This window comes from Pseudomonas sp. ICMP 8385 (assembly GCF_002699915.1).
Classification (GTDB): Bacteria; Pseudomonadota; Gammaproteobacteria; order Pseudomonadales; family Pseudomonadaceae; genus Aquipseudomonas; species Aquipseudomonas gessardii.
This window is the reverse complement of the sequence record NZ_LKBY01000102.1, coordinates 57441-115111: the sequence shown is the minus strand read 5'-3', so window position 1 is coordinate 115111 and position 57671 is coordinate 57441. Positions and strand designations below refer to the sequence as shown.

50 protein-coding genes and 3 pseudogenes (2 of these 53 cut by a window edge) are annotated in these 57671 nt (G+C 61.9%); 31 read left to right on the top strand and 22 right to left on the bottom strand.

Annotation, left to right across the window (positions count from 1 at the left end; genetic code table 11):
* On the top strand, window positions 1-988 hold the 3' portion of the coding sequence (typA, locus tag AO268_RS16150) for a translational GTPase TypA (RefSeq protein ID WP_076961675.1). Its footprint begins 833 nt before the window's first position; 988 of the gene's 1821 nt are visible here — the last part of the coding sequence; its start codon lies off the left edge, out of view; its stop codon occupies window positions 986-988.
* A 174-nt stretch (window positions 989-1162) separates the two neighbouring features.
* On the opposite strand, the gene AO268_RS16145 is transcribed toward typA, so the two are convergent.
* Entirely contained in the window at window positions 1163-1597 is a 435-nt protein-coding gene (locus AO268_RS16145) for a YkgJ family cysteine cluster protein (RefSeq protein ID WP_032862271.1), read from the bottom strand.
* 239 nt (window positions 1598-1836) lie between these two features.
* Between AO268_RS16145 and AO268_RS16140 the strand changes: the two genes are divergently transcribed.
* From AO268_RS16140 to AO268_RS16120, 4 genes are all read left to right on the top strand, one after another.
* Complete coding sequence (locus AO268_RS16140) at window positions 1837-4287, top strand: glycogen/starch/alpha-glucan phosphorylase (RefSeq protein WP_076961676.1); 2451 nt, start codon at window positions 1837-1839, stop codon at window positions 4285-4287.
* Between the two features lie 169 nt (window positions 4288-4456).
* The gene (locus AO268_RS16130) at window positions 4457-7513 is read left to right on the top strand and encodes a DUF2339 domain-containing protein (RefSeq protein ID WP_099169238.1); all 3057 of its coding nucleotides are present in this window, start codon (window positions 4457-4459) and stop codon (window positions 7511-7513) included.
* Complete coding sequence (locus tag AO268_RS16125) at window positions 7510-8850, top strand: DUF3999 domain-containing protein (protein ID WP_099169237.1); 1341 nt, start codon at window positions 7510-7512, stop codon at window positions 8848-8850. Before AO268_RS16130 ends, AO268_RS16125 begins: the two co-directional genes overlap by 4 nt.
* A gap of 113 nt (window positions 8851-8963) precedes the next feature.
* Window positions 8964-9974, top strand: a complete 1011-nt coding sequence (locus AO268_RS16120; RefSeq protein WP_057437154.1) for a class 1 fructose-bisphosphatase — start codon at window positions 8964-8966, stop codon at window positions 9972-9974.
* A gap of 34 nt (window positions 9975-10008) precedes the next feature.
* On the opposite strand, the gene AO268_RS16115 is transcribed toward AO268_RS16120, so the two are convergent.
* Complete coding sequence (locus AO268_RS16115; protein ID WP_076961678.1) at window positions 10009-10191, bottom strand: hypothetical protein; 183 nt, start codon at window positions 10189-10191, stop codon at window positions 10009-10011.
* Between the two features lie 320 nt (window positions 10192-10511).
* Between AO268_RS16115 and AO268_RS16105 the strand changes: the two genes are divergently transcribed.
* Complete coding sequence (locus tag AO268_RS16105; RefSeq protein WP_038445326.1) at window positions 10512-10766, top strand: lipoprotein; 255 nt, start codon at window positions 10512-10514, stop codon at window positions 10764-10766.
* 30 nt (window positions 10767-10796) lie between these two features.
* Entirely contained in the window at window positions 10797-11366 is a 570-nt protein-coding gene (locus AO268_RS16100) for a lipocalin family protein (protein ID WP_076961679.1), read from the top strand.
* A 202-nt stretch (window positions 11367-11568) separates the two neighbouring features.
* Here AO268_RS16100 and AO268_RS16095 read toward each other — a convergent pair whose 3' ends face one another.
* On the bottom strand, window positions 11569-12933 hold the full coding sequence (locus AO268_RS16095; protein ID WP_076961680.1) for a formimidoylglutamate deiminase: 1365 nt from the start codon (window positions 12931-12933) through the stop codon (window positions 11569-11571).
* 147 nt (window positions 12934-13080) lie between these two features.
* On the opposite strand from AO268_RS16095, the gene hutC reads away from it, so the two are divergent.
* The 21 genes and pseudogenes from hutC (at window position 13081) to AO268_RS15990 (ending at window position 37708) form a co-directional block, all read left to right on the top strand.
* Window positions 13081-13791 carry a histidine utilization repressor gene (gene hutC, locus AO268_RS16090; protein ID WP_236309029.1) on the top strand — a complete coding sequence of 237 codons (711 nt, stop codon included), beginning with the start codon at window positions 13081-13083 and terminating at the stop codon, window positions 13789-13791.
* Window positions 13788-14348 carry a HutD/Ves family protein gene (locus AO268_RS16085; RefSeq protein WP_076961682.1) on the top strand — a complete coding sequence of 187 codons (561 nt, stop codon included), beginning with the start codon at window positions 13788-13790 and terminating at the stop codon, window positions 14346-14348. The genes hutC and AO268_RS16085 overlap by 4 nt, the downstream gene beginning before the upstream one ends.
* Window positions 14349-14739: 391 nt before the next feature.
* Window positions 14740-16425, top strand: coding sequence for a urocanate hydratase (hutU, locus tag AO268_RS16080; protein ID WP_099169235.1), 1686 nt, complete (start codon window positions 14740-14742; stop codon window positions 16423-16425).
* A gap of 175 nt (window positions 16426-16600) precedes the next feature.
* Window positions 16601-18064, top strand: a complete 1464-nt coding sequence (locus AO268_RS16070; RefSeq protein WP_099169233.1) for a purine-cytosine permease family protein — start codon at window positions 16601-16603, stop codon at window positions 18062-18064.
* 68 nt (window positions 18065-18132) lie between these two features.
* Entirely contained in the window at window positions 18133-19101 is a 969-nt protein-coding gene (locus AO268_RS16065; RefSeq protein ID WP_099169232.1) for an ABC transporter substrate-binding protein, read from the top strand.
* A 72-nt stretch (window positions 19102-19173) separates the two neighbouring features.
* Complete coding sequence (locus AO268_RS16060; RefSeq protein WP_099169231.1) at window positions 19174-20025, top strand: ABC transporter permease; 852 nt, start codon at window positions 19174-19176, stop codon at window positions 20023-20025.
* Window positions 20022-20846 (top strand): quaternary amine ABC transporter ATP-binding protein, encoded by an 825-nt coding sequence (locus tag AO268_RS16055; protein ID WP_099169230.1) that lies wholly within the window; start codon window positions 20022-20024, stop codon window positions 20844-20846. The genes AO268_RS16060 and AO268_RS16055 overlap by 4 nt, the downstream gene beginning before the upstream one ends.
* Before the next feature lie 34 nt (window positions 20847-20880).
* Window positions 20881-20952, top strand: a pseudogene (locus AO268_RS33790) (hypothetical protein); the annotation flags it as partial.
* A 34-nt stretch (window positions 20953-20986) separates the two neighbouring features.
* Window positions 20987-22510 (top strand): HAL/PAL/TAL family ammonia-lyase, encoded by a 1524-nt coding sequence (locus tag AO268_RS16050; protein WP_076961785.1) that lies wholly within the window; start codon window positions 20987-20989, stop codon window positions 22508-22510.
* 19 nt (window positions 22511-22529) lie between these two features.
* Entirely contained in the window at window positions 22530-24068 is a 1539-nt protein-coding gene (gene hutH, locus AO268_RS16045; protein WP_090412821.1) for a histidine ammonia-lyase, read from the top strand.
* Between the two features lie 110 nt (window positions 24069-24178).
* On the top strand, window positions 24179-25588 hold the full coding sequence (locus AO268_RS16040; RefSeq protein WP_076961688.1) for an amino acid permease: 1410 nt from the start codon (window positions 24179-24181) through the stop codon (window positions 25586-25588).
* A gap of 15 nt (window positions 25589-25603) precedes the next feature.
* Entirely contained in the window at window positions 25604-26809 is a 1206-nt protein-coding gene (hutI, locus tag AO268_RS16035; RefSeq protein ID WP_099169229.1) for an imidazolonepropionase, read from the top strand.
* 11 nt (window positions 26810-26820) lie between these two features.
* Window positions 26821-27621 carry an N-formylglutamate deformylase gene (gene hutG / locus AO268_RS16030; RefSeq protein ID WP_099169228.1) on the top strand — a complete coding sequence of 267 codons (801 nt, stop codon included), beginning with the start codon at window positions 26821-26823 and terminating at the stop codon, window positions 27619-27621.
* Between the two features lie 255 nt (window positions 27622-27876).
* Window positions 27877-28848 carry a prolyl aminopeptidase gene (pip, locus tag AO268_RS16025; protein WP_076961691.1) on the top strand — a complete coding sequence of 324 codons (972 nt, stop codon included), beginning with the start codon at window positions 27877-27879 and terminating at the stop codon, window positions 28846-28848.
* A complete protein-coding gene (dtd, locus tag AO268_RS16020; RefSeq protein WP_076961692.1) occupies window positions 28845-29282 on the top strand; it encodes a D-aminoacyl-tRNA deacylase in 438 nt (145 codons plus the stop codon). Before pip ends, dtd begins: the two co-directional genes overlap by 4 nt.
* 324 nt (window positions 29283-29606) lie before the next feature.
* The gene (locus AO268_RS16015) at window positions 29607-31286 is read left to right on the top strand and encodes a glucan biosynthesis protein G (protein ID WP_169864002.1); all 1680 of its coding nucleotides are present in this window, start codon (window positions 29607-29609) and stop codon (window positions 31284-31286) included.
* Window positions 31279-33851: pseudogene (gene mdoH, locus AO268_RS16010) on the top strand (glucans biosynthesis glucosyltransferase MdoH); the annotation flags it as partial. The gene AO268_RS16015 and the pseudogene mdoH, both read left to right, overlap by 8 nt.
* A 226-nt stretch (window positions 33852-34077) precedes the next feature.
* On the top strand, window positions 34078-34878 hold the full coding sequence (locus AO268_RS16005) for a transporter substrate-binding domain-containing protein (RefSeq protein WP_099169227.1): 801 nt from the start codon (window positions 34078-34080) through the stop codon (window positions 34876-34878).
* Between the two features lie 222 nt (window positions 34879-35100).
* Window positions 35101-35898 (top strand): transporter substrate-binding domain-containing protein, encoded by a 798-nt coding sequence (locus AO268_RS16000; protein ID WP_076961696.1) that lies wholly within the window; start codon window positions 35101-35103, stop codon window positions 35896-35898.
* Window positions 35899-36021: 123 nt separating this feature from the next.
* The gene (locus AO268_RS15995) at window positions 36022-36981 is read left to right on the top strand and encodes an amino acid ABC transporter permease (protein ID WP_076961697.1); all 960 of its coding nucleotides are present in this window, start codon (window positions 36022-36024) and stop codon (window positions 36979-36981) included.
* Window positions 36974-37708 carry an amino acid ABC transporter ATP-binding protein gene (locus tag AO268_RS15990; RefSeq protein ID WP_038445359.1) on the top strand — a complete coding sequence of 245 codons (735 nt, stop codon included), beginning with the start codon at window positions 36974-36976 and terminating at the stop codon, window positions 37706-37708. The genes AO268_RS15995 and AO268_RS15990 overlap by 8 nt, the downstream gene beginning before the upstream one ends.
* Before the next feature lie 15 nt (window positions 37709-37723).
* Here the strand turns inward: AO268_RS15990 and AO268_RS15985 are convergent, their stop codons facing one another.
* The 12 genes and pseudogenes from AO268_RS15985 to ubiE all read right to left on the bottom strand — a co-directional run bounded on the left by AO268_RS15985 (window position 37724) and on the right by ubiE (window position 47851).
* A complete protein-coding gene (locus AO268_RS15985) occupies window positions 37724-39631 on the bottom strand; it encodes a methyl-accepting chemotaxis protein (RefSeq protein ID WP_176561378.1) in 1908 nt (635 codons plus the stop codon).
* 187 nt (window positions 39632-39818) lie between these two features.
* On the bottom strand, window positions 39819-40523 hold the full coding sequence (locus AO268_RS33785; protein WP_373562142.1) for a methyl-accepting chemotaxis protein: 705 nt from the start codon (window positions 40521-40523) through the stop codon (window positions 39819-39821).
* A 198-nt stretch (window positions 40524-40721) separates the two neighbouring features.
* Window positions 40722-41735 (bottom strand): annotated as a pseudogene (locus tag AO268_RS33780) (methyl-accepting chemotaxis protein); the annotation flags it as partial.
* Window positions 41736-41847: 112 nt separating this feature from the next.
* Window positions 41848-42555, bottom strand: coding sequence for a 16S rRNA (uracil(1498)-N(3))-methyltransferase (locus AO268_RS15975; protein WP_076961700.1), 708 nt, complete (start codon window positions 42553-42555; stop codon window positions 41848-41850).
* Window positions 42552-43343: a twin-arginine translocase subunit TatC gene (gene tatC, locus AO268_RS15970; RefSeq protein WP_032862241.1), complete on the bottom strand. Its 792-nt coding sequence runs from the start codon at window positions 43341-43343 to the stop codon at window positions 42552-42554. The genes AO268_RS15975 and tatC overlap by 4 nt, the downstream gene beginning before the upstream one ends.
* On the bottom strand, window positions 43340-43747 hold the full coding sequence (gene tatB / locus AO268_RS15965) for a Sec-independent protein translocase protein TatB (RefSeq protein ID WP_076961701.1): 408 nt from the start codon (window positions 43745-43747) through the stop codon (window positions 43340-43342). Before tatB ends, tatC begins: the two co-directional genes overlap by 4 nt.
* A gap of 10 nt (window positions 43748-43757) precedes the next feature.
* Window positions 43758-44036, bottom strand: coding sequence for a twin-arginine translocase TatA/TatE family subunit (locus AO268_RS15960; protein ID WP_099169224.1), 279 nt, complete (start codon window positions 44034-44036; stop codon window positions 43758-43760).
* A 28-nt stretch (window positions 44037-44064) separates the two neighbouring features.
* Complete coding sequence (locus AO268_RS15955) at window positions 44065-44397, bottom strand: phosphoribosyl-ATP diphosphatase (RefSeq protein ID WP_003187881.1); 333 nt, start codon at window positions 44395-44397, stop codon at window positions 44065-44067.
* A 2-nt stretch (window positions 44398-44399) separates the two neighbouring features.
* On the bottom strand, window positions 44400-44792 hold the full coding sequence (gene hisI, locus AO268_RS15950; protein WP_099169223.1) for a phosphoribosyl-AMP cyclohydrolase: 393 nt from the start codon (window positions 44790-44792) through the stop codon (window positions 44400-44402).
* Between the two features lie 64 nt (window positions 44793-44856).
* Window positions 44857-46461: a ubiquinone biosynthesis regulatory protein kinase UbiB gene (gene ubiB / locus AO268_RS15945; protein ID WP_076961704.1), complete on the bottom strand. Its 1605-nt coding sequence runs from the start codon at window positions 46459-46461 to the stop codon at window positions 44857-44859.
* Window positions 46458-47081, bottom strand: a complete 624-nt coding sequence (locus AO268_RS15940; RefSeq protein WP_076961705.1) for a ubiquinone biosynthesis accessory factor UbiJ — start codon at window positions 47079-47081, stop codon at window positions 46458-46460. Before AO268_RS15940 ends, ubiB begins: the two co-directional genes overlap by 4 nt.
* Complete coding sequence (gene ubiE, locus AO268_RS15935) at window positions 47081-47851, bottom strand: bifunctional demethylmenaquinone methyltransferase/2-methoxy-6-polyprenyl-1,4-benzoquinol methylase UbiE (protein ID WP_076961787.1); 771 nt, start codon at window positions 47849-47851, stop codon at window positions 47081-47083. Before ubiE ends, AO268_RS15940 begins: the two co-directional genes overlap by 1 nt.
* 155 nt (window positions 47852-48006) lie before the next feature.
* Between ubiE and AO268_RS15930 the strand changes: the two genes are divergently transcribed.
* From AO268_RS15930 to AO268_RS15920, 3 genes are all read left to right on the top strand, one after another.
* Window positions 48007-48282 carry a polyhydroxyalkanoic acid system family protein gene (locus AO268_RS15930; protein ID WP_038445377.1) on the top strand — a complete coding sequence of 92 codons (276 nt, stop codon included), beginning with the start codon at window positions 48007-48009 and terminating at the stop codon, window positions 48280-48282.
* 138 nt (window positions 48283-48420) lie between these two features.
* Window positions 48421-48843, top strand: a complete 423-nt coding sequence (locus AO268_RS15925; protein ID WP_076961706.1) for a phasin family protein — start codon at window positions 48421-48423, stop codon at window positions 48841-48843.
* An 11-nt stretch (window positions 48844-48854) separates the two neighbouring features.
* Complete coding sequence (locus tag AO268_RS15920; RefSeq protein WP_099169222.1) at window positions 48855-49754, top strand: phasin family protein; 900 nt, start codon at window positions 48855-48857, stop codon at window positions 49752-49754.
* A 170-nt stretch (window positions 49755-49924) separates the two neighbouring features.
* Here AO268_RS15920 and AO268_RS15915 read toward each other — a convergent pair whose 3' ends face one another.
* The 7 genes from AO268_RS15915 to hslV form a co-directional block, all read right to left on the bottom strand.
* Window positions 49925-50545, bottom strand: coding sequence for a TetR/AcrR family transcriptional regulator (locus AO268_RS15915; protein WP_099169221.1), 621 nt, complete (start codon window positions 50543-50545; stop codon window positions 49925-49927).
* A 27-nt stretch (window positions 50546-50572) separates the two neighbouring features.
* Complete coding sequence (gene phaC, locus AO268_RS15910) at window positions 50573-52255, bottom strand: class II poly(R)-hydroxyalkanoic acid synthase (RefSeq protein ID WP_076961709.1); 1683 nt, start codon at window positions 52253-52255, stop codon at window positions 50573-50575.
* Between the two features lie 112 nt (window positions 52256-52367).
* Window positions 52368-53216 carry a poly(3-hydroxyalkanoate) depolymerase gene (gene phaZ, locus AO268_RS15905; RefSeq protein ID WP_076961710.1) on the bottom strand — a complete coding sequence of 283 codons (849 nt, stop codon included), beginning with the start codon at window positions 53214-53216 and terminating at the stop codon, window positions 52368-52370.
* A 192-nt stretch (window positions 53217-53408) separates the two neighbouring features.
* Window positions 53409-55088 (bottom strand): class II poly(R)-hydroxyalkanoic acid synthase, encoded by a 1680-nt coding sequence (gene phaC, locus AO268_RS15900; RefSeq protein ID WP_076961711.1) that lies wholly within the window; start codon window positions 55086-55088, stop codon window positions 53409-53411.
* Window positions 55089-55338: 250 nt separating this feature from the next.
* Entirely contained in the window at window positions 55339-55716 is a 378-nt protein-coding gene (locus AO268_RS15895; protein WP_076961712.1) for a gamma-butyrobetaine hydroxylase-like domain-containing protein, read from the bottom strand.
* 193 nt (window positions 55717-55909) lie between these two features.
* On the bottom strand, window positions 55910-57247 hold the full coding sequence (gene hslU / locus AO268_RS15890; RefSeq protein ID WP_076961713.1) for an ATP-dependent protease ATPase subunit HslU: 1338 nt from the start codon (window positions 57245-57247) through the stop codon (window positions 55910-55912).
* 38 nt (window positions 57248-57285) lie between these two features.
* A protein-coding gene (hslV, locus tag AO268_RS15885; protein WP_017738857.1) for an ATP-dependent protease subunit HslV crosses the window boundary here: on the bottom strand, window positions 57286-57671 show its 3' portion. 145 nt of this gene lie beyond the right edge of the window; only the last 386 of its 531 coding nucleotides appear in the window; the start codon falls outside the window, past its right edge; the stop codon is at window positions 57286-57288.

Genomic DNA, 57671 nt, shown 5'->3' with positions numbered 1-57671 from the left:
TATGGACTCGCTGTTCATCTCCGACACCCTGTGCCACCCGGACATGGTTGAAGCAATGGTGCCGTTGACCGTTGACGAGCCAACCGTTTCCATGACCTTCCAGGTAAACGACTCGCCTTTCTGCGGTAAAGAAGGCAAGTTCGTGACTTCCCGTAACATCAAGGAACGTCTGGACAAAGAGCTGCTGTACAACGTTGCACTGCGCGTTGAAGAAGGCGACTCGGCTGACAAGTTCAAGGTTTCCGGCCGTGGTGAGCTGCACCTCTCGGTACTGATCGAAACCATGCGTCGCGAAGGCTTCGAAATGGGCGTAGGTCGTCCTGAAGTGATCATCCGTACCGTTGACGGCGTGAAGCAGGAACCGTTTGAAAACGTCACCATCGACACCCCGGAAGAATCCCAGGGCAAGGTCATGGAAGAGATGGGCCTGCGTAAGGGCGACCTGACCAACATGGTGCCGGATGGCAAAGGCCGTGTGCGTCTGGAATACAACATCCCTGCTCGTGGTCTGATCGGTTTCCGTAACCAGTTCCTGACCCTGACCAACGGTGCTGGCATCCTGACCTCGATCTTCGATCGCTACGACACCATGAAGTCCGGCGACATGTCCGGCCGTCAGAACGGTGTTCTGGTATCGGTAGAAACCGGCAAGGCGCTGACCTACTCCCTGGAAACCCTCCAGGCGCGTGGCAAGCTGTTCGTTGAACACGGTCAAGAGATCTACAACGGCCAGATCGTTGGTCTGAACAGCCGTGACAACGACATGGGCGTCAACCCAACCAAAGGCAAGAAGCTCGATAACATGCGTGCTTCGGGTAAAGACGAAACCATCGCCCTGGTTCCACCTGTTCGCTTCACCCTGGAACAGGCTCTGGAATTCATCCAGGACGACGAGCTGTGCGAAGTGACGCCTAAGTCCATCCGTCTTCGTAAGAAGATCCTGGACGAAGGCGAGCGTACCCGCGCTGCCAAAAAGGCCAAGAACTGATCCTTAGTTCCAGCTGAATAAAAACGCCCCCGGTCGAAAGGCCGGGGGCGTTTTTTTATGCCTTGTGATCGTTCCCACGCTCCGCGTGGGAATGCCTCCTGGGGCGCTCTGCGCCCCGCTGCCAAGGGCAAGCGGCTGCATTCCCACGCGGAGCGTGGGAACGATCCATCCGGGTTAGAACTTGTCGAGCGTGCGCAGCTTGGTCTCGCGCACCACTTCCTTGGGCTTGTACGCGCAATACCCCGGCCGTGGCCCGATTTTCGGGTGATTGCGGCAGGTATCCGGGCGCTTGTCATAAATAGTGCAGAAGCGCGTCTTACGATCCAGGTACAGGCAGTCGTTGTTGCTCATGCGCTGCAGGGTAAAAATCTCGGACTTGGAGTTGAACCGTTCGACAATGCCTTCCTTCTGCAAGCGCTTGGCGATGTTCTTCGGCGGGTCGCCGCGCTCGAATTCATCGACGATGCCAATGCGGATCAAATCCTTGATCTTCACCTCAACCGGCAGGGTGCAGCAGTTGGACGTGCAGCCGCCGCACATGTGGCTGGAGTATTTCTGCCACGTTTCGAGACGGTCGAGTTCCGCGGCGGCGATCAGTTGAGGCTTCATCAGGTTTCCAAGAGGGGCTTTGTCCGGGCGCGCGATCATACCGGGATTGGTGATTTTTTGAACAGTATTTTACGGGTTTCGGCTCAAAGGCGGCTTTGGCACGTAAACAGGCACGGCCCCTGCATCTAATTGCTCTATGGATGAATGAGTGAAAAACTGCCGAACCGTCAGCCACGGGGTTTGTCAGACCGTCTAGGCTCTAAGACTTCCCTTCTTCTATCTCGCCCGAGGTCGCACCGATGTCTGAGGAACCGCTTGTACGAGAAGCAGAGGTAGCCGCGTTTCGCGAGGCTGTCTTGACCAAGCTCACTTATGCGGTGGGCAAGGATCCCGATCACGCCTTTGACCACGACTGGTTTGAAGCCATTGCCCTGGCGGCGCGCGACCATATGGTCGAGCACTGGATGGACCACACGCGGCGTATCTACCGGCGCGGGCAGAAGCGGGTGTATTACCTGTCCCTGGAGTTCCTGATAGGCCGCTTGCTGTTTGACAGCCTGAGCAACCTCGGCCTGCTGGAGGTGGCGCGCGAAGCCCTCGGCGAGTTGGGTGTGGACCTGGAGCGCATTCGCCTGCTGGAGCCCGATGCGGCCCTGGGCAACGGTGGCCTGGGGCGCCTGGCCGCGTGCTTTATGGAAAGCATGTCGACCTTGGGCATTGCCGGCCATGGCTATGGCATTCGCTACGAGCACGGGCTGTTTCGCCAGGCGATTGTCGATGGCTGGCAGCAGGAACAGACCGAGCGCTGGCTGGATTTTGGCAACCCCTGGGAGTTCGAGCGCGCCGAGGTGATCTACCCGATCGGCTTTGGCGGCAGCGTCGAGACCGTGCTGGATGAGTCCGGCAAGTCGGTTCAGGTCTGGTCGCCCAATGAAACCGTGCGCGCGGTGGCCTATGACACCCCGGTGGTCGGCTGGCGTGGGGCCAGTGTGAACACCTTGCGCCTGTGGCGTGCCCGCGCCGTGGAAGACCTGCACCTGGAGCGCTTCAACGCCGGCGACCATTTGGGCGCCGTTGCCGAAGTGGCCCGTGCCGAAAGCATCTCCAGGGTGCTTTACCCGGCCGACAGCACCGAAGCGGGGCAGGAATTGCGCCTGCGCCAGGAATACTTCTTCGTCTCGGCCTCCCTGCAAGACCTGCTGCGCCGCCACAAAAACATGCACGGCTCGGTATTGAGCCTGGGCGAACACGCAGCCATCCAGCTCAACGACACCCACCCGTCCATCGCCGTGGCCGAATTGATGCGCCAATTGGTCGACTTGCACGATATCGCCTGGGATGCGGCCTGGCAGGTCACGGTGGAGACGCTGTCCTACACCAACCACACCCTGCTCCCCGAAGCCCTGGAAACCTGGCCAGTGGGCCTGATGGAACGCATGCTGCCGCGGCACATGCAGATCATCTATCTGATTAACGCCCAGCACATCGACTCGCTGCGGGCCAAGGGCATCCACGATTTCGACGTGCTGCGTGCGGTCTCGCTGATCGAAGAAGACAACGGCCGGCGCGTGCGCATGGGTAACCTGGCGTTTCTTGGTTCCCACAGTGTCAACGGCGTCTCGGGGCTGCACACGCAGTTGATGCGCAGCACGGTGTTTTCCGAACTGCACAAGCTCTACCCCGACCGAATCAACAACAAGACCAACGGTATTACCTTCCGTCGCTGGCTGTTCCAGGCCAACCCCAAGCTTACGGCCATGCTGGTGGACGCCCTGGGCCCGGACATCCTCGACAATATGGAGGAGCGCCTGGTAGAGCTGGAGACCTTTGCCGAGAAGGAGGCGTTCCGCAAGGCTTTCGCCGAGCAGCGCCTGCACAGCAAGCGCGTGCTGGCCGATATCATTCATGAGCGCCTGGGGATTTCGGTCAACCCGGCGGCGATGTTCGATGTGCAGGTCAAGCGGATCCACGAGTACAAGCGCCAGTTGTTGAACCTGTTGCACACCGTTGCCCTGTATCAGGCGATTCGTGCCGAGCCCGAGGTGAATTGGGTGCCGCGGGTGAAAATCTTTGCCGGTAAGGCGGCGGCCAGCTATCACCAGGCCAAGCTGATCATCAAGCTGACCAACGACATCGCCCGTACCGTGAACAACGACCCGACCGTGCGCGGCCTGCTCAAGGTGGTGTTCCTGCCCAACTACAACGTCAGCCTGGCAGAAAACATCATCCCGGCGGCCGACCTGTCGGAACAGATCTCCACCGCCGGGTTCGAGGCGTCGGGCACCAGCAACATGAAATTCGGCCTCAACGGCGCACTGACCATCGGCACCATGGACGGCGCCAACGTCGAGATGCACGAGCGCATCAGCTGCGAGCACATGTTTATCTTCGGCCTGAGCGCCGAGCAGGTGGATGCACGCAAACAGGCCGGTGAATTCAATGCCGCTCCCGATATTGCGGCGTCCCACCGCTTGAACGACGTGCTGCAAGCGATCCGTGGCGGGGTGTTCTCGCCGGACGATCCGGGGCGCTATGTGGGGCTGATTGATTCGTTGATCGACTACGACCGCTTCCTGGTGTGTGCCGACTTCGATGCCTACTGGGCCGCCCAGGCGCGGGTCGAAGCCCATTGGCATGACTCCAAGGAATGGTGGCGTTCGGCGGTGCTCAACACGGCGCGCACGGGCTGGTTCTCGTCCGACCGAACCATCCGGGAATATGCGACCGAGATCTGGAAAGCCTTGGACTAGACGCCACGCAACCCCCTGTAGGAATGGGCTTGTGTAGGAGCTGGCTTGCCTGCGATAGCATCCCCTCGGTGTTACTGATACACCGAGGCGTCTGCATCGCAGGCAAGCCAGCTCCCACATGGGTTGCGCGTCTATATACTAGGCCTCGGTTTGCTTAGGGATTTGGACCATGCAATGGATGTTCATGCTGATTGGCCTGGTGCTCGGCTGGGCGCTGGATGAATCGTTCAGTGATGCAGGCTTCGGTGCACTGCTGGGTTTGGGGATTGGCCAGGCCATTCGCCTGTCGCACCTCGGCAGTGCCCTGAAGGCGCTGGAGCAACGCCTCGCGCTGCTGGAAAAGCCGCCTCAGGTCGAACCATCCATGGCCGAACCCGCGCCCGCCCCAGAGCTGGTCTGGGAGTTGCCCGCCGAACTGCAACCCATCTCTGCTCCCGAGCCGAGCCCGCCGCTGCCGGACGACCTGTGGAAACCGGCCGCCGTTGCCCGCGAAGCTGAACCCGAAACGCCCCGTAGCCCCAACCTGATCGAACGGGCCATCGGCGCCGCGCGCAACTGGCTGCTGGGCGGCAATACCGTGCTGCGGGTCGGTGTCGTCCTGCTGTTTTTGGGCCTGGCGTTTTTGCTGCGCTATGCCACCGAAGGTGTGGACGTGCCCATTGAGCTGCGTTACGCCGGGGTCGCCGCCTGCGCCCTGGGCTTGCTGGGCCTGGGTTGGTGGCTGCGCCTGCGCCGGGGCAGTTACGCGCTGATCCTGCAAGGCACCGGTATTGCGGTGTTGTACCTGACGGTGTTCGCCGCCATGCGCCTGCATCCCTTGCTCGACCCCGGCGCGGCGCTCGGCCTGTTGGTGGCGGTGACGCTGTTCTCGGCGATCCTGGCGATTACCCAGGACGCCATCGGCCTGGCCTGCGCCGCTGCCCTCGGCGGGTTTGCCGCGCCGATCCTGGCGTCCACCGGCGAAGGCAGCCATGTGGCGCTGTTCAGCTACTTCGCCCTACTCAACGCCGGCATTCTCGCCATCGCCTGGTTCAAGGCCTGGCGCTTGCTCAATGTGATTGGCTTTGCCGGCACCTTCGGCATTGGCTTCGCCTGGGGCATTCGTTCCTACACCCCGGAACTGCTGTGGAGTACCGAGCCATTCTTGATCCTGTTTTTCCTGATGTACCTGGCCATCGGCCTGTTGTTTGCGCGGCGTAAACTCCTGGAAACCCCCGACGCTCCGGCCGATGCCAGCCGTGGCGCGCTGCTGCGCTGGTCGGCAGCCAAGGGCGATTATGTCGATGGCGGCCTGTTGTTCGGCCCGCCGCTGGTGGCGTTTGGTTTGCAGTTCACCCTGGTGCAACACCTGGCCTTTGCTCCGGCTTTCAGTGCGCTGGCATTGGGCATCATCTATATGGCCCTGGCGCGGGTGCTCAGGGGCGGGCGCACGGTGTTGCTGGCAGAAACCTGCCTGGCCCTGGGCGTGATCTTCGCCAGCCTGGCGATCCCCCTGGGCCTGGATGCGCGCTGGACCGCCGCCGCCTGGGCGGTGGAGGGCGCGGGGATCCTCTGGCTTGGCCTGCGTCAGCAGCGCACGTTGGCGCGAGGGTTCGGCCTGTTGTTGCAACTGGGCTCGGCGCTGGCCTTTCTCAGTGAGTTTGACGTGGGCCAGCACACGCTGCTGGAAGGGGCGGCGCTGGGTGCGTTGTTGCTCGGCGTGGCGTTGCTGTTCAGCTTCCACCAACTGCGCAAGGCTGCGCATGGGCAGATCAGCCAGTGGGAGCGCAAGGGCTTGCCGGTCCTGGCCGGCCTAGGCCTGGGTTTTGTGTATCTGCTGGCACCGTTGCTGCTGGCCGAGCAGGGCACCGCGATCAGCTGGGCGCTGGCGGGGCTGGTCAGCGTGTTTGTCGGCCTGCATATCGCTTCGCGCACTGTCCTGTTCTGCGCGCTCGGCGTGCAAGTGTTGGCGGGGGCGTTGCTCACGCTGACGTCATGGGGCGCCGAGGAATTGCCGGTGTTTCGCCATATCGGTTTCTGGGCGCCCATGCTGGTCGGGCTGGCCGCCTTTGTCGGGGCCTGGCGTTTGCAGGGCGGCGGTCAACGGCTCAACTTGCCGCTGCTAGCCAACGGCCTGCTGGCCTGGGGCGCGGCGTGGTGGGTGTTGGCGCTGAACCACGAAGTGCTGCGCTTCACCCCGCCGGAGTTGCAAGCCACCTTCCTATTGGCGGCGGCAGCGGCCAGCGCGGCACTGTGGACGCTGCTGGCGTTGCGCCTGCGCTGGGCCTCCCTGGCCACCCTCTGCCTGTTGCTGATGCCGGCGGCGGCGCTGGTGCTGCTGGTGTCGTTGCATCGCTATTACCATCCGGCAGCCGAATGGGGCTGGCTGGCCTGGCTCGCGGTGTTCGCCGTGCATTTTATCGCGCTGCGTTATTTGGCCGACCTGGCAGCGGCCAAGTCCCTGAGCGTGGCCCATGTGCTGGGCTGCTGGATGCTGATCGGCATGCTGGCCCTGGAGTTACGCTACGGCCTGTTGGTGCTCTCGGTGCAATACAACGCCTGGCGCTGGCTGGGCTGGGCGATTTTCCCCAGCCTGTACCTGATAGCGGTTGCTGCGCCGCGCCAGTGGCCGTGGCCGATATCTGCTTATTCGCGTGAATACCGCTTGCTGGCCGCGCTGCCGCTGGCGGCGCTGATGCTGGTGTGGTTCTGGCTGGCCAATATCTTCAGCGACGGTACGGCCAAACCCTTGCCATACGTACCGTTGCTCAACCCCTTGGATCTTGGCCTGCTGTTCGCGCTGCTGGGTGTGTACCTGTGGGCGCGCAGCGCGGCGCTGCAACTGGGCGGCCGCACCCCGTGGGTGGCCCAGGGCGTTGCCGGGGTCTCGCTGTTTGCCTTCTTCACCGCCTTGGTGATGCGCGCGGCGCACCATTGGGGCGGCGTGCCGTTTGAGCTGGATGCGTTGCTCGATTCGATGCTGGTCCAGGCCGGGCTGTCGATTGTCTGGACCCTGATTGCCCTGGGCCTGATGATCGGCGGCCATCTGCGCAATCGTCGGGAGGTGTGGCTGGTCGGCGCGGTGCTGATTGGGGTGGTGGTCGCCAAACTGTTCCTCGTCGAGCTGAGCAACCGTGGCGGGCTGGAGCGGATTGTGTCGTTTATCGGCGTGGGCGGGTTGTTGCTGGTGGTGGGTTATTTCGCCCCGCTGCCGCCTAAACGTGAACTGCAAGGAGCATCCTCTTGATCGGCAAACTGAGCATCGCGCTATTGGGCCTGTGTGCCGCCTTATCGGCAGGGGCCCGGGAAGCCCCCGGCGACTTCACCCGCCAGGCGCCACTGCTGATCAGCGGCGAAGGCCCTTGGTACCGCCTGGAACTGCCGCTGGCCGTGCAATTGAGCGCCCGTCAGGCGGATCTGCGTGATGTGCGGGTCTTCAATGCGGCCGGTGAGCCCCTGGCATATGCGCTGGTGCGGCAGTCGGCCCAAGGCACAGAAAACCTGACCCGCCTCAAGGGCTTCCCGTTGTACGCCACCGCCGACAGTGGCGACACCGCACCGGGCGTGCGCGTGCAATCCAGCGCCACCGGCACCTTGGTCCAGGTGCAACCTGCCAGTGAAGCGCCGACCGGCACGCAGGTGCGGCGCGGCTGGTTGCTTGATGCCAGTGCGGTCAAGGCACCGTTGCACAAACTGATCCTCGACTGGAGTAGCGAGCGCGACGGTTTCCAGCGTTTCAGCATTGAAGCCAGCGACGACTTGCAGCAGTGGCGGGCGTGGGGCGAAGGGCAGGTGGCGCGCCTGGCGTTTGCCGATGAACGGGTAGAGCAGTGTGAAGTCGCTTTGCCAGGGCAGCCGGCCCGCTATTTACGCCTGTTATGGCAAGGCCAGGCCGCGCCTGAGTTGACGTCCATCCAAGTGCAGAGCACCAGCAGCCTGCCATTGGCGCTGGTCTGGTCACAGCCGATGGCCGGTAGCGTCATCCAGCCCGGGCAATACAGCTGGCAGTTGCCCACGGCGCTGAATATCGAACGGGTGCGCATCGAGTTGCATCAATCCAATAGCCTGGCGCCGGTTGGCCTGCTGGGGCGCCAGGGCAGCCAGCAGGCGTGGCAGCCGTTGAGCCGTGGTTTGCTCTACCGGTTGACGCAGGGCGGGCAAGACGTCACCCAGGATCAATTGCAGCTGCCGGGTTACCCGGTCGAGCAACTCAAGCTGGAGGTCGATGAGCGCGGTGGCGGCCTGGGGGCCGAAGCCCCGGCGTTGCGCTTTGCCGTGCGGGCCACGCAACTGGTGTTCCTGGCGCGGGGCGAGCCGCCGTTCACCCTGGCGGTGGGCAACCCGACGGTCAAGGCGGCGAACCTGTCGTTGGCGACGCTGATTCCCGACTACTCACCGCAGCGCCTCGCGGCGTTGGGCCAGGCCAGGGTCGATGGCCAGTGGCCCGCCAATGTGCCGGTCGCACCCACTGTCGCAGGTATCAACTGGCAGGCAATCGGCCTGTGGGCCGTATTGCTGCTGGGCGTAGCGGCACTCGGGGGCATGGCCTACAGCCTATTGCGCAAGCCGCCGGCCAAGCCCTGAGCCGGGGCCTACATGAACTCTGTCAGGCTTATCTCGTCTGATAGGAGGAAATGCGCCCCGACTCGCGCTAAACTGCGCGGGTTTTTAGCCCCCCCCATTCTCCGGAGCCGTCCATGTCCCGCGTTACCCTGAGTCGCTATTTGATTGAGCAGACCCGCAGCAACAACACCCCTGCCGATCTGCGCTTCCTGATCGAAGTGGTGGCGCGTGCTTGCAAGGAAATCAGCCACGCCGTGTCCAAGGGCGCGCTGGGCGGTGTCCTGGGCAGCATGGGCACTGAAAACGTGCAAGGCGAAGTGCAGAAGAAACTCGACGTGATTTCCAACGAAATCCTGCTCGAAGCCAACGAATGGGGCGGTCACCTGGCCGGCATGGCGTCCGAAGAAATGGACAATGCCTACCAGATCCCGGGCAAATACCCTAAAGGCGCGTACCTGCTGGTATTCGACCCGCTGGACGGCTCGTCGAACATCGACATCAACGCGCCAGTCGGCACCATCTTCTCGGTGCTGCGTTGCCCTAACGAATACCTGAGCCAGAACGAAGCGCTGAACGAAAAGGCCTTCCTGCAGCCAGGCACCGAACAGGTTGCTGCCGGCTATGCGATCTACGGCCCGCAGACCATGCTGGTGCTGACCCTGGGTGATGGCGTCAAGGGCTTTACCCTGGACCGCGAAATGGGCAGCTTTGTGCTGACCCACGAAGACATCTCCATTCCTGCCTCCACCCAGGAATTTGCGATCAACATGTCCAACCAGCGCCACTGGGAAGAACCGGTCAAGCGCTACGTCAACGAGCTGATGGAAGGCGAAGAAGGCCCGCTGAAGAAAAACTTCAACATGCGCTGGGTGGCCGCGATGGTTGCCGACGTGCACCGCATCCTGACCCGTGGTGGCCTGTTCATGTACCCACGCGACAGCCGCGAGCCGTCCAAGCCGGGCAAACTGCGCCTGATGTACGAAGCCAACCCGATGTCGTTCCTGGTTGAGCAGGCGGGCGGTGCGTCGACTGACGGCCACCAGCGCATCCTCGACATCCAGCCTGAAGGCCTGCACCAGCGTGTGGCGGTGTTCCTGGGGTCCAAGGAAGAAGTGGCGCGTGTGACGGGTTACCACAAGGCGTAAGGTCTTTCGGTAAAAAAGACGCCCCGAAGTGTTCTCAGCGCTTTGGGGCGTTTTTGTTCATGCATTGCTCCGTTGGCTGATCTTGGTCGAGCTCCCCGAACACCTGTTCCATATCTTGAAAATTTCCTGCTTCGATCTCTCGGTTTCCCTGCGCCAAAATTGCCAGTAGCGCTGCGGTTTGTAGAGATTCTTCATTGGTTTTTCGACTGTCGCTCATTTGTTTTTCCCCTTCAGGTCGTAGACGCGGTGTAGCAGTTGTCTAGCTTAAGCGAAGCCGTCGTAAACTATGCGACACGGTGTACCTGGAACACCATTGTCGCTGGATTGCGAGTGCTGCGCATTTTAACGCAGAGCTGCTATGAAATTTTTGGGATGACGAGCCAGGCGGTATCTACGCAATACTTGCGTTTGAAGTCGTGTAAATACACGCTGGGCAGAAAAAAGAAATACCACCCCCCTCCGGGAACCAGACCCCCCTTTTCCCTTCTAAGCTTCTGGCAGACCCCCACTGCTGTGTGTCCCTCCAGGAGCTCTACCATGTCGTTACGCCGTCTCGCCCTCTTGTGCTTTTGCGTGCTGTTGGCCGCTTGCAGCAAGGTCACCCAGGAAAACTACCAGAAGCTCTCGGCTGGCATGGCCAAGGCCGAGGTGGAGTCGCTGTTGGGCAAGCCCACTGATTGTTCCGGCGCGCTGGGCATGTCCAGTTGCACCTGGGGCGATAAAAACAGCTTTATCAGCGTGCAGTACGCCGGTGACAAAGTTCTGATGTTTTCCGGGCAAGGCCTGAAGTAAACCGGGGCGCAAGCCTGCGGGAGAAGAAGAATGATGCGTTTTGTTTTGTACCTTTGCGCCAGCCTGTTTTTGGCAGGCTGCGCCAGCCATTCTGGCGATGATCTGCAACCCAAGACTGTTGGCAGCGTCAACCTCAAGCGTTACCAGGGCACCTGGTACGAGCTGGCCCGTCTGCCCATGTACTTCCAGCGCAACTGCGCGCAATCCGAGGCCCGTTATTCCCTGCTGCCCGATGGCGACATGTCAGTGTTCAACCGCTGCCTGACCACCGAGTGGAAGTGGGAAGAAGCCAAGGGCACGGCTACGCCGCAGGTCCCGGGCAAGACCGACAAGCTGTGGGTCGAATTCAATAACTGGTTCACCGCCCTGCTGCCGGGCGTGACCAAGGGCGATTACTGGGTGTTGTATGTCAGCGATGACTACAAGACCGCCATCGTCGGCAGCCCGAGCCGGCGCTATATGTGGCTGTTGTCACGCACGCCGACTGTCAGTGCCGACACCCGCGAAGACCTGCTGAGCAGGGCGCGCCAGCAGGGTTACGACACCACACGGTTGATCTGGCGTACGTCGGATAAACAGATGGCCAAGACCTCGCAGTAACCCGAAACAAGGTCGAGTAAAGAAGGGCGGGCTTGCCATAAAGCCCGCTCTTTTTTTGGTTTTTTGCAAAGCCAGAAGGGCACCACGCTACCCAATGTGGGAGCTGGCTTGCCTGCGATGGCGGCGGGCCAGTCGATGACGATTTCGACTGACACACGGCTATCGCGGGCAAGCCCGCTCCCACATGGGTTATGGGTTGTTCTTAAGACAACAAGTCTCTCAGGACTTGCGCGAAGGCCCGGCTGCTCTCTTCCTCGCCCGCATGATGCCCATCGCGCACTACCCACTGGCCATTGACCAGCACATCCCGCACCTGCCGATCCCCGCCGGCAAACAGCCAGCGATTAAGAATGCCATCCTCATGGGCCGTGGCCAGGTATGGATCATTGCCATCGAGCACCAGCCAGTCCGCACGCTTGCCCACTTCCAGGCGGCCAATGGTTTGCCCCAGCGCCTGGGCGCCGCCGTCCAGCGCCGCGTCATACAGGGTGCGGCCGACCATCGGTTGATCGCTGCGGTACAGCCGGTTGCGCCGCTGGTCGCGCAGGCGCTGGCCGTATTCCAGCCAGCGCAGTTCTTCGACCACGCTCAAGGACACATGGCTGTCCGAACCAATGCCCATGCGCCCGCCTTGGGCCAGGAAGTCCACTGCCGGGAAAATCCCGTCGCCCAGGTTGGCCTCAGTGGTCAGGCACAGCCCGGCGATCGCCCGGCTGTTGGCCATCAATGTCACTTCGTCGGGGTTGGCGTGGGTGGCATGCACCAGGCACCAGCGCTGGTCGACGTGCACGTTGTCATACAGCCATTGCAGCGGGCGCTTGCCGCTCCAGGCCAGGCAATCGTCGACTTCCTTTTGCTGCTCGGCGATATGGATATGCACCGGGCAGGCCTTATCGCTGGCGGCCAGCACTGTGCTGATCTGTTGCGGCGTTACCGCGCGCAATGAGTGGAAGCACAGGCCCAGTTGCTGCGCCGGTTGTGCCGCCAGGATCGGTTGCAAGCGTGCCTGCAGGTCCAGGTAGTTATCGGTGCTGTTGATAAAACGGCGCTGGCCGTCGTTCGGCGCCTGGCCGCCAAAGCCCGAGTGGCTGTACAGCACCGGCAGCAAGGTCAGGCCGATCCCGCTGCTGGCCGCCGCCAGGCTGATCTGGCGCGACAGTTCGGTGGGGTCGCTGTAAGGCTGGCCGCTGATATCGTGGTGTACATAGTGGAACTCGGCGACCGAGGTGTAGCCGGCCTTGAGCATCTCGATATACAGCTGGCGGGCGATGACCTGCAGTTGCTCGGGGCTGATCTGGCCGACCATGCGGTACATCAGGTCGCGCCAGGTCCAGAAACTGTCATTGGGGTTGCCGGCGACCTCCGCCAGCCCCGCCATGGCCCGTTGAAACGCATGGGAATGCAGGTTCGGCATGCCCGGCAACAACGGGCCTCTCAGCCGTTCGGCGCCGTCTGCGCTGGCATTGGCCGCAACGTTGGTCAGCAGGCCATCAGCGCTGACTTCAAGGCGTACATCAGTGGCCCATCCATTAGGCAGCAGTGCGCGTTCGGCAAAGAAAGCGGACATGATCAAGGCACCCCGGTCGTGTGTTTATTTGTATATACATATACAGACGTTTGCCTGCTCGGTAAACTCCGGCAATCTATGCATCTTTTCCCCCTGCAAGGATTCCCCGTGCCGACTCCGCCCGCCAAGTCCCCGCTGGCTGCCCACATGGACGAAAGTCCGGCGCCCTTGTATGCCCGCGTCAAGCAGATGATCAGCCAGCAGATTCTCAACGGCAACTGGCCGCCGCACTATCGCGTGCCGTCGGAAAGCGAGTTGGTCAACCAACTGGGCTTTAGCCGCATGACCATCAACCGGGCCCTGCGCGAACTGACCGCCGAAGGGCTGCTGGTGCGCATGCAAGGTGTTGGCACCTTCGTCGCCGAGCCCAAGAGCCAGTCGGCGCTGTTCGAGGTGCATAACATCGCCGACGAGATCGCCTCCCGTGGCCATCGCCACACCTGCCAGGTGATTACCCTGGGCGAAGAAGCCGCGGGTTCCGAGCGCGCCGTGGCCCTGGAAATGCGTGAAGGCGGGCGGGTATTCCACTCGCTGATCGTGCACTACGAAAACGATATTCCGGTGCAAATCGAGGACCGTTTCGTCAACGCCCTGGTCGCCCCCGAATACCTGCAACAGGATTTCACCCAGCAAACCCCCTATGCCTATCTCAACCAGGTGGCGCCGCTGACCGAGGGCGAACATGTGGTGGAAGCGATCCTGGCCGACCCGCAGGAATGCAAGCTCTTGCAGATCGAGGCCGGCGAGCCGTGCCTGCTGATTCGCCGGCGCACCTGGTCCGGGCGCCAGCCGGTGACCGCCGCACGCCTGATCCACCCCGGTTCCCGGCATAGCCTTGAAGGACGTTTCAGCAAATGAGTGCAGTCAAGGTCTGGCGCGCTGCCGATTACGTACGCATGCCGTGGAAGAACGGCGGCGGCAGCACCGAAGAAATCACCCGCGATGCCGGCCAGGGCCTGGACGGTTTTGGCTGGCGCCTGTCGATTGCCGATATCGGCGAGTCGGGCGGCTTTTCCACGTTTGCCGGGTACCAGCGGGTGATTACCGTGATCCAGGGCGCGGGCATGGTGTTGACCGTGGATGGCGAGGAACAGCGTGGGTTGTTACCGCTGCAGCCCTTTGCCTTCAGCGGCGAAAGCCAGGTGACATGCCGCCTGATCACCGGGCCGATTCGCGACTTCAACCTGATCTATTCGCCCCAGCGTTACCATGCGCGCTTGCAGTGGGTGGATGGGGTGCAGCAGTTTTTCAGCACCGCGCACACCGTGCTGGTGTTCAGCGTGGCCGATGAGGTGAAGGTGCTGGGCGAAGTGCTGGGGCAGCATGATTGTTTGCAGGTGGACGGTAACGTCGGGTTGCTGGATATCAGCGTGACTGGCCGCTGCTGCCTGATCGAACTGACCCCGCGCGATTAAACCTGTGGGAGCTGGCTTGCCTGCGATTGCGGTGTGTCAGACAAATGGCTATCGCAGGCAAGCCAGCTCCCACATGGGTTATGCATAGGCTGCACAATCTGTTTCCAGTCCCGCACCAAGTTGTTACCGAATGCCCCAGCAGGGCGCAATGTCCTGCCTTTGTAGCGACTCCTCGGATTTTTAAACCATCGCTGTAGGAAATTTCACCAAGCCTGGAAGCCTTGATTTCAGAGGCTTACGCGTCCATGAAAAAAAATCTTAGCCACCCATTCATCAAGTTGGCCGCTTGATTGCATATGCTTGTATGTACAAGTAAAGGTGTGTGCATAAGAGTCGCTAAACATCCTCTTCGCACCATCGTGTTCGCGCATCGATTGCTGAGGAGTTTTTTGTGACTGACTTTTCCCAGAACAAGCCTACCAAGTACCGCGACGTTGAAATCCGCGCCGCCCGTGGCAACACGCTCACCGCCAAAAGCTGGCTGACTGAAGCGCCGCTGCGCATGCTGATGAACAACCTCGACCCGCAAGTGGCCGAGAACCCCAAGGAGCTGGTGGTGTACGGCGGTATCGGCCGGGCGGCGCGTAACTGGGAGTGCTACGACCAGATCGTCGACAGCCTGACCCACCTGAACGACGACGAAACCCTGCTGGTGCAATCCGGCAAGCCGGTCGGTGTGTTCAAGACCCACAGCAATGCCCCGCGCGTGCTGATCGCCAACTCCAACCTGGTGCCGCACTGGGCCAGTTGGGAGCACTTCAACGAACTGGATGCCAAGGGCCTGGCCATGTACGGCCAGATGACCGCCGGCAGCTGGATCTATATCGGCAGCCAGGGCATCGTCCAGGGCACCTACGAAACCTTCGTCGAGGCCGGTCGCCAGCATTACGATTCCAACCTCAAGGGCCGTTGGGTGCTCACCGCCGGCCTCGGTGGCATGGGTGGCGCACAACCGTTGGCCGCGACCCTGGCCGGTGCGTGCTCGCTGAACATTGAATGCCAGCAGGTCAGCATCGACTTCCGCTTGAACAGCCGTTATGTCGACGAACAAGCCACCGACCTCGACGACGCCCTGGCGCGCATCGCCAAGTACACGAAGGAAGGCAAGGCCATCTCCATCGCGCTGCTGGGCAACGCGGCCGAAATCCTCCCGGAGCTGGTCAAGCGCGGCGTACGCCCGGACATGGTCACCGACCAGACCAGCGCCCACGACCCGCTCAATGGCTACCTGCCCGCCGGCTGGACCTGGGAGCAATACCGCGCCCGCGCCAAGACCGAGCCCGCCGCCGTGATCAAGGCCGCCAAGCAATCGATGGCCGTGCACGTGCAGGCGATGCTGGCCTTCCAGAAAATGGGGGTTCCGACCTTCGACTACGGCAACAACATCCGGCAGATGGCGCAGGAAGAAGGCGTGGAAAATGCCTTCGACTTCCCGGGCTTTGTCCCGGCTTACATCCGCCCACTGTTTTGCCGTGGCATCGGCCCGTTCCGTTGGGCGGCCCTCTCGGGTGACCCGCAAGACATCTACAAGACCGACGCCAAGGTCAAGGAGCTGATCCCCGACGACGCCCACCTGCACAACTGGCTGGACATGGCCCGCGAGCGCATCAGCTTCCAGGGCCTGCCGGCGCGCATCTGCTGGGTCGGCCTGGGCCAGCGCGCCAAGCTCGGCCTGGCGTTCAACGAAATGGTACGCAGTGGTGAGCTGTCGGCGCCGGTGGTGATCGGCCGTGACCATCTGGACTCCGGCTCGGTGGCCAGCCCCAACCGCGAAACCGAATCCATGCAGGACGGTTCCGATGCCGTGTCCGACTGGCCGTTGCTCAACGCCTTGCTCAACACCGCCAGCGGCGCGACCTGGGTTTCGCTGCACCACGGCGGTGGGGTGGGCATGGGCTTCTCCCAGCACTCGGGGATGGTGATTGTCTGCGACGGCACCGACGAAGCCGCCGAGCGGATTGCCCGCGTGCTGCACAACGACCCGGCCACCGGGGTGATGCGTCACGCCGATGCGGGCTATCAGATCGCCATTGATTGCGCCAAGGAGCAGGGCCTGAACCTGCCAATGATCAAGTAACGCCTGGCTCGGTTCCTGTGGGAGCTGGCTTGCCTGCGATGCGGGCGACTGGGTCTGTCAGGCAGATCACAGTGATGCAATCGCAGGCAAGCCAGCTCCCACATTTGACTTGCTGTGTATTTGAAACATGTTTGATCCGCACCACCGAAAACAATCCATTAGAGGTTGAACACCCATGGCTGCAAAAGACGCACGTGCAAGCGCCACCCCGTTGATCGAAAGGCGTTCGATCGACTACATCCCGGAAGCGGAAAGACACGGTCGTCTCTTGAGTCAGTTCACCCTGTGGATGGGCGCCAACCTGCAAATCACCGCGATTGTCACCGGGGCTCTGGCCGTAGTGCTGGGCGGTGATGTGTTCTGGTCGTTGATCGGTCTGTTGATCGGTCAACTGCTGGGCGGTGGGGTAATGGCGTTGCATGCGGCGCAAGGGCCCAGGCTGGGCCTGCCGCAGATGATTTCCAGCCGGGTGCAGTTCGGTGTGTATGGCGCGGCCATCCCGATTGTGCTGGTGTGTTTGATGTACCTGGGTTTCACCGCCACCGGCACCGTGCTGTCCGGCCAGGCGCTGGGCCAGTTGTTTGGGGTCAGCGACAGCGTTGGCATCCTGATCTTTGCCAGTGTCATCGTGCTGGTCACGGTGCTCGGGTATCGGGTGATCCATTTCATCGGGCGTGTCGCCAGCGTCATTGGGGTGGTTGCCTTTGTCTACCTGTTCAGCCGCCTGATGAGCCAGACCGATGTGGGGGCGCTCCTGCAAATCCGTCATTTCAGCTGGAGCAGCTTCTTGCTCGCGGTGTCGCTTGCGGCCTCCTGGCAGATCGCCTTCGGGCCTTACGTGGCGGACTACTCCCGCTATCTGCCGCGCCACACGTCTTCGCTGAAAACCTTTCTGGCCGCAGGCGCAGGTTCGGTCATTGGCGCACAGGTGGCGATGATCCTCGGCGTGTTTGCCGCCGCCATGTCCAACGGGCAGTTTGCCGGTAACGAAGTGGCCTACATCGTGGGCCTGGGCGGCACGGGGGCTACGGCGGCATTGCTGTACTTCAGCATCGCGTTCGGCAAGGTCACCATTTCCACGCTGAACTCTTACGGCAGCTTCATGTGCATTGCCACCATCATCAGCGGCTTTCGTGGACGCATGGAGGTCACGCGTTTGCAGCGCCTGGTCTTCGTGCTGCTGATCGTCGGCGCGGCGACCCTGATTGCGTTGCTTGGCCAGCACTCGTTCCTCAGTGCGTTCAAGTCCTTCATCCTGTTTTTGCTGGCGTTCTTTACGCCCTGGAGCGCGATCAACCTGGTGGACTACTACTGCATCACCCGCGATCGCTATGACGTGCCGGCGCTGGCCGATCCGAACGGTCGCTATGGCCGCTGGAACCCGCTGGGTATCAGCGTCTATGTGTTCGGGGTGCTGGTGCAATTGCCGTTCATCGCCACCAAGTTCTACACGGGGCCCCTGGTGGCCAGCCTGGGGGGTGTGGATATTTCCTGGATCATCGGCCTGGTACTGCCCGCTGCCCTGTATTACGTGTGTGCGAAAAAATGGCACGGCGCAATACCGGAACGACTGATCCTGCCGGTAGAGCAGGGCGCTACACCCAGCGCCAAAAACAACGGGCTGATTGCACAGGCCTGATGGGACGTGGACAAGGCAGGATGCCTTTTGACTGCCGTAATCCATTTCATGATTGGGAGCGTCACATAATGAGAATGTATAAGACCCTGCTGACCCCATTGCTCGCCGCCGGCCTGCTGGCCAGCGCTGGCGCCACCCAGGCGGCCGGCTGGTGCGAGTCGGGCAAACCGGTGAAATTCGCCGGCCTGAACTGGGAAAGCGGCATGTTGCTGACCGACGTGCTGCAAGTAGTGCTGGAAAAAGGCTACGACTGCAAAACCGATAGCCTGCCGGGCAACTCCATCACCATGGAAAACGCCCTGAGCAGCAACGATATCCAGATCTTCGCCGAAGAGTGGATTGGCCGCAGTGAAGTGTGGAAAAAGGCCGAGAAGGCCGGCAAGGTCGTGGGTGTCGGCGCCCCCGTGGTCGGCGCTGTGGAAGGCTGGTACGTGCCGCGCTATGTGATCGAAGGTGACGCCAAGCGCAAGCTCGAAGCCAAGGCCCCGGACCTGAAAAACATCGCCGACCTGGCCAAGTATTCTGCGGTATTCAAAGACCAGGAAGAACCTGCCAAAGGCCGCTTCTACAACTGCCCGGCCGGCTGGACCTGCGAGCTGGACAACAGCGAAATGCTCAAGAGCTATGGCCTGGAAAGCTCCTACACCAACTTTCGCCCAGGCACCGGCCCGGCGCTGGATGCAGCGGTGCTGTCGAGCTACAAGCGTGGCGAACCGATCCTGTTCTACTACTGGTCGCCGACACCGCTGATGGGCCAGGTGGACCTGGTCAAGCTCGACGAAAAACCCGGTGTGGATAAAAACGTGACCATCAAGGTCGGCTTGTCCAAGACGTTCCACGAGCAGGCCCCGGAACTGGTGGCGGTGCTGGAGAAGGTCAACCTGCCGATCGACCTGCTCAACCAGAACCTGGCGCGCATGAGTAAAGAGCGCATCGATTCGGCGAAACTGGCGAAGATTTTCCTCAAGGAACACCCGGAAGTCTGGCACGCCTGGGTCAGTGAAGACGCGGCCAAGAAAATCGACGCGGCCTTGTAGGCACAGGGCTCCCGGCTACCCTGAACAGGCAGCCGGCCACCCGGCCACACTCCATTGGATCGAGAGCACGCTATGTTTCCTGAGAGTTTTACGTTTTCCATCGCCGACTGGGTCAACGGTTGGGTCGATGGGCTGGTGACCAACTACGGTGATGTGTTCCGGCAGATTTCCGACACCTTGCTGTGGGCCATCGTCAACCTGGAAGGCCTGCTGCGCGCGGCGCCCTGGTGGCTGATGCTGGCGATTGTCGGCGGCGTTGCCTGGCACGCCACCCGCAAGGTACTGACCACGGCGGTGATCGTCGGCCTGTTGTTCCTGGTGGGTGCAGTCGGCCTGTGGGACAAATTGATACAGACCCTGGCGCTGATGATGGTGGCCACGGTGATCTCGGTGCTGATCGGCATTCCCCTGGGCATCCTCTCGGCGCGCAGCAATCGCCTGCGCTCGGTGCTGATGCCGCTGCTGGACATCATGCAGACCATGCCCAGCTTCGTGTACCTGATCCCGGTGCTGATGCTGTTTGGCCTGGGCAAGGTGCCGGCGATTTTCGCCACGGTGATCTACGCCGCGCCGCCATTGATTCGCCTGACCGACCTGGGCATTCGCCAGGTGGATCGGGAAGTGATGGAAGCCATCAATGCCTTCGGCGCCAACCGCTGGCAGCAACTGTTTGGCGTGCAACTGCCGCTGGCCCTGCCGAGCATCATGGCCGGGATCAACCAGACCACCATGATGGCCCTGTCGATGGTGGTGATCGCCTCGATGATCGGCGCCCGTGGCCTGGGTGAAGATGTACTGGTGGGCATCCAGACCCTTAACGTCGGGCGCGGCCTGGAGGCCGGCCTGGCGATTGTGATTCTCGCAGTGGTCATCGACCGCATTACCCAGGCCTATGGTCGTCCACGGCATGAGGCGAGCAAATGACTACTATCAGCAAGATCGAAGTGAAAAACGTGTTCAAGATTTTCGGCGCCCGTGACAAGGAAGCCCTGGCGCTGATTGGCCAGGGCCAGACCAAGGACCAGGTGCTGGCGCAGACCGGTTGCGTGGTGGGCGTAAATGACTTGTCCCTGAGCATCGGCACCGGCGAGATCTTTGTGATCATGGGCCTGTCGGGTTCCGGCAAGTCCACCCTGGTGCGCCACTTCAACCGCCTGATCGACCCCACCAGTGGCGCGATCCTGGTGGACGGCGAAGACATCCTGCAACTGGACATGGACGCCCTGCGCCAGTTCCGCCGGCACAAGATCAGCATGGTGTTCCAGAGCTTCGGCCTGCTGCCCCACAAGAGTGTGCTGGACAATGTGGCCTATGGCTTGAAAGTACGCGGTGAAACCAAGCAAGTGTGCACCGAGCGTGCCTTGCACTGGATCGCAACCGTGGGTTTGAAGGGCTACGAAAGCAAATACCCGCACCAGTTGTCGGGCGGCATGCGCCAACGGGTGGGCCTGGCCCGGGCCCTGGCGGCTGACACCGACATCATCCTGATGGACGAAGCGTTCAGTGCCCTCGACCCGCTGATCCGCGCCGAGATGCAGGACCAGTTGCTGGAACTGCAAAAGACCCTGCACAAGACCATCGTGTTTATCACCCACGACCTGGATGAGGCCGTGCGCATCGGCAACCGCATCGCCATCCTCAAGGACGGCCAGCTGATCCAGGTCGGCACGCCGCGGGAGATCCTGCATTCGCCGGCGGATGAGTATGTGGACCGGTTTGTTCAGCGGCGGGCGGCGGTGGTCTGAACCGAGCCTTGTGGTGAATTGGCGGGCCTCATCNGACCAGTTGCTGGAACTGCAAAAGACCCTGCACAAGACCATCGTGTTTATCACCCACGACCTGGATGAGGCCGGCAAGGCCGCAAAAAATTCCAGAAGGTATGAAGATGTCCCAGGCAAAAAAAATCATCATCGCCGACACCCCCCTGCACTGGCAGGACGTGGTCGCTGTCGCTCGCTTCGGCGCCGAGCTTGCGTTGTCGGGCCAGGCCTGGGCGCGCATCGACAATGCCCAGGCCATCGTGCAGCGCATTGTCACTAGCGGCGAGCGCGCCTATGGCGTCAACACCGGCCTGGGTGCCTTGTGCAATGTGTCGCTCAAGGGCGAGCAACTGAGCCAACTGTCGCGCAATACCCTGCTCAGCCACGCCTGTGGTGTGGGTGCGCTGCTGAGCGATGAACAGACCCGCGCCATCATCTGCGCGGCCATCCTCAACTACAGCCAGGGCAAGTCCGGCCTGCATCCGCAGGTGGTGCATTCACTGCTGGCGCTGCTCAACCATGGCATCACCCCGCAAGTACCGTCCCAGGGTTCGGTGGGCTACCTGACCCATATGGCCCATATCGGCATTGCCTTGCTGGGTGTGGGAAATGTCAGCTATCGCGGCCAGATTGTTACGGCCCAGGCGGCGTTGGCCGCCGAAGGCCTGCAGCCGGTGGTGCTCGGCGCCAAGGACGGCCTGTGCCTGGTCAACGGCACGCCGTGCATGAGCGGCCTGAGCTGTCTGGCCCTGGCCGATGCCCACCATTTGCTGCAATGGGCCGATGTGATCGGCGCCATGAGCTTTGAAGCACAGCGCGGGCAGATCGATGCGTTCGACGAGCAGATCATTGCCCTCAAGCCACACCCGGGCATGCAGCAGGTCGGCAACAACCTGCGGGCCTTGCTCGAGGGCAGCGAGGTGATTGCCGCCAGCCGGGGCATTCGTACCCAGGACGCGCTGAGCATCCGTTCGATCCCCCAGGTCCACGGCGCTGCCCGCGATCAACTGGAGCACGCCACCCGGCAGATCGAAACCGAACTCAACGGCGCCACCGACAACCCGTTGCTGCTCGGCACGCCAGACAACTACCGCGTGGTGTCCCAGGCCAACCCCCACGGCCAGTCCGTGGCGCTGGCGGCGGATATGCTGGCCATCGCCATGGCCGAGATCGGCGCCATCGCCGAGCGCCGCCTGGACCGCCTGATCAACCCCCACGTCAGCGGCCTGCCGGCCTTCCTGGTGAGCAACCCCGGCGTCAACTCGGGGATGATGATCGTGCAGTACGTCGCCGCTTCCCTCTGTGGGCAGAATCGTCAACTGGCGCAGCCGGCGGTGCTCGACAATTTCGTCACCTCGGGCCTGCAGGAAGACCACCTGAGCATGGGCACCAACGCCGCGCTCAAGCTGCACGCGGTGTTGGCAAATGTCACCCAGATCCTCGCCATCGAATACCTGCTGGCGGCCCAGGCCTTTGAGTTCCTCAAGGAACAAGGCTTCGGCACCGGCACCCACGCGGCCTGGCGCCTGCTGCGCGAGCACGTCCCGGCTTATGAACAGGACCGCTGGCTGGCGCCGGATATTGCGACCACGGCGGCCCTGCTCAAGAACACCGATTTGCTGAACCACACTTTACCAAATGTGCACTGAACCCTATTTCAAAAGGAGCATGAATGTGACTGCGCTAAATCTGATTCCAGGCCAACTGAGCCTTGCCCAACTGCGGGCCATCTACCAGCAGCCGGTAACCCTCAGCCTGGATGACAGCGCCTCGGCGCAGATCGAAGCCAGTGTGGCCTGTGTCGAGCAGATTCTCGCCGAGAACCGCACCGCCTATGGCATCAACACCGGTTTCGGCCTGCTGGCCTCGACCCGTATCGCCAGCGAAGACCTGGAAAACCTCCAGCGCTCCCTGGTGTTGTCCCACGCGGCGGGCGTCGGCGAGCCGATCAGCGATGCACTGGTGCGTTTGGTGATGGTGCTCAAGGTCAACAGCCTGAGCCGGGGTTTCTCCGGGATTCGCCGCCAGGTGATCGACGCGCTGATCGCCTTGATCAACGCCGAGGTCTACCCGCATATCCCGCTCAAGGGCTCGGTGGGCGCGTCCGGTGACTTGGCGCCGTTGGCCCATATGTCCCTGGTGCTGCTGGGCGAAGGCAAGGCCCGTTACAAAGGTGAGTGGCTGGAGGCGACCGAAGCGCTGAAAGTCGCCGGCCTCACGCCCCTGACCCTGGCTGCCAAGGAAGGCCTGGCGCTGCTCAACGGCACCCAGGTCTCCACCGCCTACGCCCTGCGTGGTCTGTTTGAAGGCGAAGACCTGTTCGCCGCCGCTATCGCCTGTGGCGGCCTGACTGTGGAAGCGGTACTGGGTTCGCGTTCACCGTTCGACCCGCGCATCCATGCAGCCCGTGGCCAACGTGGGCAGATTGATTCGGCGGCCGCGTATCGCGACCTGCTCGGCGACAGCAGCCAGGTGTCCCAGTCCCACCAGAACTGCGACAAGGTGCAAGACCCGTACTCCCTGCGTTGCCAGCCGCAAGTCATGGGCGCCTGCCTGACCCAGTTCCGCCAGGCGGCCGACGTGTTGGTGGTTGAAGCCAACGCAGTCTCGGATAACCCGCTGGTATTCGCCGCTGAAGGCGATGTGATCTCCGGCGGTAACTTCCACGCCGAACCGGTGGCGATGGCCGCCGACAACATGGCCCTGGCCATCGCCGAAATCGGCTCCCTGAGCGAGCGCCGTATTTCGTTGATGATGGACAAGCACATGTCGCAACTGCCGCCGTTCCTGGTGGGCAATGGCGGGGTCAACTCCGGTTTCATGATCGCCCAGGTGACCGCTGCGGCGTTGGCCAGCGAGAACAAGGCGTTGTCCCATCCCCATAGTGTCGACAGCCTGCCCACCTCCGCCAACCAGGAAGACCACGTGTCGATGGCGCCGGCTGCTGGCAAGCGCCTGTGGGAAATGGCTGAAAACACCCGGGGGATTCTCGCGGTGGAATGGCTGGCCGCCTGCCAGGGCCTGGACCTGCGCGATGGCCTGAAAACCTCGCCGAAGCTGGAAAAGGCCCGTGGCATCCTGCGCGCCAAAGTGGGGTTCTATGACAAGGACCGCTTCTTCGCCCCGGACATCAACGCCGCCAGCGAGCTGCTGGCCAGTCGCTGCCTGAATGAGTTGGTGCCGGCCAAGCTGCTGCCAAGTCTCTAAGCAGCACCCCGGTCCCGTGTGGGAGCTGTCTCGCCAAGGCTCGACAGCTCCCACAGGTGATCGCCCATAGGTTCGGATTCTCTCTGGATAACAATAATTAGGGACGAGAAATGCACCAGCAAGCACAAGGTCTCAAACGCGGGCTGACCGCCCGTCATATTCGCTTCATGGCACTGGGGTCGGCGATCGGCACCGGGCTGTTCTACGGCTCCGCCTCGGCTATCCAAATGGCCGGCCCGGCGGTGTTGCTGGCCTACCTGATCGGCGGCGCCGCGGTGTTCATGGTGATGCGCGCCCTCGGCGAAATGGCCGTGCACAATCCGGTGTCCGGCTCGTTTGGCCAGTACGCCAGCACCTACCTGGGGCCGATGGCCGGTTTTATCCTCGGCTGGACCTACGCCTTTGAAATGATCATCGTCTGCCTGGCGGACGTCACCGCCTTCGGCATCTATATGGGCTTCTGGTTTCCCGAAGTCGCCCGCTGGGTCTGGGTGCTCGGCATTGTCCTGCTGATCGGCGGGCTGAACCTGTGCAACGTCAAAGTGTTTGGCGAAATGGAGTTCTGGCTGTCACTGCTCAAGGTCGGCGCGATTGTCGCAATGATCCTCGGCGGGTTCGGCATCATGCTGTTCGGCGTGCATTCGGCGGGCGACGCCCCGGCCAGCGGCTTGAGCAACCTGTGGGCCCATGGCGGCTTTATGCCCAATGGTGTGGGCGGCTTGATCGCCTCGTTTGCGGTGGTGATGTTTGCCTTTGGCGGCATCGAAATCATCGGCATCACCGCCGGCGAAGCCAAGGACCCGCAGCGGGTAATCCCCAAGGCGATCAACGCGGTGCCGCTGCGCATCCTGCTGTTCTACGTGCTGACCCTGTTTGTGCTGATGGCCATCTACCCATGGCCGCAGATCGGCAGCCAGGGCAGCCCATTCGTGCAGATCTTCAGCAACCTGGGGATTGGCTCGGCGGCGACCATCCTCAATATCGTGGTGATCTCGGCGGCGGTCTCGGCCATCAACAGTGACATCTTCGGCGCCGGCCGCATGATGTACGGCCTGGCCCAGCAAGGGCAGGCGCCCAAGGGCTTTGCGCAACTGTCGCGCCACGGTGTGCCATGGATGACCGTGGTGGTGATGGGCGCGGCGCTGCTGGGCGGTGTGGTGTTGAACTACCTGATCCCGGAAAACGTGTTCCTGGTGATTGCCTCGATTGCCACGTTCGCCACCGTGTGGGTGTGGTTGATGATCCTGGTCACGCAGGTGGCAATGCGCCGCTCGATGAGCAAGGAACAGATCGCTGAACTGAAATTCCCGGTGCCGTTCTGGCCCTATGCGCCGGCGGCGGCCATTGTGTTCATGCTGTTTATTTTTGGCGTACTGGGCTACTTCCCGGACACCCAGGCCGCGCTGCTGGTGGGCGCCGCGTGGATTGTGCTGCTGGTCGTGGCCTACCTGCTGTGGGTCAAGCCTGCGGCCGGGCAAGCGGCCAAGGTCGATTACGACCCGGCTTTGTCTCACCGATAACTTAGGGAGGCGTTGATGAAAACGCTTTGGCAACACTGCCACATCGCAACCATGGCCCGGGGCGAGTACTCGATCATCGAGGATGGCGCCATGGTCACGGCCGGTACGCTGATCGAGTGGATCGGCCCCCGCGCCGAGCTGCCGCCTGGCGACTACGCGCAGACCCATGACTTGCAAGGGGCCTGGGTCACGCCGGGGCTGATCGACTGCCATACCCACGCGGTATTTGGCGGCAACCGCAGCGGCGAATTCGAGCAGCGCCTGCAGGGCGTGAGCTACGCCGAGATCGCCGCAGCCGGTGGCGGCATCGCCAGCACCGTACGCGCCACCCGTGCGGCGAGCGAGGACGAGCTGTTCGACAGCAGCCGCCAGCGCCTGCGCAGTTTGCTGCGCGATGGCGTGACCACGGTGGAGATCAAGTCCGGCTACGGCCTGGACCTGGCTAATGAGCGCAAGATGCTGCGGGTGGCCCGGCGCCTGGGCCAGGAACTGCCGGTCAGCGTGCGCGCTACATGCCTGGCAGCCCATGCCTTACCGCCGGAATACAAGGATCGCGCCGACGACTATATCGAACACATCTGCAACGAGATGCTGCCAGCCCTGGCCGCAGAAGGGTTGGTGGATGCGGTGGATGCGTTCTGCGAATACCTGGCGTTTTCCACCGAGCAGGTCGAGCGTATGTTTAAAGTCGCCCAGCGTTTGGGCTTGCCGGTAAAACTGCATGCCGAGCAACTGTCGTCGCTGCACGGCTCGAGCCTGGCGGCGCGGTATCAGGCGCTGTCGGCGGATCACCTGGAGTTCATGACCGAAGAAGACGCCATCGCCATGGCCGCAGCCGGCACCGTCGCTGTGTTGCTGCCGGGGGCGTTCTACTTTTTGCGCGAAACCCAGTTGCCGCCGATGGATGCCTTGCGCAAGCACGGGGTGCAGATCGCCATCGCCAGCGACCTCAACCCCGGCACATCCCCAGCCTTGTCACTGCGCCTGATGCTGAACATGGCCTGCACCCTGTTCCGCATGACCCCGGAAGAAGCCCTGGCCGGTGCCACCCGGCATGCCGCCACGGCCCTGGGCATGGGCGACACCCACGGCTCGCTGGAAGTGGGCAAGGTTGCGGACTTTGTTGCCTGGCAGATCGATCGCCCCGCCGACCTGGCCTACTGGCTGGGTGGCGAGTTGGATAAACGCGTCGTGCGCCATGGCGTCGACGTCACTGTGTAAGGAGTACCGTTGTGGACAAGGTTCTGAACTTCAAGCAAGGCAGCACGCCGCTGCTGATCAGCATGCCCCATGCCGGCCTGCGCCTGACGCCTGCGGTTGCAGCGGGCCTGATCCCCGAGGCGCAAAGCCTGCCGGATACCGACTGGCATATCCCCACGCTGTACGACTTTGCCCAGGAACTGGGGGCCAGTACCCTGGCGGCCGAGTATTCGCGGTTTGTGATCGACCTGAACCGGCCAGCTGACGATAAGCCGCTGTATGTCGGTGCGACCACCGGCCTGTTTCCAGCGACGCTGTTTGATGGGGTGCCGTTGTTTATCGAAGGCAAGGAGCCGTCGAAAGAGGAGCGGGCGAGCTATCTGGAGCAGATCTGGACGCCCTATCACCAGACCCTGCAAAACGAACTGGCGCGGCTCAAGGCCGAGTTCGGCTATGCGCTGCTGTTCGACGCCCACTCGATCCGCTCGGTGATCCCGCACCTGTTCGATGGCAAGCTGCCGGACTTTAACCTCGGCACTTTCAACGGCGCCGCCTGCGATCCTGGGTTGGCCAGCCAGTTGGAGGCCATTTGCGCGGCGCACCCGCAGTACAGCCATGTGCTGAACGGGCGCTTCAAGGGCGGGCACATCACCCGGCACTACGGCAACCCGGCGCAGGATATTCATGCGGTGCAGCTGGAGTTGGGGCAGTGCACATATATGGAAGAGTTTGAACCGTTCAGGTATCGGCAGGATCTGGCCGAGCCGACGCGGGTGGTGTTGAGGCAGTTGTTGGAAGGGTTCTTGGCGTGGGGCCAGAAGCACTACACCTGAGTCAACGAAGCTCAAACTGTGGGAGCGGGCTTGCCCGCGATAGCGGTGCTTCAGTCGCCGAATATATTGACTGACACACCGCTATCGTGAGCAGGCCGGCTCCCACACTGGGTTGCGTGAACCTTCCTGGCGGATCGCTGACACAGGTCTAAGACCTCAAGGACATGCTCATTGCACAATTCGGGTTTATGATGCCAGACGGCAAAATAATAGACGTCCCCCCGGGGATGGAACCGACCCCTTACGGAGCGCGCAATGCAGACTTTGTTCCCGCAGATCAAACCCTACGCCCGGCACGATCTGGCCGTCGATGAAACCCACACGCTGTATGTCGACGAAAGTGGTTCCCCGCAAGGTTTGCCCGTGGTCTTCATCCATGGCGGCCCCGGCGCCGGATGTGATGCCAACAGTCGCTGCTATTTCGATCCGAACCTGTACCGCATTGTCACCTTTGACCAGCGCGGCTGCGGGCGTTCCACCCCGCGGGCCAGCCTGGAAAACAACACCACCTGGGACCTGGTGGCCGACCTTGAGCGGATCCGCGAGCACCTGGGTATCGACAAATGGGTGCTGTTCGGCGGTTCCTGGGGTTCGACCCTGGCCCTGGCCTATGCGCAAACCCACCCCGACCGTGTACATGGCCTGATCGTGCGCGGGATCTTCCTGGCCCGCCCCCAGGATATCCAGTGGTTCTACCAGGCCGGCGCCAGCCGCCTGTTCCCCGACTACTGGCAGGATTACATCGCGCCGATCCCCCAGGATGAGCGCCACGACATGATCAGCGCCTACCACAAGCGCCTGACCGGCAACGACCAGATAGCCCAGATGCATGCCGCCAAGGCCTGGTCCACCTGGGAAGGGCGCATGCTCGGCCTGTGCCCCAGCCCGCAGTTGATCGAGCGCTTCTCCGAGCCACAACGCGCCTTGTCGATTGCGCGCATCGAGTGCCACTACTTCACCAACAACTCGTTCCTGGAGCCCAACCAACTGATTCGCGACATGCACAAGATCGCCCATCTGCCTGGCATCATCGTGCATGGCCGCTACGATATGATCTGCCCCCTGGACAATGCCTGGGAGCTGCACCAGGCCTGGCCGAACAGTGAGCTGCAGGTGATCCGCGAGGCGGGCCACGCGGCTTCCGAGCCGGGCATCACCGATGCGCTGGTGCGGGCGGCGGGCCAGATGGCACGACGCCTGCTTGATTTGCCGCCTGAAGAAGCATGAAGGGCCTTTTACAACGGGTGCGTGGCGCCCGGGTCGAGGTGGCGGGGCATGTGGTGGGCGCGATAGACCAGGGTTTGCTGGTACTGGTGGCCGTCGAGCCTTCAGATACAGCGGCCAGTGCCGACAAGTTGTTGCATAAGCTGCTTAACTATCGGGTGTTCAGTGACGACGAGGGCAAGATGAACCTGTCGCTGAAGGACATTGGCGGTGGTTTGCTGCTGGTGTCCCAGTTCACCCTGGCGGCCGATACCAAGAGTGGCCTGCGCCCCAGCTTCTCCACAGCGGCGCCTCCGGCGTTGGGCGAGGCGCTTTTCGAGCACTTGTTGTCAAAAGCGCAACAATTGCATGGCACGGTGGCATCGGGGCGTTTTGGCGCGGATATGCAGGTGCATCTGGTCAACGATGGGCCGGTCACCTTCCTTTTACAGACCTGATTGTATGAAAAACGACTTTTAATGCGCAAAAACGCAAGTTTTCGCTACAAATACTTTGCTGCCCCTGCTGCGTTATCTCACCGGCTACTAGATAATCGCGCGCTACGGGGATCAGCGTAAATTGATCCATTTTTGACTTAGGTAGAGACTTGTCCGCTCGCTCATGGGGAATCATTTAGCCCCATCGGAGTCGGAACAATGCTCGCCAACCTGGCATATAGATAGCTGGCCGTTGGTTTTTTGATCTGTTTTCGGCGAGGGTTGCTCGTGATTGTTAGTCCCTGTAATGCACCAAAATTGTCTGCCAAACGGTTACGAAACGCACTGGTAACGGGCTCTGCCCTGTTTTGCCTGTTCGGCGCGGGTCAACTGTGGGCATTCAGTCTGGATGATGTGTCGGCCAAGGCAAAAGAGCTGGCCGGGCAGAAATACGAAGCCCCGCGCAGCAATCTGCCGAACGAATTCCGCGAAATGAAGTTCGCTGACTACCAGAAAATTCGTTTCCGCAATGAAAAAGCCGAGTGGGCCGAGCAGAAAACCCCGTTCAAGTTGTCCTTCTATCACCAGGGCATGCACTTCGACACGCCGGTGAAAATCAACGAAGTCACCGCCACCGACGTCCAGGAGATCAAGTACGACCCGACGCGCTTCGATTTCGGCGACGTCAAGTTTGATCCCAAAGCCACCGAACAGCTGGGTTATGCCGGCTTTCGCGTGCTGTACCCGATCAACAAGGACGACAAGCAAGACGAAATCATGACCATGCTCGGCGCCAGCTATTTCCGCGTCGTGGGCAAGGACCAGGTCTATGGCCTGTCCGCCCGTGGCATGGCGATCGATACCGCGCTGCCGTCCGGCGAAGAGTTCCCGCGTTTCACCGAGTTCTGGATCGAGCGTCCAAAGCCGGGCGACAAGCACCTGGTGATCTTTGCCCTGCTGGATTCGCCACGGGCCACTGGCGCCTATCGCCTGATCCTGCGCCCGGGCACCGACACCATTGTCGACGTCAAGTCGCAGATGTTCCTGCGCGACAAGGTCAGCAAGCTGGGCGTTGCCCCGCTGACCAGCATGTTCCTGTTCGGCGCCAACCAGCCGTCCAAGGTCCTCAACTACCGGCGTGAACTGCACGATTCCAGCGGCCTGTCGATCCATGCCGGCAACGGCGAGTGGATCTGGCGCCCGCTGAACAACCCAAAACACCTGTCGGTCAGCAACTTCTCGGTAGAAAACCCGCGTGGTTTCGGCCTGTTGCAGCGTGGTCGCAACTTCAGCCAGTACGAAGACCTCGACGACAACTACGACAAGCGCCCAAGCGCCTGGATCGAGCCTGAAGGCGACTGGGGCAAGGGTTCGGTCGACCTGGTAGAGATTCCGACCGCCGATGAAACCAACGATAACATCGTTGCCTTCTGGAGCCCGGCCGAACTGCCCAAGCCCGGCGAGCCGCTGGATATCGCCTACCGCCTGCACTGGACTCTCAATGACGCACCGTTCCACTCGCCGGACAGTGCCTGGGTCAAGCAGACCCTGCGTTCTACCGGTGATGTGAAACAGTCCAACCTGATCCGCCAGCCAGACGGCAGTGTGGCCTACCTGGTGGACTTCGAGGGCCCGTCCCTCAAGGCCCTGAAGCCCGATGCGGCCGTGCGCAGCCAGGTCAGCGTCGGCGATAACGGCGAAGTTGTGGAAAACAGCGTGCGCTACAACCCGCACACCAAAGGCTGGCGCCTGACCCTGCGCCTGAAGATCAAGGATGCAGGCAAACCGACCGAAATGCGTGCGGCCCTGGTCCAGGATATCGTCAAGCCTGAGCCAGAGCAGGTTTCCACCCAAGTCCTGAAGGCTGACAAAGTCCTGGCCAAGCAACACGAGAAACACGCCAAGAAAGACGCCAAGGACAAGGAAACCCAGCAGCCAGAAGCTGCCCCAGCCACCCCGGAGCCGGTCAAGACAGAACAAGTCCTGACCGAAACCTGGAGCAATCAGTTGCCTGCCGATGAGTAACTCTCAAGTCCAGCCAGAGACGCTTGCCGAGTACCTGGCGCACCTTCCGATGACCGATGAGCAGCGCGCCGAACTGGCGGGCTGCAAGTCCTTCTCTGAACTGCACGAGCGCCTGTCGTCGTCGACCTTTGACGCGCCAGTGGACGCCGCGCAGGCGTCGGTTGGCCGCCGGCTGACCCTCAACACAGCCGAGGAGCTAGAAGACGCCGAGATGCTGGTGCTCGACGCCAGCGGCCGGGTGTGCCTCAAGGCCACGCCGCCGATCCGGCGTACCAAGGTGGTGCCCGAGCCTTGGCGCACCAATATCCTGGTGCGTGGCTGGCGCCGGCTCACCGGCCGCAGCAACCCGCCGGCACCGCCCAAAGACGAGCGCGTGCTGCCGGCTGCGCGCTGGCGCACCGTCGGTTCGATCCGCCGCTATATCCTGCTGGTGCTGATGCTCGGCCAGACGATTGTGGCCGGCTGGTACATGAAAGGCATCATGCCTTACCAGGGCTGGTCCCTCGTCGACTTTGACGAAATCCGCAACCAGACCCTGCTGCAAACCGCTACCCAGGTACTGCCATACGCCCTGCAAACCAGCATCCTGATCATGTTCGGGATTCTGTTCTGCTGGGTGTCGGCAGGGTTCTGGACGGCGCTGATGGGCTTCCTCGAACTGCTCACCGGTCACGACAAGTACCGGATCTCCGGGAAAAGCGCCGGCGACGAGCCGATCCCGAAAGAGGCCCGTACTGCGCTGGTGATGCCGATCTGCAACGAAGACGTGCCCCGGGTATTTGCCGGCCTGCGTGCGACCTTTGAGTCGGTGGCCGCCACCGGCGACCTGGATCGTTTCGACTTCTTCGTGCTCAGCGACAGCAACGACGCCGATATCTGCATCGCCGAACAGCAAGCCTGGCTCGACGTGTGCCGCGAGGCCGGTGGCTTTGGCAAGATCTTCTATCGCCGCCGTCGCCGTCGCGTCAAACGCAAGAGCGGCAACCTCGACGACTTCTGCCGGCGCTGGGGCGGTGACTACAAGTACATGGTGGTCCTGGACGCCGACAGCGTGATGAGCGGCGAATGCCTGACCAGCCTGGTACGCCTGATGGAAGCCACGCCGGACGCCGGGATCATCCAGACCGCGCCACGGGCCTCGGGCATGGATACCCTGTATGCACGCATGCAGCAGTTCGCCACCCGCGTCTACGGCCCGCTGTTCACCGCCGGCCTGCACTTCTGGCAGTTGGGCGAATCCCACTACTGGGGTCACAACGCGATCATCCGCATGAAGCCGTTTATCGAGCACTGCGCCCTGGCGCCATTGCCGGGTAAAGGTGCGTTCGCCGGCTCCATCCTGTCCCACGACTTTGTTGAAGCCGCGCTGATGCGCCGCGCCGGCTGGGGCGTGTGGATTGCCTACGACTTGCCCGGCAGCTATGAAGAACTGCCGCCGAACTTGCTCGACGAGCTCAAGCGTGACCGTCGCTGGTGCCACGGTAACCTGATGAACTTCCGCCTGTTCCTGGTCAAGGGCATGCACCCGGTGCACCGTGCGGTGTTCCTCACGGGCGTGATGTCGTACCTGTCGGCGCCGTTGTGGTTCCTGTTCCTGGTGCTGTCCACGGCCCTGCTGGCGGTCAACACCCTGATGGAGCCGCAGTACTTCATGGCGCCACGCCAGTTGTACCCGCTGTGGCCGCAATGGCACCCGGACTAGGCGGTGGCCCTGTTCTCCACCACCATCGTGCTGCTGTTCCTGCCCAAGCTGCTGAGCATCATCCTGATCTGGGCCAAGGGCGCGAAAGAGTTCGGCGGCAAGTTCAAGGTGACCTTGTCGATGCTCCTGGAGATGCTGTTCTCCGTGCTGCTGGCACCGGTGCGGATGATCTTCCACACCCGCTTCGTGCTCGCCGCGTTCCTCGGCTGGGCCGCGACCTGGAACTCGCCGCAACGTGACGATGACTCCACGCCCTGGAGCGAGGCGGTCAAGCGCCACGGCCCGCAGACCTTGCTGGGCTTCTTCTGGGCCCTGCTGGTGGTGTGGTTGAACCCAAGCTTCCTGTGGTGGCTGGTGCCGATTGTCGGTTCGCTGATGCTGTCGATCCCGGTCTCGGTGATCTCCAGCCGGGTCAAGCTGGGCCTCAAGTCCCGTGACGAGAGCCTGTTCCTGATCCCCGAGGAATACAACCCGCCGCAGGCGCTGCTGTCGACCGACCTCTACACCCACGAAAACCGCTGGCATGCACTGCATGATGGTTTTGTGCGGGCAGTGGTCGATCCGCAGCAGAACGCCCTGGCCTGCGCCCTGGCAACCTCCCGCCATGGCCAGGCGGAGCCGATCGAGTGGCTGCGTACCGAGCGTGTGCGGCATGCGTTGAAGGTCGGCCCTGCTGGCCTGAATAACAACGAGCGTGTGGCCTTGCTCAGCGACCCGGTGGCCCTGGGCCGCCTGCATGAGCAAGTCTGGAGCGAAGGGCATGCCGAATGGCTGGGTGCCTGGCGCGAGTCGGTCAAGGCCGACCCGCATGCGCCGTTGCTGCCGCTCAAACCGCTGTCATCCCAGGCTCAGCCAGCCTAATTCAGACGCCCCCGGGATTTTTTCGGGGGCGCTTGATACGCCCGTCCTACAGCGCTTGGCGCTTGTGCCCCGTCCTTCTAACTTCGATACAAAAGACCCCGGTTCAAGGCGTATTGCCGTGCCTGCCAGTGGGTTAGGATCGCCCCCAAAATCTGACTCGACCGCCTCTGGTTTGCGCTGAACCCGCAACGCCCGGTACGCGGCTGCTTAATGAAAAAGGGGATTTTCATGATCAAGGGTAACTGGCCGGTACTGTTGCTGGGCATCGCCGCGCTGCTTCACATCCAGCTGGCGCATGCAGGTGCCATCGATGAAGCTGTGCGGCGCGGGGTCTTGAAAGTGGGGACCGACCCCAACTACGTGCCCTTTGAAATGACCGACAAACAGGGGCGTGTCATCGGCTTTGAAGCCGACCTGCTCGAAGAAATGAGCAATGCCCTGGGGGTGACCCTGGAATGGGTCCCGGTGGCCTATACCGAGCTGATCCCGGGCCTGTTGGCCGGCCGCTTCGACATGATCGGCAGTGGCATGACCGTGACTCAGGAGCGCAACCTCAAGCTCAATTTCAGCGATTCATTCATCATTGTCGGCCAGACCGTCCTGCTGCACCCGCGCCTGGCCGGCAAGGTCGGCAGCATTGAAGACTTGAACGAAGCCGGCTATCGGATAGCCGCTGCACACGGCACCACGGGCGAAGCGGCGGCGCGGCGCTTCCTGGGAGCTGCACAGCTGTATAGCTTTGCCACGGCCGAGGAAGGGGTGCGCCGGGTGGTCAGTGGCGAGGTGGATGCTTTTATTCATGACGCGCCCTATAACCTGATTGCCCTGGCCAAGCCGCAAAACCGCGAGCTGCTGGCCCTGGAGCAACCCTTCACCTATGAACCCCTGGCGTTTGGCGTGCCGAAGGGCGATTACGACAGCCTGAACTGGATCAATCACTTCCTTAGTCAGGTTGCCCAGGACGGCACCTACGATCGGCTGCATGACAAGTGGTTCCGGGATACCGACTGGCTATCAGAGATCGAATGATGGTCACACCTGCTTACATAACTCACTGGGCAGGCGCTTGCGCGGCGAACCGTCTAATCGTGCTTTTCTCTGGGTTTTTGTGGGGTTTTTCTGTCATATCCACCAACAAATCCCGGCTGGACCTTTGTGCCGGTGGGCGAGTGGGTTAGCATCGCTCCCCGAAGAAACAGTGCAGCCCTGCGAAGGTCTGCATCAAAATAAAATGAGTCAGGGGACTTGGTGATGAAAAAGTATCTATCGATGCTGATGCTCGGCGTGACGGCCCTGTTGGCAGTCAATACGGCCCAGGCCGGGGCGATTGACGAAGCGGTCAAGCGCGGCACCTTGAAAGTCGGCATGGATCCGACCTACATGCCGTTCGAGATGACCAACAAGCGCGGCGAAATCATTGGTTTTGAAGTCGACCTGCTCAAGGCGCTGGCCAAGTCCATGGGGGTCAAGCTGGAGCTGGTCTCCACCGGTTACGACGGCATCATCCCGGCCTTCCTCACCGGCAAGTTCGACATGATCGGCAGCGGCATGACCCTGACCCAGGAGCGCAACCTGCGCCTGAACTTCAGCGAACCCTTCATCGTGGTGGGCCAGACCCTGCTGATCCGCAAGGAACTGGAAGGCACCATCAAGTCCTACAAAGACCTGAATGACGAGAAGTACCGCCTGACCTCCAAGCTCGGCACCACTGGCGAGATGGTGGCCAAGAAGCTGATCTCCAAGGCCAAGTACCACGGCTACGACAACGAGCAGGAAGGTGTGCTCGACGTGGTCAACGGCAAGGCCGACGCCTTTGTCTACGACGCGCCGTACAACGTGGTGGCCGAGAAAAAAGTCGGCAATGGCAAGCTGGTGTACCTCGAAGAACCCTTCACCTACGAGCCTCTGGCATTCGGTCTGAAGAAGGGCGACTACGACAGCATCAACTTCATCAACAACTTCCTGCACCAGATCCGCAACGACGGCACCTACGATCGCATCCATGACAAGTGGTTCAAGAGCTCCGAGTGGCTCAAGGACATGGAATAAGCTAGAAACCGCGTCGCGCCCATCGCGGGCAAGCCCGCTCCCACATTTGGAATGCATTCCAGTGTGGGAGCGGGCTTGCCCGCGATGGCGGCCTGACAGCCGATACACATCCCGGAACCCGCAATGAAACAGAAAAAAGCCCAATGGCCCTGGCACCTGCTGACCGTGCTGGTGCTGGTCGGCATGGCCGGCGCGTTGTACTACGCCACCTCGCTGATGTCCTACGAATGGCGCTGGAACCGCGTGCCGCAATACTTCGCCTACCAGGCTGAGGAATCCAAGCGAGCGGCGGATATTTCCACGGTGGTCGAATTGGTGCGCCAGGGCGATGTGGCGCAAGTCACCCTGCGTAACGATGCCGGTGTCGAACAGCACCTGAGCGTTGCCGACAACAGCCTGCAAGTGGCCCGTGGCGACGATGTGGCCGAGGGCGATGTGATCGGGGTGACCCGGCACTGGGCGCTGGGCCCGTTGATGTGGGGTTTGTGGACCACCCTGTGGCTGTCGCTGGTCTCGGGGGTATTGGGCCTGTTCATCGGCCTGGCGACCGGCCTGTGTCGTTTGTCGAATAACCCGACCTTGCGCGATCTATCGACGATTTACGTCGAACTGGTGCGCGGCACGCCGTTATTGGTACAGATCTTCATTTTCTACTTCTTTATCGGCACGGTGCTGAACCTGTCGCGGGAGTTTGCCGGCATCGCCGCGCTGTCGCTGTTTACCGGTGCTTATGTGGCAGAAATTGTCCGCGCTGGCGTGCAGTCGATTGCCCGTGGCCAGGGCGAAGCGGCCCGTTCCCTGGGCCTGAGCGCCAGCCAGTCGATGCGCCACGTGGTACTGCCGCAGGCGTTCAAGCGCGTGCTGCCGCCGTTGGCCGGGCAATTTATCAGCCTGGTCAAGGACACCTCGCTGGTCTCGGTGATCGCCATTACCGAACTGCTCAAGAGCGGTCGCGAGGTCATCACCACCTCGTTCTCGCCGTTTGAAATCCTGTTCTGTGTTGCAGGCCTGTACCTGCTGATCAACCTGCCGCTGTCGAAAATGGCCAGCCGGCTTGAGCGGAGGCTCGCCCAAAGTGATTGAAGTGCGCGATCTGGTAAAAGTCTTCGATACCCGTGGGCATGTGGTGCGCGCGGTGGATCACGTCACCACCCAGGTGGCCAAGGGCGAAGTGCTGGTAGTGATCGGCCCGTCCGGTTCCGGCAAATCGACGTTCCTGCGCTGCCTCAATGGCCTGGAAGCGTTCGATTCGGGCTCGGTGAGCATCGACGGCCTGCAACTGGCCGACCCCAAGACCGATGTGAACGCCTATCGCCGGGAAGTCGGCATGGTGTTCCAGCACTTCAACCTGTTCCCGCACATGACCGTGCTGGAAAACCTGTGCCTGGCGCAGAAGGTCGTGCGCAAGCGCGGCAAGAAGGAGCGCGAGGCCAAGGCCCTGGCCTTGCTGGAAAAGGTCGGCATTGCACAGAAAGCAAACGAGTTCCCCTCGCGGCTTTCCGGCGGCCAGCAACAGCGGGTGGCGATTGCCCGGGCCTTGGCCATGGAGCCCAAGGTCATGCTGTTTGACGAGCCCACCTCGGCGCTGGACCCGGAAATGGTCGGTGAAGTGCTGGACGTGATGAAGACCCTGGCCCTGGAAGGCATGACCATGGTCTGTGTGACCCACGAAATGGGCTTTGCCCGGGAAGTGGCGGACCGCGTGTTGTTCTTCGATCACGGCAAGCTGCTGGAAGACGCTGCGCCCGCGCAGTTCTTCGATGCGCCGAAGGACCCACGGGCACAGGCGTTCCTGCGCCAGGTTCTGTAAGGCACGGGGGCAGGTTCATACCTTGAACTTGCCCACGTACTTCTGAAGATTGCTCCCCAGTCGTGCCAATTCAATGCTGGCCGCTGCCGTCTGTTCGCTGGCGGCGGCGGTTTGTTCCGACACATCCCTGACTTTCAACACGCTGCGATTGATTTCCTCGGCCACCGCGCTTTGCTCTTCGGCGGCAGCGGCGATCTGTGGGTTCATTTCCTGGATGACCAGCACGGTGCGTGCGATTTCCGTCAACGCGTCGCCAGCGTTGCGGGTCAGGCCCACGCTGCGATCAGTCAGGGTGCGGCTGTTGTCCATGACGTCGGCGACCTGTTGCGTGCCGTGATGCAAACCGCCAATCAACTCTTCGATTTCCTCGGCGGACTGCTGGGTGCGCTGGGCCAGGCTGCGCACTTCGTCGGCCACCACTGCAAACCCTTGGCCGGCCTCCCCGGCGCGTGCGGCTTCGATTGCCGCATTGAGCGCCAGCAGGTTGGTCTGCTGGGACACCGACTTGATCACCTCCAGCACGCTGCCGATCTTCTGGCTTTCCCGTTGCAGGGCCAGCATCGCCTGGCTTGAGCGCGCCATCTCGTGGGCCAGGTGTTCAATGTGCGCCACCGCGTCCGTCACCACCTGGTCGCCCAGTTCGGTCTGTTGATTGGCCTGGTTGGCGGCAATCGAGGCCTGTTCGGCATGCCGGGCGACTTCCTGGGCGGTGGCGAGCATCTGGTTCATGGCGGTTGCCACCTGCTCGGTTTCGTCGCGCTGATTGTTGACGCCCGCCCGGGTTTGCTCGGTGACGGCCGACAGTTCCTCGGCGGCGCTGGCGATCTGCCGGGCATTGTCGCTGATGCTGCCAATCAGCCCCCGCAGGTTGAGGGTCATTTGCGCCATGCTGCATTGCAACTGGCCTAGTTCATCCTTGCGACGGGTCTGTACATCGTGGCTCAGGTCGCCCTCGGCAATGCGATTGGCCACGGCCAGGGCCCTGCGCAGTGGCTTGACGATCTGCCCGGCGATGATCCAGGCGGCCAGGGCGCCGAAGAGCAAGGCGGCCCCGGTAATGGCCAGGGTCTGGGTGCGAGCCTGTTCGGCTTCCCGGTCGCGGCGCTGGGTCTGGTCCTGGCTGAGCAAGTCACTTTGTACCAGCAGTTGGTCCAACAGTTGCTCCAGCTGGTTTTGCGCGGCCTCGGTCGTCAGCTGGGTGTCCCGCAGGCGTGTCAGGTGAGTGCGGATGCTGAGCACGGCATTTTTCAAGGCGCTGCTGTCCACGGGCAGCTTCTCCACGGCCGCCTGGGCCAGTTCGAGGCTGCGTTCGGCATCGCTGACGGCCTGGGCATAGGCATCCAGGCTGCTGGCCGCCCAGGCCGGGCTCAGGGCGCGGTCTTCGGCCTGTTCGATCGCCAGGCGCAGCCCTTCGACGGTATCGAGGGCTTTTTCGTCTTCCTGGTCCGGCAGGTCGCTGGCTACTTGTGCCAGGACGTCGCTGGTGCGCACCGAGCTTTGTTTCAACTGCTCACGGGCGGTTTCCCGTTGTTTGACCAGCGCAGGCACATCCTTGAGCGTGGTTTTGAAGCGCTCGGAAAAGCCCGTCATGTTGCGCAAGTACTCCTGGGACGTTGGCACTTTGAGGCGGTTTGAAAGCTCGGCCAGATACCCATCGATCTTCTTGATGGACAGGCTCAGTTTGTTGAGGCTGGCCTCGTCGTCCAGGGTGCGATAAACGATGCGGTCGGCCCGTAGTTCTTCGCCGGTAACCGCCAGTTGCGCGAGAACGGTCAGGGTTTGTGAGCGGTAGAGGGAGGCGGCGAGGGCCTGCCAGCCGGTCAGGGCAATCACAAGGCTCAGGGCCAGCACCAAGGCAAAACCCAGGACCAGTTTGAGGGTGACGCTGGCGTTACCCAGCAGTTGAGTCATTCGACGAAGCATGGCCAACCTCCGGCAAGTGAACAAAGGTGTTCGACGTGTCGGGGCGCCGAAGGGCGCGGGCACATTGAACCCTCTTGAACGCTAGTTCCCTTGGGCGCGGGGCGTGGCGATGGAGGCCTGAAAAACGTGTAGGAAATTTCACAAGCTGCAAGCGGCGACCCGGACGGATCGCCGCGAAGGGCAGGCCTCAGACCCGGAAGCGGCCCACCAAGGCCTGCAGATGGGTGCCCAGGCGCGCCAGTTCGGTACTGGAAGCGGCGGTTTCTTCGCTGGCCGCTGCGGTCTGCTCGGACACATCGCGCACATTCAGCACGCTGCGGTTGATCTCTTCGGCCACGGCGCTCTGTTGTTCGGCGGCGGTGGCGATCTGTTGGTTCATGGCCTGGATGGCCGAGACCGTGCGGGTGATGTTTTCCAGGGCATTGCCGGCCCGTCGGGTCAGCTCGACGCTGCTGTCGGTAAGGCTGCGGCTGTTGTCCATGATGGTCGCCACCTGCTGGGTGCCACTTTGCAGGCCGACGATCAGCTCTTCGATTTCCTCGGTGGATTTTTGCGTGCGTTGTGCCAGGCTGCGCACCTCATCGGCCACCACCGCGAAGCCACGGCCGGCTTCTCCGGCGCGTGCCGCTTCAATGGCCGCGTTAAGGGCCAGCAGGTTGGTTTGCTGGGCCACAGACTTGATCACGTCCAGCACACTGCCGATCTTGTCGCTTTCGCGCTTGAGATGGCCCATGGCCTCGGTGGAGTTGCCGACTTCGCCCGCCAGGCGCTCGATCTGGGCGATGGCTTCGCCAACCACCCGGTCACCTTCGCGGGCCTGTTGGTCGGCGGCGACGGCGGCTTCCGAGGCTTCTTCGGCATTGCGCGCCACTTCCTGCACGGTGGCCGCCATTTCGTTCATCGCGGTGGCGACCTGGTCAGTCTCGACCTTCTGGTTGTTGACCCCGGCGCTGGTCTGCTCGGTAACCGCCGACAATTGTTCGGCGGCGCTGGCGATTTGCGTCACGCCGTCGCTGATCCCGCCGATCAGGTCGCGCAGGCCCATGGTCATGCTTTGCATGGCGCGTTGCAGTTGACCCAGTTCGTCCTGGCGTTGCGAGACCAGGTTGTGGCTCAGGTCACCGGCGGCGACACGTTCGGCGACCTTGAGGGTCTGGCTCAAGGGGATCACGATCTGCCGGGTAATCGCCCAGGCGGCGAACAAGCCGAAAGCCAGGGCCAGGGCCGTCGCCAGCATCAGCAGTTGCTTGGCCTGTGTGGCATCGTTGTCGCGGACCACGGTTTGCGACGCGGTGAGTTTCTTGCTGCGGTCAAACAGCAGGTCGCCTTGCTCGGCCATGGCCTTGAGGGCTGCCGCACTGGCCACTTGGGAGTCGCGGAATTGACTGACGGCGGCGAGGTAGGCCTTGAGGGCGTCGTTGGCTTCCAGCAGGTTGGCGCCGTACTGTTCCGGTAGTTGACTGCGTAGGCTGTCGAGGTTTTTCAGGGCATTGCTGATGGCGTCCAGGGCCGGCTGCTCGGCCTCGGCTTTGGCACTGTAGGTGTAGCCGCGCACCTGGAAGCGTGCCTGCTGAATCAGCTTGCTCAGCTCGACCACGCTGTTGAACTGGGTGACGCTGTCGCCTTGCAGCAGGGTTTTTTCGATTTCCGAGACACGCACGACGGCACTGTCGGCGGTAGCGCCCAGTTTGCTGCGGGCATCTTCGCGGTGGGCACCGGCCTGGACCATGGCGCTGAAGGCCTGTCGATACTTGGCAACGGCGGCCAACTGCTCATCGATGATGGCGATATCGGCCGGTTGCTCGAGCTGGCTGCGCGCGGTTTTCAGGCCGCTGTCGAGTTTGTCCATCAGCTCGTTGACCAGCCCCGGGCCTTGTTCGCCACGGCGCATTTCATAGTCCAGGCGGGCCTGGCGCAGGTCTTTGGTCAGTTCATTGAGGCTGGCAATAAAGCCCAGTTTGTCGCCACGGCTGATCACGCCACCCAGGCCCGTCCAGCCGGTGAAGGTGATCAGGAGCGTGAGGACCAAGACCAGGCCAAAGCCTGCGCTCAGCTTGCGATTGACGCTTACATTCCCCAGTTTTTCAGCTAGCCAACGGTGCATGCGGTGAACTCCCCTGAACAAGGCTTGGACTTATCCTGAGGCTATCGGCATGCAAGCGCGATTCTGTAGCGGCATAAAGACTTGTGGGAGCTGTGGTGTTTGGAGGGTGGGGTTAGAAGAGGCGGGCCAGCAGGGCAGTCACGGCCGTTTCCACGCGCAGGATCCGCGCGCCCAGTTGCACCGGCTGCAACCCGGCCTTGGCCAGCAAATCCACCTCATAGGGGATCCAGCCACCTTCCGGGCCGATGGCCAGGGTCACCGGTTCATCCAGGCCGCGTGGGCACGGTGGGTAATCGCCGGGATGTCCGACCAGGCCCAGGGTGCCCTGGGCCAGGGCTGGCAGGCGGTCTTCGACAAAGGGCTTGAAGCGCTTTTCGATGATGATCTCGGGCAATACCGTATCCCGTGCTTGTTCCAGGCCGAGGATCAGTTGCTCGCGAACCGCTTCGGGCTCCAGGAAGGGGGTCTGCCAGAAGCTTTTCTCGACCCGATAGCTGTTGACCAGCACCACCCGTGGCACCCCCATGGACGCCACGGTCTGCAATACCCGGCGCAGCATTTTCGGGCGCGGCAGGGCCAGCAGTAACGTCAGCGGTAGTTTGGCCGGTGGCGGTTGGTCGAGGCTGATTTGCAGCTCGGCTTCGCCGGCTTCCAGGCGCAGCACCTGGGCATTGCCCATCAAGCCGCCAATGCGCCCCACACGCAGGCTGTCGCCAACCGCCACGCGATGCACCTCCTGCATATGCACCAGGCGCCGGTCACGCAAAACCACCCGGTCGGCCGCGATAAAGTCGGCCTCTTCCAGCAACAGCAGGTTCACGGTTGGGTCGCTGGCGGCTGGTCGTCATCGGCAGGTTGGTCGTCCGGGTGTTCGCCGCGCTTGCTCACCAGGCTGCCAAACAGGATGCCCACTTCAAACAGCATCCACATCGGCACGGCCAGCAAGGTCTGCGAGAAGATATCCGGCGGGGTGAGGATCATGCCGACCACAAAGCAGCCGATGATCACGTACGGGCGGATCTTGCGCAGGTACTTGACGTCGACCACGCCGATCCACACCAGCAACACCACCGCCACCGGGATCTCGAAGGCCACGCCAAAGGCGAAGAACAGCGTCATCACGAAGTCGAGGTAGCTGGTGATGTCGGTCATCATTTCCACGCCGGCCGGGGTGGCGGCGGCGAAGAACTTGAAGATCAACGGGAACACCAGGAAGTAGGCGAACGCCATGCCGGTGTAGAACAGCATGATGCTCGACACCAGCAGTGGCACCGCGATGCGTTTTTCATGCTTGTACAGGCCGGGGGCGATAAAGCCCCAGATCTGGTGCAGGATCACCGGGATCGCCAAAAACAGCGACACCATCATCGTCAGCTTGAGCGGCGTGAGGAACGGCGAGGACACGTCGGTGGCGATCATCGTCGCGCCCACCGGCAGGTACTCGCGCAGCGGCGTCGAGACGAAGGTGTAGATCTGCTGGGTAAAGGCAAACAGCCCGGCAAAGATCACGAAAATCGCCGCGACGCAGCGCAGCAGGCGGGTGCGCAACTCGGTGAGGTGCGAGACCAGCGGCATATGCTGGTCGTTTTCCGGTTTATCAGCGCTCATGGGGCTCGCGGCGGCAATGTAGGGTCGTGGGGCGCGGGCGACGCGGTGGGCGTCGGCGCGGGCTCTGCTGGGGGCGCGGGCGTTGCGCAGGCAGTGGTTTGGACCACGGGTGCAATGCTCTGCTCGGCCACCGGCTCAACCGGTGTCGGCGCCTGTTGCTGGGGCGCGAGGATTTTGCGCGCCTCCTGCTCCAGGGACAGAATATGTTCGTTGTGCAGCTGACGACGAATCTCGTCGGCGCCGATTTCCCGTTCAACTTCCTGCTTGATGGCGTTGAAACTGCGTTTCAGGCGCCCGACCCACAGGCCAGCCGTGCGCGCCGCGCCAGGCAGGCGTTCAGGCCCCAGCACCAGCAGGGCGACGAGGCCGACGAGCAGCAGTTCAGAGAAGCTGATACCAAACATTAGTCAGTGCTCACGAGTCTTTGCGGGACGGCTCTTCGACTTTTTCGGCCTGCACGTCGAAGGTGCGGCGTTCAGTGATCGGCTGTGCGGCCTGCGGGTGCACAGGCTGCGCCGGCGGCACCGGGTTGGCGCCGGTGTCGGCTGGCTTTTCGTCGTCGTTCATGGCCTTGCGAAAGCCCTTGATGGATTCGCCGACGTCGGTGCCCAGGTTCTTCAGTTTCTTGGTACCGAACACCAGGACGACCACCACGAGAATAACCACCCAGTGTTTCCAGTCAAAAATGCCCATGCTGCAATTCCTTAAGTCAGAAAGTTATTCAGGCGGACGGGCGCGAGGCCTTTTCGGCATGCCCGGACAAGCCGAAGCGACGGTCCAGTTCATCCAGCACGGCCTGTGGGTGCTGCCCCAGTTGGGCGAGCATGACCAGGCTATGGAACCACAAGTCGGCAGTCTCATAGATTACATCGCTGTAATCGCCGCTGATTTGTGCATCCTTGGCCGCGATGATGGTCTCGACGGATTCCTCGCCGAGTTTTTCCAATATCTTGTTCAGGCCCTTGTGGTACAGGCTGGCGACATAGGAGCTGTCGGCGTCCGCACCTTTGCGGTCTTCCAGCACTTGGGCCACACGGTTGAGGGTATCGCTCATGTTCAATGTCCTGCCGAGTAAATGGCGTGCGGGTCTTTGAGCACCGGCTCGACGGTTTTCCATGCGCCGTTCTCGAACACCCGGTAGAAGCAGCTGTGGCGGCCGGTATGGCAGGCGATGTCGCCGATCTGCTCGACCATCAGCACGATCACGTCGGCGTCGCAGTCCAGGCGCATTTCATGCAGTTTTTGCACATGCCCGGACTCTTCGCCCTTGCGCCACAGTTTGCCACGGGAACGTGACCAGTAGATGGCACGCTGCTCGGCGGCAGTCAGGCCCAGGGCCTCGCGGTTCATCCAGGCCATCATCAGGATGCGCCCGGTCTTGTGGTCCTGGGCAATGGCCGGCACCAGGCCGTCACTGTCCCATTTGATCTCGTCCAGCCAGTCTTTCATCTTTAACTCCAACAACCGTGCGCTAGCCGCTCCGGTGATGTGCAACAGTGTATAACCGCTCGGGCTATCGACGCACGACCAGATAAAGGCCCACGGCGACCATGATGCCCGCAGGCCAGTAACCCAGTGCGTTCAAGGGCCCACCGGCCGCGAGCACCGCGCCACCGCCCAGGTGCGCTGCGCCCAGCAGGCGCAGGAACCAGTCGTCCTTGCGTTGATGCCACGGCGGCGCCGGGTCCTTGGCGTGGGGCTGGGACATGCGCTCCAGCAGGTCGCGGGTCATGTTGGCCAGGTGCGGCAGTTGCTCGACCTGGCTGTGCAGGTTGCCCAGCAGGGTTTTCGGGCTGACGCGTTCGCGCATCCAGCGTTCGAGGAACGGTTGCGCGGTGTTCCACAGGTCCAGGTCCGGGTACAGCTGGCGGCCCAGGCCTTCGATATTGAGCAGGGTCTTTTGCAGCAGCACCAGTTGCGGTTGCACTTCCATATTGAAGCGCCGCGCGGTCTGGAACAGGCGCATCAGCACCTGGCCGAATGAAATATCTTTTAACGGTTTTTCAAAGATCGGCTCGCACACGGTGCGGATCGCCGCCTCGAATTCATTGAGCTTGGTTTCGGCCGGCACCCAGCCCGAGTCGATGTGCAACTGCGCCACGCGGCGGTAGTCACGCTTGAAGAAGGCGAACAGGTTACGTGCCAGGTAGTCCTGGTCCTCGGGCGTGAGGCTGCCGACGATGCCACAGTCGATCGCAATGTACTGCGGGCTCCACGGGTTCACCGTGCTGACGAAGATATTGCCGGGGTGCATGTCGGCGTGGAAGAAACTGTCGCGGAACACCTGGGTGAAGAAAATCTCCACCCCGCGCTCGGCCAGCATCTTCATATCGGTGCGCTGGTCGGCCAGGGTCGCGAGGTCGGTGACCTGTACGCCGTAGATGCGCTCCATCACCAGCACTTTGGGCCGGCACCAGTCCCAATACACCTGCGGCACGTACAGCAGCGGCGAGCCCTCGAAGTTGCGCTTGAGCTGGCTGGCGTTGGCCGCTTCACGCAATAGGTCGAGTTCGTCGTAGATGGTTTTTTCGTAGTCGGCGACCACGTCCACCGGGTGCAGCAGGCGCGCATCGGCCGAGAAACGCTCGGCGGCACGGGCCAGGATGAACAGCCACGCCAGGTCCTGGCCGATGATCGGCTTGAGGCCGGGGCGGATCACCTTGACCACTACCTCTTCGCCGGTTTTCAGCTGCGCGGCGTGCACCTGGGCAACCGAGGCCGAGGCCAGGGGCTCGACGTCGAACCGGCTGAACACGTCGCTGATTTTCTTGCCCAGCTGTTCTTCGATCAGCTTCATCGACTGCTGTGAGTCGAACGGCGGCACGCGGTCCTGCAACAGCATCAGCTCGTCGGCGATGTCTTCAGGCAGCAGGTCGCGGCGGGTCGACAGGATCTGCCCGAACTTGATGAAGATCGGCCCCAGGTCCTGCAAAGCCAGGCGCAGGCGCGCGCCACGGCTCAGGTCCAGGGTCTTGCGCGGGAACCAGCGCCACGGCAGCACATAGCGCACTGCCAGCAACAACCACGGCAGCGGCAGGGCGAACAGCAGGTCATCGAGGCGGTAGCGAATGACGACGCGTTGGATGCGGAACAGACGGCGGACGGCGAGCAGCTTCATGCGTTATCGCTTGGATCAAGGGAGCGGCTCAGGCGCTCGAAGCGCGCCTCAAGCCGTTCCAGGTCGAGTTTGGCCTGGTCGAGTTCACGAAAGCGCGCTTCGGCTTCCCGTTGTCCGACGAGGGTGCGCGATTCTTCGCTCAGGTATTCGGCGAGGTTCTGGTTGAGGCTGGCGAAACCCTGCTGGTACCAGCGCGAGCGGCTGCGCAGGTGCCCGCTGATCAACTGGGTGGCCACCGGGCCGAGCCAGCGCGACAGCTCGTATTCCCAGTCCAGCTCCAGGTCTTGCAGCACGGCGGCCAGGTCCATCAGCACCGCGCTGTCGCCTTCAAGGGTCACGTCCGGGCCGTGCAGGACCGCGGTCTTGTCGCGGCTCAGGGCCAGGCGCAGCAGGCTCGCCGCCGGCGCACGCAGGGTGCAGTCGGCGTCGGCGGCCCAGTGCGCGGCGAGCAACAGGCCTTCATCGCTGGGCAGGATAAACAGCTGCAAGGCCGGGCTGCTGCAATCGACGGCAATGATCTTGCCGTTCAGGTGCGCCAGCCGCGCCAGGGCGGTGCTGTCCAGGCGCAGGACACGGTTGAGGCCGTGTTCGACGCTGGCGAGAAGGCCGGTGAACAACATCAGGGCTTGATGCCGCGATGCAGGGCAACGATGCCCGAGGTCATGTTGTGGTAGGTCACGCGGTCGAAACCGGCCTCGACCATCATCGACTTCAGGGTTTCCTGGTTGGGGTGCATGCGGATCGATTCGGCCAGGTAGCGATAGCTCTCGGCGTCATTGGTGATCAGCTTGCCCATCAACGGCATGAAGGCGAACGAGTAAGTGTCGTAGACCTTGGACATCAGCGCGTTGGTCGGCTTGGAGAACTCCAGCACCAGCAGGCGCCCGCCCGGCTTGAGCACCCGCAGCATCGAGCGCAGGGCGTCTTCCTTGTGGGTCACGTTGCGCAGGCCGAAGGCGATGGTCACGCAGTCGAAATGGTTGTCGGGGAACGGCAGCTTTTCAGCGTCGGCCTGGACGAACTCGATATTGCCCGCCACGCCCTTGTCCAGCAGGCGGTCGCGACCGACCTTGAGCATCGAGCCGTTGATGTCGGCCAATACCACCTGGCCGGTGGGGCCAACCAGCTTGGAGAACTTGGCGGCCAGGTCGCCCGTGCCGCCGGCGATGTCCAGCACGCGGTTGCCGGCGCGCACGCCGGACAATTCGATGGTGAAACGTTTCCACAGGCGGTGCATGCCGCCCGACAGCACGTCGTTCATCAGGTCGTACTTGGCGGCCACGGAGTGGAACACCTCAGCGACTTTTTCCGCTTTCTGGCTTTCCGGGACGTTCTTGAAGCCGAAGTGAGTGGTGGGTTCGGCATCGCTGCCTTTGCGCTGATCAGTCATATCGCTGTCACCAAAAGAGAATGGGGGCATTCTAATCCCCAAGGCATGCTTTGTCTTGGCAAGGCTGAAGGTAAGATAGGTGGCCACCGAGACCTTTTGCCGCATGGCGGGTGAGCCGGGTGCTCAATATGTCTTTATAACGAGGAGTCATTCAAATGGCCCGCATACAGATTGAACGTGCCCACGCACTGGGTAAGGAAGCCGCCAGGGCGAAAGCCGAGAAGTTGGCGCATAAACTCAAGGAGCAATATGGCCTGGAGCCTTCGTGGTCTGGCGACACGTTGAACCTCAAGCGTTCCGGCGTCAAAGGCACACTGAAAGTAGCCGAGGATTCGTTAAGGATCGATGTGGAACTGGGCCTGTTGATGTCGGCCATGAGTGGCACCATCAAGTCCGAAATCGAGAAGGCCCTGGATAAGGCCCTGGCCTGAGCTGCGACCGCGCGCCGCATTGGCTGGCGGCCCATTGCGCTGTTCTTAGGGTGCCGATTCTAATTTTTCTCCCTACTTTGTATTCAGCCCTCAACTCCTGTGGGCAGTTCCTCCACCCTTTTATGCGTGAGGTGCACCATGGCCAAAGTTATTTTGAAGAAAAAAATCGACACCCAAATCAGCGCCCTGAGCGACGTTAAAACCTATGCTCGCAAGATCTGGTTGGCGGGTTTGGGGGCTTATGCGAAGGTCGGCAGCGAAGGCAGCGAGTACTTCAAGGAACTCGTCAAGACTGGTCAACATGTTGAAAGTAAAGGTAAAAAAGTTGTGAATGAACAACTTGATGCCGCCAACAGTCAGATTGATTACGTTAAGAGCAATGTCTCCAGCGTCAAAGGTCGCGTCGAAGTGCAACTGGATAAAGTCGAGAAGGCTTTTGATGCGCGTGTTGCAAGTGCCTTGAATCGAATCGGCATTGCGTCTAAACATGACGTGGAGACACTCTCTGCTAAGCTCGATGAGCTAACGGCATTGCTCGAACGTGTCGCGCGTAAACACTAAGGAGACATCGGATGGCTGTTAAAAAGACTACTCAGAAAGAAGGCAGCTCTTGGGTCGGGAAAGTTGAAGAATATTCCCGCAAGATCTGGCTGGCTGGTTTAGGCGTGTACTCGAAGATCGACAGTGACGGTAGCAAACTCTTCGAGACTTTGGTTAAAGACGGCGAGAAGGCCGAGAAGTTGACCAAGAGCACAGTCGGTAAACAAGTTACTGCGGCCAAGGCAACTGCCGGTTCGCGCATCAGTGATGCGAAGAAACAGGTGTTGGGAACTTGGGGTGAGCTTGAAGGCGCACTCGACAAGCGCCTCAACAATGCCATTTCGCGATTGGGCGTGCCTAGCCGTACTGAAGTGAAGGCGCTGCACAGCAAGGTCGATACCCTGACCAAGCAAATCGAAAAACTCACCGGCGCTAAAGTTGCCCCAGTGAAAGCAGCTGCAAAACCGGCTGCCAAGCCGGCGGCGAAGACGGCTGCGGCCAAACCTGCGGCAAAAACCGTGGCCAAGCCTCTGGTCAAGGCCGCTGCCAAATCTGCAGCTAAACCTGCGGCCAAGGCAGTTGCCAAGCCTGCGGCGAAAACCGCAGCAGCCAAACCAGCAGCCAAGAAGCCTGTAGCGGCCAAGCCGGCAGCGAAACCGGCCGCCAAGCCAGCGGCCAAACCGGCTGCCGCCAAACCGGCTGCCAAGCCAGTTGCAGCCAAGCCAGCAGCCAAACCTGCGGCTGCCAAGCCGGCTGCAAAGCCAGCGGCGAAGAAGCCCGCCGTAGCCAAGAAGCCAGCAGCGCCAAAACCAGCGGTAGCGGCCAAGCCTGCAACCCCGGCCCCCGCGACCAACTCGGCCACCGCGCCAACACCCGCCGCCGCAACCCCGACTGTAACGCCGGCAACCCCGACGCCATCCAGTCAGTCCTGATTCACGGGACGTATAAAAACGCCCGGCCTGCAAAGGTCGGGCGTTTTACTGGGTGCTTGCAACAACACATTCCTAATGTGTGTGGGCTTGTGTGGGAGCGGGCTTGCCCGCGATAGCGGTGTATCAGTGCCAGATTTGTTGGCTGACCCACCGCAATCGCTCCCACATTTCTAGTCCGTGTCGTCCAGGTAGCGCAGAGCAAAACGCTCGGTAGCCAACCGTGCCGGCATCAACAGGTGCGGCGCCACCAGCATCATCACTTGATACACCGCCACCCGCACCTCGGCCTCGCGATCGAGGATCCGCTGGTAATCCAGGGAAAACAGCAGGGTCATGGTGATCTGCTCCACCAGTTGCCCCAGGGCCTGGGTATCGCTGACCAGCTGCCCCTCGGTCTTGAGCCGGGCCAGCAGCGAAGCCAGGGTGCGCTTGAGTGCGGTCAGCAGGTTGCGAATGCCCTTGGCCAGCTTCGGCAAGCGCCCGGCCAGGTTCGACAGGTCCTGGAACAGGAACCGATAGTGCGCCATGCGCTCGACGATCAGGTGCAGGAACAGCCAGTAATCCTCCGGCGCCAACTGCACATCCGCCGGCGGGTCGAGCAGTGGCGCCAGCTCCCCCTGGAAGCGCTCGAACAACCCCAGCACCAGGGGCTCCTTGCCATGGAAGTGGTAGTAGAGGTTGCCGGGGCTGATCCCCATTTCATTGGCCACCTCCATGGTTGAAACATTCGGCTCGCCCTTGCGGTTGAACAACTGCAGGGCGCATTCCAGGATACGGTCGCGGGTTTTCATCCAGTCTTCTTAATCTGATCGTTGAGCTCAGCGCACTCGCACATAGGTGCCCGGCGCTGCTTCCATCGGTGGGTAGTTCTGGTTGCCCAGGGCTGTCAGGGTCTCGCGCTGCACCCCGGAACGTTGCTGGATCCACTCAAGCCACTGCGGCCACCAACTGCCCTCGACGTGGCTGGCGTCGTAGTACCAGGCGCGCGGGTCGCTGCTCAGCTTGAGGTTTTCGACGAAGTTGGCCTTGGGGTTGCCCGGTGGGTTGAGGATGCTCTGGATATGCCCGCTGTTGGAGAGCACAAAGCGTTTGTCGCCGCCCAGCAGCAAGGTCGAGCGGTAGACCGCGTCCCATGGCGTGATGTGATCGTTGATGCCGGCCACGCTGAAGCTGTCGACGGTGACTTTATGCAAGTCGATGGGCGTGCCGCAGACTTCCAGGCCGCCAGGGTGGCTCAACGGGTTGTGCTTGAAGAAATCCAGCAGATCGCCGTGCAAGGCCGCCGGCAAGCGGGTGTTGTCGTTGTTCCAGTACAGGATGTCGAACGCGGGCGGTTCCTTGCCCAGCAAGTAGTTGTTGATCCAGTAGTTCCAGATCAGGTCGTTGGGGCGCATCCAGGCGAAGACCTTGGCCATGTCCCGGCCATCGAGCACCCCTTCCTGGTAGGAGCGACGCTTGGCCGCTTCCAGGGTCTGTTCGTCGGCAAACAGCGTGGCGGGGCTGTCGAGCTGGCTGTCCAGCAGGCTCACCAGGTACGTGGCGCTGGCGACCCGCCGTTGTTGGCGCTTGGCTTGCAGGTGGCCTTGCAGGGCGGCGATGGTCAGGCCACCGGCGCAGGCGCCCATCAGGTTCACTTCGCGGGCGCCGCTGATTGCCCGGCAGATATTCAGCGCTTCCTCCAGCGCTGCCACATAGGTCGACAGGCCCCACTCGCGATGGCGCACATCCGGGTTGCGCCAACTGACCATAAACACCTGCAGGCCGTTTTTCAGGGCGTACTGCACGAAACTGTTGGCCGGGCTCAAATCGAAAATGTAGTACTTGTTGATCTGCGGCGGCACCACCAGCAGTGGCCTGGCGTACTGTTTTTCGCTCATGGGCTTGTACTGGATCAGCTCCAGCAGTTCATTGCGAAACACCACCGAGCCGGGCGTGGTGGCTACCGTCTTGCCGACCTCGAAGGCCTGCTTGGTGACCTGGCGCGGCAGGCCGTTGTTGTGCAGCAGGTCATCGAACAGGTTGCCCATGCCACGCACCACGCTGTTGCCGCCGGAGTTGAGCAACTCCTTGATCGCCAGCGGGTTGAGCAGGGTGTTGGACGGCGACAGGGCATCGTTGAGCAACGAGAAGGCAAAGTGCGCCCGTGCGCGGTCGTCGTCGCTCAGGTGGCTGTCGTCAATCCAGTGCCGGGTTTGTTTCTGCCAGCTCAAATACGCCTGCAGGCTGCGCCGGTACAGGGGGTTGAGGGTCCAGGTGGGGTCGGCGAAACGGCGGTCGTGGGGGTTGGGTTCGTGCACGGTTTCACCCAGTAACACCCGGCCCAATTGCCCACCCAACGCCAACGCATGCCGGGCGCTGTGCAGCGGGTTGCGCAACCCATGGGCGGCGACGCTGCGCAGGGTCGACAGCAGGTCCCGGCCACGCAGGCCGGTGATTGCACTTTGTGCATTGATGAACGCGGCGGGTGTGGGCGCCGGGGTCTTCAGGGGTCTGTCACGCATGAGTCAACACTCCTTCGTCAATTCATCAACAAGCACGCCAATGCAGAACCATAGTCGGTTCTGGCCAAGTTGCGCATAAGGATCATCCTGATCCGATATCGCTCAGGTGCTGCTATAGGGGGGCCGGTTGCGGGTGGATTACCGCGCGCAAGCGTTCCTCCTGGAGAAATTTCATGATGATCGGTGCCACCGCTTCGGCCCGGGTGATCAGGAACAGGTGGCCATCGTCGATGATGTGCAACTGCGCATTGGGAATGCGCCAGGCCAGCATGCGCATGTTGACCAGCGGGATCAGCGGGTCATCGTCGCCGGCCAGCACCAGGGTGGGTTGCTTGATCTTGTGCAGCCAGTGAATGCTGGTCCAGCCAAACCCTGCGAACAGTTGCCAGTAGTAGCCCAGCTTGCCGGCCGAGCGCACTTTGCTCGCGTGTTCGGCGGCCAGCTTTGAGTCCCGGCGAAACGAGCCGCCATAGATCATCGGTGCGATACGCACCACGTGGGACGGTTGGATGTAGCGCCGCGGGCTGGCCATCAGCCACAGCACCTTCGGCTTGCCGGGCACCATAAAGGCGCCGGCGGCGGTGGCGGCGAGGATCAGCTTTTTGCAGCGCTCCGGGTAGTCGTAGGCAAACTGCTGCGCCAGGGCACCGCCCCAGGACACCCCGACGGCATTGACCTGGCCATAGTCCAGGTAATCGAGCATACGTGCGGTGAGTTTGGCCAGGCCGGGAAAGCGATAGGGCCGGCTGGGTGTCGACGAGCCGCCCACCCCGGGTACGTCGAAGGCAATCACTTCCAGGTCCGGGTCCAGGGCCTGGACGAACGGAAACACCAGCTCAAGGTTGGCGCCGATGCCGTTGAAAATCAGCAGCGGCGTCAAGTGAGACTTGCCCGGTCGTACCGCCGTGCGGATGGTCTGGCCATCCAGGTCGATGGTACGGAAGATGAACGGTTGCGGCATGCTCAAGCCCTGTGAAGTGTTACTGCTGGAATGGGGCCAATGTGTGTGGTTTGTGTGGGAGCGGGCTTGCCCGCGATGGCATCCACTCGGTTTGACAGAGACACCGTGTTGCCTGCATCGCGAGCAAGCCCGCTCCCACCTTGACCGAGTTCCCACATTTGATCCCATTTCAATTACGCAAAGGTGTCTGCCTTACCGCTCGTGCACGTATGTCCCGGGTGCAGCTTCCGCCGCTGCGTAGGCCTTGTTACCCAAAATCGTAGGTGACTTCTTCAACTTGCCCGAACGCTCCCCCAGCCAGCCCTGCCAGTGCAGCCACCACGAGTCGGTGTGCTTGGTGGCGTTTTCCTGCCAGTCCAGGGCCTTCTCGCCCATGCTCTCGCTGGTCTGGTAACGCGCCTTGGGGTTGCCGGGGGGGTTGAGGATGCTCTGGATATGCCCACTGCTGGACAGCACGAACTCGACCTTGCCGCCAAACAACTGCGCCGACTTGTAGCAGGACTGCCACGGTGTGATGTGGTCGTTGGTGCCCGCCAGCGAGTAGATATCGGCCGTCACCTGCTTGAGGTCGATCGGGGTGCCGCACACTTCCAGGGCATTGGCCCGCACCAGCGGGTTGTTCTTGAACAGTTCGATCAGGTCGCCGTGGAAGGCCGCCGGCAAGCGTGTGGTGTCGTTGTTCCAGAACAGGATGTCAAACACCGGCGGTTCATTGCCCAGCAGGTAGTTGTTGACCCAATAGTTCCAGATCAGGTCATTGGGGCGCATCCAGGCAAACACCTTGGCCATGTCCCGGCCTTCCAGCACGCCGGCCTGGTAGGAATGGCGCTTGGCCGCTTCCAGGGTCTGCTCGTCGACGAACAGGGCCACCTGGGTGTCGAGGGTGGTGTCCAGCACGCTCACCAGCAAGGTCAGGGCGTTGACCTTCTTCTCGCCCAGCGCCGCATAGTGGCCCAGTAGCGCGGTGCAGGTGATACCGCCCGAGCAGGCGCCGAGCATGTTGACGTCCTTGCTGCCGGTAATCGCCGTGACCACATCCACCGCCTCTTTCAGCGCCTCGATATAGGTCGACAGGCCCCATTCGCGCTGGGCCTTGGTGGGGTTGCGCCAACTGACGATAAAGGTTTGCTGGTTATTGCGCAGGCAGAAACGCGCCAGGCTCTTGTCCGGGCTCAGGTCGAACACATAAAACTTGTTGATCTGCGGCGGCACCACCAGCAGCGGGCGCTCGTACACCTGTTCGGTGATCGGCTTGTACTGGATCAGCTCCAGCACGTCATTGCGAAACACCACCGCGCCTTCGCTGGTACCCAGGCTCTTGCCCACTTCAAAGGCGCCCATGTTCACCTGGCTCGGCATGCCGCCGTTGTGCACCAGGTCCTTGGCCAGGTGCGAGAGGCCGTCCAGCAGGCTCTTGCCACCGGTTTCAAAGAAGCGCTTGACGGCGGCCGGGTTGGCGGCGCTGTTGGTGGGGGCCATGGCCTCGGTCATCAGGTTGATGACAAAGTGCCCGCGGCTGATGTCCTGTTCCGACAGGTTGCTGTCACCGATCCAGTCGTGCAGCTCCTTGCGCCATGCCAGGTAGGTTTGCAGGTAGCGTTTATAGAGGGGGTTCTGGCTCCAGGCCGGGTCGTTGAAGCGACGGTCATCGCTTTCAGGGGCAAGCTCGGATTTGCCGAATACGACGTTCTTCAACTCGACGCCAAAGTGGGCGACGTGCTTGACGCTGTGCAACGGTTGCTTGATGGCCTGGGTCAGCACCATCCGCGCCGAAGCCAGTAAATCCTTTTTGCGCAACGCGATGATCGGGTTCAGCCCCAGGGTGTTTTCCGAGGCCTGGCGTTTCAAGTCATCGTTATTCTTGTTACTCATCCACGACGCTCCATTGTCCGAAAGACGAGTACCGGGTACCGCTGTGCAGCCAACTATCGATGCACAACACAAGCCTGGTACTGCTGCTCGGGTGACCGTAAATACTGCATCGTCAAATGCAGGGAACTTGCCAGATCCATTGGTTACCCGAGTTTAATTTTTTTCGCAAGCGGACCAATCTTTGATCACACCACAGGGCATTCAAGCAGATGAAATTAGAAAATGCCCACTAATGAGCAACAGGCTTGAGCTAGAGCATCAGCTTGATGACGGACTGGCTCGGGTCGCGGGTTTTTCCGGCGGCCTTGAGCTCGGCAAGATAGTCGGCCCACAACGCGTCCTGACGTACGGCGAGTTGGTAGAGATAGTCCCAGGTGAACAGTCCGCTGTCATGACCGTCGTCGAAGGTCAATTTCAGTGCGTACTGCCCGGCAGGTTCGATCTTGGTCAGGCCGACATTCAGCTTGCCAAATTGCAGGATCGGCTTGCCGTGGCCCTGGACCTCGGCGGAGGGAGAGTGCACCCGTAGCAGTTCGGCGCTCAGGTGATAGACCTCGTCGGGGCCGTAGGTCAGCGAGAGGGTCTTGGAGGCTTTGTGCAGGTTGATGGCGGTGGGCAGTTTGGTCATTTGGGGAACCGCTCAGAGATGATCCTGAAGGAACCGGCTTTAAAATGTGGGAGCGGGCTTGTGTAGGAGCTGGCTTGCCTGCGATGGCATCACTGCGGTGTTTCTGACACCACGCGGCGATCCCATCGCGGGCAAGCCCGGCTCCCACACAAGCCCGCTCCCACATTAAAGCAGAGCGGTTCCTGTGTGAGGCTTACAGGATATAACGAGACAGGTCTTCGTTCTGCGCCAATTCGCCCAGGTGGTTGTTGACGTAGTCGGCGTCGATCCTGATCGCCACGCCATTCTGCGCGCCCGCCATGTCGCCGGCGCTGAAGGACACTTCCTCCAGCAGGCGCTCAAGCAAGGTGTGCAGGCGACGGGCGCCGATGTTCTCGGTCTTCTCGTTGACCTGCCAGGCAATTTCCGCCAGGCGCTTGATACCGTCGGGCAGGAACTCGATCCCCAGGCCTTCGGTTTTCAGCAACTCGCGGTATTGCTCGGTCAGCGAAGCATGCGGTTCGCTGAGGATGCGCTCGAAGTCGCCCGGGGTCAGGGCCTTGAGTTCCACGCGAATCGGCAGGCGGCCTTGCAGCTCCGGCACCAGGTCGCTGGGCTTGCTCAGGTGGAACGCGCCGGAAGCGATAAACAGGATATGGTCGGTCTTGACCATGCCCAGCTTGGTATTCACCGTGCAGCCTTCGATCAGCGGCAGCAGGTCGCGCTGCACGCCTTCGCGGGATACATCGACGCCGCCGGAGTTACCGCGCTTGGCCACCTTGTCGATCTCGTCGATAAACACGATGCCGTGCTGCTCGACCGCTTCCAGGGCCTTGGCCTTGAGCTCTTCCTCATTGACCAGGCGCCCGGCTTCTTCGTCACGCACCAGCTTGAGTGCGTCCTTGACCTTGAGCTTGCGGCTTTTCTTCTTGCCCTTGCCCATGTTGGCGAACAGGTTCTGCAACTGGCTGGTCATTTCTTCCATGCCAGGCGGTGCGGAGATATCGACGCCGGCGCTTTCGGCGACTTCGATCTCGATTTCCTTGTCGTCCAGCTGGCCTTCACGCAGGCGCTTGCGGAACAGCTGGCGCGTATTGGAATCCGAAGCGGGTGCGGCGTCTTCATTGAAACCGGCCCGCGCCGGCGGCAGCAGGGCATCGAGGATGCGCTCTTCGGCGGCGTCTTCGGCGCGATGGCTGACCTTGGTCATTTCCTGTTCGCGCAGCAGTTTCAGGGCGGCGTCGGCCAGATCACGGATGATCGACTCGACGTCGCGGCCCACATAGCCGACTTCGGTGAACTTGGTCGCTTCGACCTTGATGAACGGTGCATTGGCCAGCTTGGCCAGGCGCCGGGCGATCTCGGTCTTGCCGACACCGGTCGGGCCGATCATCAGGATGTTCTTGGGGGTTACTTCAACACGCAATTCTTCGGGCAGTTGCATCCGGCGCCAGCGGTTACGCAGGGCGATGGCAACGGCGCGCTTGGCATCGTCCTGGCCGATGATATGGCGATTGAGTTCATGGACGATTTCGCGGGGAGTCATGGACATAGTGGTGTGTGGTCCTCAAGCAGGAAAAAGCCGACGGCTTATTCCGCGAGGTCCTGCTCCTCAATGGTCAGGTTGTGGTTGGTAAACACGCAGATATCGCCAGCGATACCGAGGGCGGTCTCGACGATTTCCCGGGCAGACAGGTCGGTTTTCTTCAGCAAGGCACTGGCGGCGGCCTGGGCATAGCCACCGCCGGAACCCATGGCGATCAGGCCGTTCTCGGGCTCCACCACGTCACCGTTGCCGGTGATGATCAGGGATGCGTCTTTGTTGGCGACGGCAAGCATGGCTTCGAGGCGGCTGAGGGAGCGGTCGGTGCGCCACTCCTTGGCCAGTTCGACAGCGGCGCGCACCAGATGGCCCTGGTGTTTTTCCAGCTGGCCTTCAAAGCGTTCAAACAGGGTAAAGGCGTCAGCGGTGGCCC

Coding starts and splice junctions, on each gene's coding strand:
- AO268_RS16130 (WP_099169238.1), top strand. CDS start 4,457: ATGCAATGGATGTTCATGCTGATTGGCCTGGTGCTCGGCTGGGCGCTG.
- AO268_RS15995 (WP_076961697.1), top strand. CDS start 36,022: ATGAAACAGAAAAAAGCCCAATGGCCCTGGCACCTGCTGACCGTGCTG.
- AO268_RS15930 (WP_038445377.1), top strand. CDS start 48,007: ATGGCCCGCATACAGATTGAACGTGCCCACGCACTGGGTAAGGAAGCC.
- hutI (WP_099169229.1), top strand. CDS start 25,604: ATGAAAACGCTTTGGCAACACTGCCACATCGCAACCATGGCCCGGGGC.
- AO268_RS16060 (WP_099169231.1), top strand. CDS start 19,174: ATGTTTCCTGAGAGTTTTACGTTTTCCATCGCCGACTGGGTCAACGGT.
- ubiE (WP_076961787.1), bottom strand. CDS start 47,851: ATGACTGATCAGCGCAAAGGCAGCGATGCCGAACCCACCACTCACTTC.
- pip (WP_076961691.1), top strand. CDS start 27,877: ATGCAGACTTTGTTCCCGCAGATCAAACCCTACGCCCGGCACGATCTG.
- AO268_RS16120 (WP_057437154.1), top strand. CDS start 8,964: ATGTCCCGCGTTACCCTGAGTCGCTATTTGATTGAGCAGACCCGCAGC.
- hslU (WP_076961713.1), bottom strand. CDS start 57,247: ATGTCCATGACTCCCCGCGAAATCGTCCATGAACTCAATCGCCATATC.
- AO268_RS15960 (WP_099169224.1), bottom strand. CDS start 44,036: ATGGGCATTTTTGACTGGAAACACTGGGTGGTTATTCTCGTGGTGGTC.
- AO268_RS16040 (WP_076961688.1), top strand. CDS start 24,179: ATGCACCAGCAAGCACAAGGTCTCAAACGCGGGCTGACCGCCCGTCAT.
- AO268_RS15915 (WP_099169221.1), bottom strand. CDS start 50,545: ATGAAAACCCGCGACCGTATCCTGGAATGCGCCCTGCAGTTGTTCAAC.
- AO268_RS16070 (WP_099169233.1), top strand. CDS start 16,601: ATGGCTGCAAAAGACGCACGTGCAAGCGCCACCCCGTTGATCGAAAGG.
- AO268_RS16105 (WP_038445326.1), top strand. CDS start 10,512: ATGTCGTTACGCCGTCTCGCCCTCTTGTGCTTTTGCGTGCTGTTGGCC.
- AO268_RS16000 (WP_076961696.1), top strand. CDS start 35,101: ATGAAAAAGTATCTATCGATGCTGATGCTCGGCGTGACGGCCCTGTTG.
- tatB (WP_076961701.1), bottom strand. CDS start 43,747: ATGTTTGGTATCAGCTTCTCTGAACTGCTGCTCGTCGGCCTCGTCGCC.
- AO268_RS15895 (WP_076961712.1), bottom strand. CDS start 55,716: ATGACCAAACTGCCCACCGCCATCAACCTGCACAAAGCCTCCAAGACC.
- hutH (WP_090412821.1), top strand. CDS start 22,530: ATGAATGTGACTGCGCTAAATCTGATTCCAGGCCAACTGAGCCTTGCC.
- hisI (WP_099169223.1), bottom strand. CDS start 44,792: ATGAAAGACTGGCTGGACGAGATCAAATGGGACAGTGACGGCCTGGTG.
- AO268_RS15985 (WP_176561378.1), bottom strand. CDS start 39,631: ATGCTTCGTCGAATGACTCAACTGCTGGGTAACGCCAGCGTCACCCTC.
- AO268_RS16055 (WP_099169230.1), top strand. CDS start 20,022: ATGACTACTATCAGCAAGATCGAAGTGAAAAACGTGTTCAAGATTTTC.
- ubiB (WP_076961704.1), bottom strand. CDS start 46,461: ATGAAGCTGCTCGCCGTCCGCCGTCTGTTCCGCATCCAACGCGTCGTC.
- phaC (WP_076961711.1), bottom strand. CDS start 55,088: ATGAGTAACAAGAATAACGATGACTTGAAACGCCAGGCCTCGGAAAAC.
- AO268_RS16050 (WP_076961785.1), top strand. CDS start 20,987: ATGTCCCAGGCAAAAAAAATCATCATCGCCGACACCCCCCTGCACTGG.
- AO268_RS16100 (WP_076961679.1), top strand. CDS start 10,797: ATGATGCGTTTTGTTTTGTACCTTTGCGCCAGCCTGTTTTTGGCAGGC.
- AO268_RS16145 (WP_032862271.1), bottom strand. CDS start 1,597: ATGAAGCCTCAACTGATCGCCGCCGCGGAACTCGACCGTCTCGAAACG.
- AO268_RS16115 (WP_076961678.1), bottom strand. CDS start 10,191: ATGAGCGACAGTCGAAAAACCAATGAAGAATCTCTACAAACCGCAGCG.
- AO268_RS16065 (WP_099169232.1), top strand. CDS start 18,133: ATGAGAATGTATAAGACCCTGCTGACCCCATTGCTCGCCGCCGGCCTG.
- AO268_RS16085 (WP_076961682.1), top strand. CDS start 13,788: ATGAGTGCAGTCAAGGTCTGGCGCGCTGCCGATTACGTACGCATGCCG.
- AO268_RS16095 (WP_076961680.1), bottom strand. CDS start 12,933: ATGTCCGCTTTCTTTGCCGAACGCGCACTGCTGCCTAATGGATGGGCC.
- AO268_RS16005 (WP_099169227.1), top strand. CDS start 34,078: ATGATCAAGGGTAACTGGCCGGTACTGTTGCTGGGCATCGCCGCGCTG.
- AO268_RS15955 (WP_003187881.1), bottom strand. CDS start 44,397: ATGAGCGATACCCTCAACCGTGTGGCCCAAGTGCTGGAAGACCGCAAA.
- AO268_RS33785 (WP_373562142.1), bottom strand. CDS start 40,523: ATGGCGGCCACCGTGCAGGAAGTGGCGCGCAATGCCGAAGAAGCCTCG.
- phaZ (WP_076961710.1), bottom strand. CDS start 53,216: ATGCCGCAACCGTTCATCTTCCGTACCATCGACCTGGATGGCCAGACC.
- tatC (WP_032862241.1), bottom strand. CDS start 43,343: ATGAGCGCTGATAAACCGGAAAACGACCAGCATATGCCGCTGGTCTCG.
- AO268_RS15920 (WP_099169222.1), top strand. CDS start 48,855: ATGGCTGTTAAAAAGACTACTCAGAAAGAAGGCAGCTCTTGGGTCGGG.
- dtd (WP_076961692.1), top strand. CDS start 28,845: ATGAAGGGCCTTTTACAACGGGTGCGTGGCGCCCGGGTCGAGGTGGCG.
- AO268_RS15940 (WP_076961705.1), bottom strand. CDS start 47,081: ATGTTGTTCACCGGCCTTCTCGCCAGCGTCGAACACGGCCTCAACCGT.
- hutC (WP_236309029.1), top strand. CDS start 13,081: ATGGACGAAAGTCCGGCGCCCTTGTATGCCCGCGTCAAGCAGATGATC.
- AO268_RS15925 (WP_076961706.1), top strand. CDS start 48,421: ATGGCCAAAGTTATTTTGAAGAAAAAAATCGACACCCAAATCAGCGCC.
- AO268_RS16140 (WP_076961676.1), top strand. CDS start 1,837: ATGTCTGAGGAACCGCTTGTACGAGAAGCAGAGGTAGCCGCGTTTCGC.
- phaC (WP_076961709.1), bottom strand. CDS start 52,255: ATGCGTGACAGACCCCTGAAGACCCCGGCGCCCACACCCGCCGCGTTC.